General features: G+C 70.5%; 60 protein-coding genes, 1 tRNA gene and 1 pseudogene (2 of these 62 cut by a window edge). 28 read left to right on the top strand and 34 right to left on the bottom strand.

Annotation, left to right across the window (positions count from 1 at the left end; genetic code table 11):
• A protein-coding gene (locus tag ACIBTX_RS01410) for a hypothetical protein (RefSeq protein WP_396831862.1) crosses the window boundary here: on the bottom strand, positions 1 to 134 show its start. It extends 733 nt beyond the left edge of the window; the window shows 134 of its 867 coding nt (coding positions 1-134); it begins with the start codon at positions 132 to 134; the stop codon falls past the left edge of the window.
• A gap of 1,395 nt (positions 135 to 1,529) precedes the next feature.
• On the opposite strand from ACIBTX_RS01410, the gene ACIBTX_RS01405 reads away from it, so the two are divergent.
• From ACIBTX_RS01405 to ACIBTX_RS01390, 4 genes and pseudogenes are all read left to right on the top strand, one after another.
• On the top strand, positions 1,530 to 1,853 hold the full coding sequence (locus ACIBTX_RS01405) for a helix-turn-helix domain-containing protein (RefSeq protein ID WP_396831861.1): 324 nt from the start codon (positions 1,530 to 1,532) through the stop codon (positions 1,851 to 1,853).
• Positions 1,854 to 2,052: 199 nt separating this feature from the next.
• Positions 2,053 to 3,522, top strand: coding sequence for a tyrosine-type recombinase/integrase (locus ACIBTX_RS01400; RefSeq protein WP_396831860.1), 1,470 nt, complete (start codon positions 2,053 to 2,055; stop codon positions 3,520 to 3,522).
• Between the two features lie 467 nt (positions 3,523 to 3,989).
• Positions 3,990 to 4,447 (top strand): annotated as a pseudogene (locus ACIBTX_RS01395) (transposase); the annotation flags it as partial.
• Between the two features lie 260 nt (positions 4,448 to 4,707).
• Positions 4,708 to 5,154: an NUDIX domain-containing protein gene (locus tag ACIBTX_RS01390; protein WP_396831859.1), complete on the top strand. Its 447-nt coding sequence runs from the start codon at positions 4,708 to 4,710 to the stop codon at positions 5,152 to 5,154.
• Here the strand turns inward: ACIBTX_RS01390 and ACIBTX_RS01385 are convergent.
• The 12 genes from ACIBTX_RS01385 to ACIBTX_RS01330 form a co-directional block, all read right to left on the bottom strand.
• A complete protein-coding gene (locus ACIBTX_RS01385; RefSeq protein ID WP_396831858.1) occupies positions 5,137 to 5,724 on the bottom strand; it encodes a histidine phosphatase family protein in 588 nt (195 codons plus the stop codon). The genes ACIBTX_RS01390 and ACIBTX_RS01385 overlap by 18 nt on opposite strands.
• Positions 5,721 to 6,467, bottom strand: coding sequence for an SDR family NAD(P)-dependent oxidoreductase (locus ACIBTX_RS01380; RefSeq protein WP_396831857.1), 747 nt, complete (start codon positions 6,465 to 6,467; stop codon positions 5,721 to 5,723). The genes ACIBTX_RS01385 and ACIBTX_RS01380 overlap by 4 nt, the downstream gene beginning before the upstream one ends.
• Complete coding sequence (locus ACIBTX_RS01375) at positions 6,464 to 7,618, bottom strand: hypothetical protein (protein ID WP_396831856.1); 1,155 nt, start codon at positions 7,616 to 7,618, stop codon at positions 6,464 to 6,466. The genes ACIBTX_RS01380 and ACIBTX_RS01375 overlap by 4 nt, the downstream gene beginning before the upstream one ends.
• The gene (locus ACIBTX_RS01370) at positions 7,594 to 8,670 is read right to left on the bottom strand and encodes a glycosyltransferase family 9 protein (protein WP_396831855.1); all 1,077 of its coding nucleotides are present in this window, start codon (positions 8,668 to 8,670) and stop codon (positions 7,594 to 7,596) included. Before ACIBTX_RS01370 ends, ACIBTX_RS01375 begins: the two co-directional genes overlap by 25 nt.
• Complete coding sequence (locus ACIBTX_RS01365; protein ID WP_396831854.1) at positions 8,667 to 9,221, bottom strand: phosphoribosyltransferase; 555 nt, start codon at positions 9,219 to 9,221, stop codon at positions 8,667 to 8,669. Before ACIBTX_RS01365 ends, ACIBTX_RS01370 begins: the two co-directional genes overlap by 4 nt.
• Positions 9,218 to 11,125: a hypothetical protein gene (locus ACIBTX_RS01360; RefSeq protein ID WP_396831853.1), complete on the bottom strand. Its 1,908-nt coding sequence runs from the start codon at positions 11,123 to 11,125 to the stop codon at positions 9,218 to 9,220. The genes ACIBTX_RS01365 and ACIBTX_RS01360 overlap by 4 nt, the downstream gene beginning before the upstream one ends.
• Entirely contained in the window at positions 11,122 to 11,562 is a 441-nt protein-coding gene (locus ACIBTX_RS01355) for a DUF4254 domain-containing protein (protein WP_396831852.1), read from the bottom strand. Before ACIBTX_RS01355 ends, ACIBTX_RS01360 begins: the two co-directional genes overlap by 4 nt.
• A 178-nt stretch (positions 11,563 to 11,740) precedes the next feature.
• Complete coding sequence (locus ACIBTX_RS01350; protein ID WP_396831851.1) at positions 11,741 to 12,622, bottom strand: hypothetical protein; 882 nt, start codon at positions 12,620 to 12,622, stop codon at positions 11,741 to 11,743.
• Positions 12,623 to 12,751: 129 nt separating this feature from the next.
• Positions 12,752 to 13,405 carry a GNAT family N-acetyltransferase gene (locus ACIBTX_RS01345; protein ID WP_396831850.1) on the bottom strand — a complete coding sequence of 218 codons (654 nt, stop codon included), beginning with the start codon at positions 13,403 to 13,405 and terminating at the stop codon, positions 12,752 to 12,754.
• A gap of 24 nt (positions 13,406 to 13,429) precedes the next feature.
• On the bottom strand, positions 13,430 to 14,110 hold the full coding sequence (locus tag ACIBTX_RS01340; RefSeq protein WP_396831849.1) for a GPP34 family phosphoprotein: 681 nt from the start codon (positions 14,108 to 14,110) through the stop codon (positions 13,430 to 13,432).
• Between the two features lie 8 nt (positions 14,111 to 14,118).
• Positions 14,119 to 15,123 carry an acetamidase/formamidase family protein gene (locus ACIBTX_RS01335; RefSeq protein ID WP_396832125.1) on the bottom strand — a complete coding sequence of 335 codons (1,005 nt, stop codon included), beginning with the start codon at positions 15,121 to 15,123 and terminating at the stop codon, positions 14,119 to 14,121.
• 5 nt (positions 15,124 to 15,128) lie between these two features.
• Positions 15,129 to 16,535: an APC family permease gene (locus ACIBTX_RS01330; protein WP_396831847.1), complete on the bottom strand. Its 1,407-nt coding sequence runs from the start codon at positions 16,533 to 16,535 to the stop codon at positions 15,129 to 15,131.
• A gap of 374 nt (positions 16,536 to 16,909) precedes the next feature.
• Between ACIBTX_RS01330 and ACIBTX_RS01325 the strand changes: the two genes are divergently transcribed.
• Positions 16,910 to 18,379: a helix-turn-helix domain-containing protein gene (locus tag ACIBTX_RS01325; RefSeq protein WP_396831845.1), complete on the top strand. Its 1,470-nt coding sequence runs from the start codon at positions 16,910 to 16,912 to the stop codon at positions 18,377 to 18,379.
• A gap of 15 nt (positions 18,380 to 18,394) precedes the next feature.
• Positions 18,395 to 19,015 (top strand): 2'-5' RNA ligase family protein, encoded by a 621-nt coding sequence (locus tag ACIBTX_RS01320; protein ID WP_396831843.1) that lies wholly within the window; start codon positions 18,395 to 18,397, stop codon positions 19,013 to 19,015.
• Between the two features lie 169 nt (positions 19,016 to 19,184).
• Here ACIBTX_RS01320 and ACIBTX_RS01315 read toward each other — a convergent pair whose 3' ends face one another.
• Positions 19,185 to 19,385: a hypothetical protein gene (locus ACIBTX_RS01315; RefSeq protein WP_396831842.1), complete on the bottom strand. Its 201-nt coding sequence runs from the start codon at positions 19,383 to 19,385 to the stop codon at positions 19,185 to 19,187.
• 5 nt (positions 19,386 to 19,390) lie between these two features.
• Here ACIBTX_RS01315 and ACIBTX_RS01310 point away from each other — a divergent pair, with 5 nt between their 5' ends.
• From ACIBTX_RS01310 to ACIBTX_RS01275, 8 genes are all read left to right on the top strand, one after another.
• Positions 19,391 to 19,810: a hypothetical protein gene (locus ACIBTX_RS01310; protein ID WP_396831840.1), complete on the top strand. Its 420-nt coding sequence runs from the start codon at positions 19,391 to 19,393 to the stop codon at positions 19,808 to 19,810.
• A gap of 43 nt (positions 19,811 to 19,853) precedes the next feature.
• Positions 19,854 to 20,702: a phosphotransferase family protein gene (locus tag ACIBTX_RS01305; protein ID WP_396831839.1), complete on the top strand. Its 849-nt coding sequence runs from the start codon at positions 19,854 to 19,856 to the stop codon at positions 20,700 to 20,702.
• Positions 20,703 to 20,988: 286 nt separating this feature from the next.
• Complete coding sequence (locus tag ACIBTX_RS01300; RefSeq protein WP_396831837.1) at positions 20,989 to 21,516, top strand: DUF6244 family protein; 528 nt, start codon at positions 20,989 to 20,991, stop codon at positions 21,514 to 21,516.
• Positions 21,517 to 21,722: 206 nt separating this feature from the next.
• Positions 21,723 to 22,109, top strand: a complete 387-nt coding sequence (locus ACIBTX_RS01295; RefSeq protein WP_396832123.1) for a hypothetical protein — start codon at positions 21,723 to 21,725, stop codon at positions 22,107 to 22,109.
• 15 nt (positions 22,110 to 22,124) lie between these two features.
• The gene (locus tag ACIBTX_RS01290) at positions 22,125 to 22,577 is read left to right on the top strand and encodes a SitI3 family protein (protein ID WP_396831835.1); all 453 of its coding nucleotides are present in this window, start codon (positions 22,125 to 22,127) and stop codon (positions 22,575 to 22,577) included.
• Between the two features lie 536 nt (positions 22,578 to 23,113).
• Positions 23,114 to 23,563, top strand: a complete 450-nt coding sequence (locus ACIBTX_RS01285) for a SitI3 family protein (RefSeq protein ID WP_396832122.1) — start codon at positions 23,114 to 23,116, stop codon at positions 23,561 to 23,563.
• 33 nt (positions 23,564 to 23,596) lie between these two features.
• Positions 23,597 to 24,331, top strand: a complete 735-nt coding sequence (locus ACIBTX_RS01280) for a serine/threonine protein kinase (RefSeq protein WP_396831833.1) — start codon at positions 23,597 to 23,599, stop codon at positions 24,329 to 24,331.
• Between the two features lie 240 nt (positions 24,332 to 24,571).
• Positions 24,572 to 24,644 (top strand) — tRNA-Arg (locus tag ACIBTX_RS01275).
• 108 nt (positions 24,645 to 24,752) lie between these two features.
• On the opposite strand, the gene ACIBTX_RS01270 is transcribed toward ACIBTX_RS01275, so the two are convergent.
• From ACIBTX_RS01270 to ACIBTX_RS01255, 4 genes are all read right to left on the bottom strand, one after another.
• The gene (locus ACIBTX_RS01270) at positions 24,753 to 24,896 is read right to left on the bottom strand and encodes a hypothetical protein (RefSeq protein ID WP_396831832.1); all 144 of its coding nucleotides are present in this window, start codon (positions 24,894 to 24,896) and stop codon (positions 24,753 to 24,755) included.
• A gap of 102 nt (positions 24,897 to 24,998) precedes the next feature.
• Positions 24,999 to 25,766: a hypothetical protein gene (locus tag ACIBTX_RS01265; protein WP_396831830.1), complete on the bottom strand. Its 768-nt coding sequence runs from the start codon at positions 25,764 to 25,766 to the stop codon at positions 24,999 to 25,001.
• Between the two features lie 55 nt (positions 25,767 to 25,821).
• The gene (locus tag ACIBTX_RS01260; protein WP_357124333.1) at positions 25,822 to 26,421 is read right to left on the bottom strand and encodes an ATP-dependent Clp protease proteolytic subunit; all 600 of its coding nucleotides are present in this window, start codon (positions 26,419 to 26,421) and stop codon (positions 25,822 to 25,824) included.
• A 135-nt stretch (positions 26,422 to 26,556) separates the two neighbouring features.
• The gene (locus tag ACIBTX_RS01255) at positions 26,557 to 27,144 is read right to left on the bottom strand and encodes a helix-turn-helix transcriptional regulator (protein WP_357124336.1); all 588 of its coding nucleotides are present in this window, start codon (positions 27,142 to 27,144) and stop codon (positions 26,557 to 26,559) included.
• 177 nt (positions 27,145 to 27,321) lie between these two features.
• Between ACIBTX_RS01255 and ACIBTX_RS01250 the strand changes: the two genes are divergently transcribed.
• On the top strand, positions 27,322 to 28,335 hold the full coding sequence (locus ACIBTX_RS01250; RefSeq protein WP_357124339.1) for a potassium channel family protein: 1,014 nt from the start codon (positions 27,322 to 27,324) through the stop codon (positions 28,333 to 28,335).
• 12 nt (positions 28,336 to 28,347) lie between these two features.
• Here the strand turns inward: ACIBTX_RS01250 and ACIBTX_RS01245 are convergent, their stop codons facing one another.
• Positions 28,348 to 28,830: a MarR family winged helix-turn-helix transcriptional regulator gene (locus ACIBTX_RS01245; protein WP_357124342.1), complete on the bottom strand. Its 483-nt coding sequence runs from the start codon at positions 28,828 to 28,830 to the stop codon at positions 28,348 to 28,350.
• Positions 28,831 to 28,912: 82 nt separating this feature from the next.
• On the opposite strand from ACIBTX_RS01245, the gene ACIBTX_RS01240 reads away from it, so the two are divergent.
• Complete coding sequence (locus ACIBTX_RS01240) at positions 28,913 to 29,557, top strand: NAD(P)H-dependent oxidoreductase (RefSeq protein WP_357124345.1); 645 nt, start codon at positions 28,913 to 28,915, stop codon at positions 29,555 to 29,557.
• A 69-nt stretch (positions 29,558 to 29,626) separates the two neighbouring features.
• Here ACIBTX_RS01240 and ACIBTX_RS01235 read toward each other — a convergent pair whose 3' ends face one another.
• The 3 genes from ACIBTX_RS01235 to ACIBTX_RS01225 all read right to left on the bottom strand — a co-directional run bounded on the left by ACIBTX_RS01235 (position 29,627) and on the right by ACIBTX_RS01225 (position 34,165).
• Positions 29,627 to 30,661: a 2-oxoacid:ferredoxin oxidoreductase subunit beta gene (locus ACIBTX_RS01235; RefSeq protein ID WP_357124349.1), complete on the bottom strand. Its 1,035-nt coding sequence runs from the start codon at positions 30,659 to 30,661 to the stop codon at positions 29,627 to 29,629.
• Positions 30,654 to 32,501 carry a 2-oxoacid:acceptor oxidoreductase subunit alpha gene (locus ACIBTX_RS01230; protein WP_357124352.1) on the bottom strand — a complete coding sequence of 616 codons (1,848 nt, stop codon included), beginning with the start codon at positions 32,499 to 32,501 and terminating at the stop codon, positions 30,654 to 30,656. The genes ACIBTX_RS01235 and ACIBTX_RS01230 overlap by 8 nt, the downstream gene beginning before the upstream one ends.
• Before the next feature lie 224 nt (positions 32,502 to 32,725).
• Complete coding sequence (locus ACIBTX_RS01225; RefSeq protein WP_396831825.1) at positions 32,726 to 34,165, bottom strand: hypothetical protein; 1,440 nt, start codon at positions 34,163 to 34,165, stop codon at positions 32,726 to 32,728.
• A gap of 128 nt (positions 34,166 to 34,293) precedes the next feature.
• Here ACIBTX_RS01225 and ndhC point away from each other — a divergent pair, with 128 nt between their 5' ends.
• The gene (gene ndhC, locus ACIBTX_RS01220) at positions 34,294 to 34,671 is read left to right on the top strand and encodes an NADH-quinone oxidoreductase subunit A (protein ID WP_357394154.1); all 378 of its coding nucleotides are present in this window, start codon (positions 34,294 to 34,296) and stop codon (positions 34,669 to 34,671) included.
• 28 nt (positions 34,672 to 34,699) lie between these two features.
• Here the strand turns inward: ndhC and folP are convergent, their stop codons facing one another.
• Complete coding sequence (gene folP / locus ACIBTX_RS01215) at positions 34,700 to 35,569, bottom strand: dihydropteroate synthase (RefSeq protein WP_363660056.1); 870 nt, start codon at positions 35,567 to 35,569, stop codon at positions 34,700 to 34,702.
• Positions 35,570 to 35,722: 153 nt separating this feature from the next.
• Between folP and ACIBTX_RS01210 the strand changes: the two genes are divergently transcribed.
• Genes ACIBTX_RS01210 through ACIBTX_RS01195 form a run of 4 tightly spaced genes read left to right on the top strand, consistent with a single transcriptional unit; the run spans position 35,723 to position 38,185 of the window.
• On the top strand, positions 35,723 to 36,415 hold the full coding sequence (locus tag ACIBTX_RS01210) for a DivIVA domain-containing protein (RefSeq protein ID WP_363660057.1): 693 nt from the start codon (positions 35,723 to 35,725) through the stop codon (positions 36,413 to 36,415).
• Positions 36,412 to 36,909, top strand: a complete 498-nt coding sequence (locus ACIBTX_RS01205; protein ID WP_357124368.1) for an SRPBCC family protein — start codon at positions 36,412 to 36,414, stop codon at positions 36,907 to 36,909. Before ACIBTX_RS01210 ends, ACIBTX_RS01205 begins: the two co-directional genes overlap by 4 nt.
• 57 nt (positions 36,910 to 36,966) lie before the next feature.
• On the top strand, positions 36,967 to 37,548 hold the full coding sequence (locus tag ACIBTX_RS01200) for a DNA-3-methyladenine glycosylase I (RefSeq protein WP_357124371.1): 582 nt from the start codon (positions 36,967 to 36,969) through the stop codon (positions 37,546 to 37,548).
• Between the two features lie 13 nt (positions 37,549 to 37,561).
• A complete protein-coding gene (locus ACIBTX_RS01195; protein WP_357124374.1) occupies positions 37,562 to 38,185 on the top strand; it encodes a hypothetical protein in 624 nt (207 codons plus the stop codon).
• Here ACIBTX_RS01195 and ACIBTX_RS01190 read toward each other — a convergent pair.
• The 4 genes from ACIBTX_RS01190 to ACIBTX_RS01175 are packed head-to-tail and all read right to left on the bottom strand — an operon-like array spanning position 38,182 to position 42,420.
• Complete coding sequence (locus tag ACIBTX_RS01190) at positions 38,182 to 39,429, bottom strand: DUF1501 domain-containing protein (RefSeq protein ID WP_363660058.1); 1,248 nt, start codon at positions 39,427 to 39,429, stop codon at positions 38,182 to 38,184. The two genes, ACIBTX_RS01195 and ACIBTX_RS01190, sit on opposite strands and share 4 nt — an antisense overlap.
• A gap of 18 nt (positions 39,430 to 39,447) precedes the next feature.
• A complete protein-coding gene (locus ACIBTX_RS01185) occupies positions 39,448 to 40,746 on the bottom strand; it encodes a DUF1800 domain-containing protein (protein WP_357124380.1) in 1,299 nt (432 codons plus the stop codon).
• Between the two features lie 59 nt (positions 40,747 to 40,805).
• Complete coding sequence (locus tag ACIBTX_RS01180; protein ID WP_357124383.1) at positions 40,806 to 41,597, bottom strand: enoyl-CoA hydratase-related protein; 792 nt, start codon at positions 41,595 to 41,597, stop codon at positions 40,806 to 40,808.
• Between the two features lie 4 nt (positions 41,598 to 41,601).
• Positions 41,602 to 42,420 (bottom strand): PaaX family transcriptional regulator C-terminal domain-containing protein, encoded by an 819-nt coding sequence (locus ACIBTX_RS01175; protein WP_355049029.1) that lies wholly within the window; start codon positions 42,418 to 42,420, stop codon positions 41,602 to 41,604.
• A 190-nt stretch (positions 42,421 to 42,610) separates the two neighbouring features.
• On the opposite strand from ACIBTX_RS01175, the gene ACIBTX_RS01170 reads away from it, so the two are divergent.
• Positions 42,611 to 42,778: a DUF3117 domain-containing protein gene (locus ACIBTX_RS01170; protein ID WP_007455245.1), complete on the top strand. Its 168-nt coding sequence runs from the start codon at positions 42,611 to 42,613 to the stop codon at positions 42,776 to 42,778.
• A 146-nt stretch (positions 42,779 to 42,924) separates the two neighbouring features.
• Positions 42,925 to 44,400 carry a leucyl aminopeptidase family protein gene (locus tag ACIBTX_RS01165; protein WP_396832121.1) on the top strand — a complete coding sequence of 492 codons (1,476 nt, stop codon included), beginning with the start codon at positions 42,925 to 42,927 and terminating at the stop codon, positions 44,398 to 44,400.
• A 3-nt stretch (positions 44,401 to 44,403) separates the two neighbouring features.
• Here the strand turns inward: ACIBTX_RS01165 and ACIBTX_RS01160 are convergent, their stop codons facing one another.
• The gene (locus tag ACIBTX_RS01160; RefSeq protein ID WP_363660060.1) at positions 44,404 to 44,991 is read right to left on the bottom strand and encodes an O-methyltransferase; all 588 of its coding nucleotides are present in this window, start codon (positions 44,989 to 44,991) and stop codon (positions 44,404 to 44,406) included.
• 284 nt (positions 44,992 to 45,275) lie between these two features.
• Here ACIBTX_RS01160 and ACIBTX_RS01155 point away from each other — a divergent pair, with 284 nt between their 5' ends.
• On the top strand, positions 45,276 to 46,682 hold the full coding sequence (locus tag ACIBTX_RS01155) for a trypsin-like peptidase domain-containing protein (RefSeq protein WP_396832120.1): 1,407 nt from the start codon (positions 45,276 to 45,278) through the stop codon (positions 46,680 to 46,682).
• A gap of 76 nt (positions 46,683 to 46,758) precedes the next feature.
• On the top strand, positions 46,759 to 47,181 hold the full coding sequence (locus ACIBTX_RS01150) for a preprotein translocase subunit TatB (RefSeq protein WP_357124392.1): 423 nt from the start codon (positions 46,759 to 46,761) through the stop codon (positions 47,179 to 47,181).
• 199 nt (positions 47,182 to 47,380) lie between these two features.
• Here ACIBTX_RS01150 and ACIBTX_RS01145 read toward each other — a convergent pair whose 3' ends face one another.
• From ACIBTX_RS01145 to ACIBTX_RS01135, 3 genes are all read right to left on the bottom strand, one after another.
• The gene (locus tag ACIBTX_RS01145; protein WP_357124395.1) at positions 47,381 to 48,529 is read right to left on the bottom strand and encodes a P-loop NTPase; all 1,149 of its coding nucleotides are present in this window, start codon (positions 48,527 to 48,529) and stop codon (positions 47,381 to 47,383) included.
• Positions 48,530 to 48,605: 76 nt separating this feature from the next.
• Complete coding sequence (locus ACIBTX_RS01140; protein WP_357124398.1) at positions 48,606 to 49,214, bottom strand: DUF1003 domain-containing protein; 609 nt, start codon at positions 49,212 to 49,214, stop codon at positions 48,606 to 48,608.
• On the bottom strand, positions 49,207 to 50,493 hold the full coding sequence (locus ACIBTX_RS01135) for a magnesium transporter MgtE N-terminal domain-containing protein (RefSeq protein ID WP_396831818.1): 1,287 nt from the start codon (positions 50,491 to 50,493) through the stop codon (positions 49,207 to 49,209). Before ACIBTX_RS01135 ends, ACIBTX_RS01140 begins: the two co-directional genes overlap by 8 nt.
• Positions 50,494 to 50,526: 33 nt before the next feature.
• Here ACIBTX_RS01135 and ACIBTX_RS01130 point away from each other — a divergent pair, with 33 nt between their 5' ends.
• Both ACIBTX_RS01130 and ACIBTX_RS01125 read left to right on the top strand, forming a co-directional pair.
• Positions 50,527 to 51,402: a PhzF family phenazine biosynthesis protein gene (locus ACIBTX_RS01130; protein WP_357124405.1), complete on the top strand. Its 876-nt coding sequence runs from the start codon at positions 50,527 to 50,529 to the stop codon at positions 51,400 to 51,402.
• Positions 51,403 to 51,414: 12 nt separating this feature from the next.
• Positions 51,415 to 51,945: a hypothetical protein gene (locus ACIBTX_RS01125; RefSeq protein WP_357171869.1), complete on the top strand. Its 531-nt coding sequence runs from the start codon at positions 51,415 to 51,417 to the stop codon at positions 51,943 to 51,945.
• Between the two features lie 5 nt (positions 51,946 to 51,950).
• On the opposite strand, the gene ACIBTX_RS01120 is transcribed toward ACIBTX_RS01125, so the two are convergent.
• Entirely contained in the window at positions 51,951 to 52,664 is a 714-nt protein-coding gene (locus ACIBTX_RS01120) for an HAD family hydrolase (RefSeq protein WP_396831817.1), read from the bottom strand.
• A gap of 94 nt (positions 52,665 to 52,758) precedes the next feature.
• Here ACIBTX_RS01120 and ACIBTX_RS01115 point away from each other — a divergent pair, with 94 nt between their 5' ends.
• On the top strand, positions 52,759 to 53,718 hold the full coding sequence (locus ACIBTX_RS01115) for a DMT family transporter (protein ID WP_357171867.1): 960 nt from the start codon (positions 52,759 to 52,761) through the stop codon (positions 53,716 to 53,718).
• 8 nt (positions 53,719 to 53,726) lie between these two features.
• Here ACIBTX_RS01115 and ACIBTX_RS01110 read toward each other — a convergent pair whose 3' ends face one another.
• Positions 53,727 to 54,002, bottom strand: a complete 276-nt coding sequence (locus ACIBTX_RS01110; protein WP_357124416.1) for a hypothetical protein — start codon at positions 54,000 to 54,002, stop codon at positions 53,727 to 53,729.
• A 10-nt stretch (positions 54,003 to 54,012) separates the two neighbouring features.
• Positions 54,013 to 54,170 carry the end of an SDR family NAD(P)-dependent oxidoreductase gene (locus ACIBTX_RS01105; protein ID WP_357124688.1) on the bottom strand. Its footprint extends 667 nt past the window's final position, so only the last 158 of its 825 coding nucleotides appear in the window; its start codon lies off the right edge, out of view — the gene reads right to left on this strand; its stop codon occupies positions 54,013 to 54,015.

The raw sequence follows: 54,170 nt of genomic DNA, 5'->3' as shown, positions 1-54,170 counted from the left end.
CTTGGCGGGCCGTCATCCGGACCGAACTCGTCGAGGTCGAGGGACAGGGGCACAGGGTTGCTGGTCAGCGCGGCGAACGCGACGTCGATGGCGTCCAGGGGTGCGGCAGGGAAGATCGTGTCGGACACACTCATGATCAGTACTCCTAGGCTCGTGAGGCCATCGGGCGTCGCCGCCGTGTTCTGGCGACGCTGGAATGCCGATTACGCCACGACTGACTCACAGGCACTCACAGCGCAGGTCAAGCCGGCTTTCGCGCCCAGCCGGCCGCTGCGGTGTCTCGCGCGAACTCCGGACGCGAGGCGGCACTAGGCAGGCGATGCGGGACGGGTCGCGGTACGCCTGAGCAGGGCTGTGAGCCACTGAGGCACGCCAAGCGCGGCACTTAGACGGCTCAGCGACGAAGCTGCGATGGTTGGGCCCCACCACCACTCACAGCGACTCACAGCCGCTCACAAAGACTCACAGCGACTCACGGCGGCGTTGCACCCGCTGCCAACGCCCGAACGCCGACGGCGACGCCGGTGGTAGCGCGAGCCCCGACCACCTCCTGCGTCCCCGGGGCGGGGCCATCGTGCCTGGCACCGTCCCGTGTTGGTCGCCGGTGCAGGCACCAGTGATGAGGACTCCACCGGTGACGGCTGCCTTGTCCGGGAACGGGCGACCCGGTGTCAACGGTGGTGATCGATGGACATCTTGTCCCTGCATCCGGCGGTGACCGTGTCCGAAAGGACAAGAACGTCGGCAGTGGCGCTACGTCACCTTGTCCGGCCACGCGATCGGCCGGCGGTCACATGACGTCGAGATCTGTTGACCGTTTCCGTGCGCGCGGCCATGGCCTCAAGGCGGGAGGAAGGTGTCCTCAACGTCCGGCCAGAGTGTCCGCGGCGTCGCGCATGTCATCGATGTTCGTCGTTGACAACGTGTCCGGCGTGGTTGCTGAGCAGGGCGGGGACAGTTTGGCCACGCGCGTGTTCCTGGCACGGAGTGACGCTGGCGCCGACCGCGACAGTCCGTCCCGTGGTGGCGGTGGTCAAACCGGCATGACATCCCTGCGCCGCATGGACGAGCGTCTCAACCGTCCGCAGGCTGTGTCCGCGCCTGCCGGGTAAGGACATGTCCGCGGACATCGTGTCCATCGACCCCCAAGAGTGCCTGACTGGTCGTCGCCGCTGGACGTGTGACACGCGAGCGCCCTGGCCGAGCCCTCAGGGGACACGCTGTCGCGGCATTCGTGACCGCCGCACCCCCGCCGTGTCACCGATTCCTGCCACTGCCCGGGTGGTGGGCGCCGAGGCGGTGGCCCATCCGCGTGGGATCGGCGCCAGCCCCTGGACGGGTGGCCGGACGGGCAGCGCTGTGAGCCTCTGTGAGTGGGTGGTGAGTCACATAGGCGTTCGCCAGAGCACACAAGTGCGGGTTTACAGATGTCAGCGCCTCACCGGCGCGACGTGAAGCGCATCCGGCCTCACCGCGGTGCGCCCCGCGCCTGAGCCTGTACGCCCGTACTCACCGCCGAGGAGATGACGATGAGATCGTCAAGACGCACTCGAAACCTGTCACCTCAGTCCGGAGAAGGACCGGCCGGCGGTGAGCGGGAGCCGACGTGGACGGCCGAACGGGTCCGCGCCCTGGGCGCCAGCACCGACCTGGCCACCGCCGCGGCGGTGCTCGGCATGTCCCGCTCCGCCGCATACAAGCTGATCCGCCGCGACGCGTTCCCCGTGCCGCACTTCCGCGTCGGCGCCCATTACCGGATACCCACGGCCCCGCTGCTGGCCACCCTGCACCTGGACGACCGCGACACGTCCGCGCCGCAGCGGAACCCCGACGCCCTGGAGTCACCGCCATAGGCGCCCTCCCGTGCCGACGGACACCACCCGTGCAGCCTTCGTGCCACAGCCACGCGGGCCCTCTGCTCCAGCCCTCCCACTCTTCAGCCGGACCCTGTCGTGACGGGATCCGGCGACTTGATCGTGCCCGCGGATGACGCGTGGATGTCGATCAGCGGAAACCGATGCACCCCAACCTGATCGAGGAGCACCACCTGCCATGCCTGACGGAAGCATTTTCAAGCGCTGCGGCTGCCGCCACCCTGACACCGGCAAGCCGCTCGGCAACGACTGCCCGAAGCTGCGCCGCCCGAACCGCTCCTGGAGTTTCGAGCACGGCCACTGGACCTACCAACTCGAACTTCCACCCACCGCCGACGGCGGGCGTCGGCAACTACGCCGCTCCGGCCTACCCACCCGCCGCGCCGCCGCCGACGAACTCGACCACGCCCGCGACCTGCTCGCCCTCGCCAAAGGCGACCGGCGCCGCCGGACCGAGATCGGCGACCTGCTCCAGAACGCCGCACGCACCAAACGGCCCCTGCCCGAGGTCGACCGGATCCGCCAGCGGCTGCGCGGCGACGGCCCCCTCGCTGACGCGCCCACCGTCGCGGACTATCTCACCGGCTGGCTGACTCACCTCAGCGTGGACGACAACACCCTGGGCGGCTACGAGTCCATCGTGCGGGTGCATTTGATCCCGCACCTCGGCGAGGTTCCGCTGGACAAACTGCGCACCAGCCACGTCCGTGCCATGTTCGCCGCTATCGAACGCCGCAGCGACGACATCCGCGCCGCGAGGACCAGCCCCGATCCGGCGGTGCGCAGGTCCGTCGCCCGGGTGCGGCCCACCGGCCCCACGACCCGCCAGCGCATCCGCGCCTGCCTACGCAAGGCCATCAACGATGCCCTCGCCGACGAACTGCTCGTCGGCTCCAACCCGGCCGCGCTGGTCAAGACCCCGGGTGACCGACCGCTGCCGATCGTGTGGGAGGACGAACGCGTGCAGCGTTGGAAGGACACCGGCGAGGTGCCCGGACCGGTGATGGTGTGGACCGACGCGCAGGTCGTGGACTTCCTCGACCACGCCGCACGGCACGCCCCGGACCTGCATCCCATGTGGCATTACATGGCCTACCGCGGACCCCGCCGTGGCGAGGCCTGCGGACTGCGCGACAGCGAGGTCCGCCTGCACCGCCGGGAGACCACCATCAACAACCAGATCGCCACCCACGGCTACACCCCCGTGCAGAAACCCCCCAAGAGCAGGGCCGGAAACCGTGACGTCGCCCTCGACACCGACACCGCGAAGGTCCTCACCGCCTACAAGGCCCGCCGCGCCGAATGGCAACTCGCCGCCGGCCCGGCGTGGCCCGACACCGGCCTGTTCTTCGTCCGCCCCGACGGAAAGCCCTGGCACCCCAACGCCGTCACCCAACGCTTCCGCCGGCTCATCCGCAAGGCCGGCCTACCGCCGATCCGGCTGCACGACCTGCGCCACAGCGCCGCCACCATCGCCCTCGACGCCGGCGTCGACATCAAGGTCCTTTCCGACCAACTCGGGCACTCCACCACGACCCTGACCCGCGACACCTACCAGAGCGTGACCAAGCAGCTGCACCGGGACGCCGCCGACGCCGTCGCGGAAAAGATCAACAAAAGGCGCCGCGGTCCCCGCAAGGCGGGGTGAACCCACCGTCACCGAAGCGGTAGCGGCCGGACTCCCGGTCAGGCGAGCGAACACGCGGGGCGCTGTAGGTCCTGGACCGGATCTCTGGGATCAGCGGGGCGCGGGGGCATCGCGGCGGGCGGGCGACGCTCGTCGCGCCCGGCACCGGGACAGTCCCGTCCGAAACCACGGGTTACATGGCGCAGGATCGGCCACGGTTCGGTTCGTGTGGCTATCGCCCGGATCGAACGCCCAGACATCTGGCCTGCGAGCCACCGGTGGGAGTGTTGATCTAACGGTGTTTCCGGCCTGACCCGTCAGGCGTTGTGCCTGGTGAGGAGGGTGCCGTGATGACCGCGACGCTGAACGACCAGACCGGAAGTAGCAAGCGGCCCGAGCCGTCGGCGGAGGCAAAGGCCGCCGCCGAGCTGGTGCGGGCTGCGAAGGAACAAGGGCTTTCGTTGACGGGCCTGGACGGGCTGCTCAAGCACCTGATCCGCACCAGGTTCCGGCTGACCTCACGGCGCTACTGGGACGAGTTGAAGCGCGACATCAAGCCGATCTACGCCGCAGTCAACGTCGACGCCGCCCGAGCGGCGTTCGACGACCTGACCGACAGGTGGCGCGGCCGATATCCGGCGGTGATCCGCTTGTGGCACAACGCCTGGGCCGAGTTCATCCCGTTCCTCGACTACGACCTGAAAATCCGCAAGGTCATCTGCTCCACGAACGCGATCGAGTCCCTCAACGCCCGCTACCGGCGGGCTGTCAAGGCCCGCGGCCACTTCCACAGCGAGCAGGCCGCGTTGAAGTGTCTGTACCTGGTAACCCGGTCCCTGTACCCACCGGAGCAGGCAGAACCCGATGGACGATGCGCTGGAAACCCGCGTTGAACGCCTTCGCCATCACCTTCAGCGACCGCTTCCCGGCCGCTGAAACCTACTAACCAAGATCGCCGGAAACACCGTTAGCGAGACAGCCCCTAGTGGTTTGCTCGATCCAGGTGTCGAGCTCGTGTGGGCGGTGGGGGTTCGTCACGAAGAAAGGGTCTCAGTCTCCGCGTGGAAAGGCCAGTTGCTAGTGGCTGGCGGGGCGGGGTAAGGCGGAGTTCGAAGAGCGCCGTCAGGTTAGGGTTTGGGTCCTTGGTAGGTCACGCGGTGTAGCGTCGATTCGCCTGCATCCTGCCAGCTGTCGATAGGGGTCTACATGCGTGAGGTTCTACGTCGGTCGGTGCGGGCGATCCTGTGGGACGAACGCAATCAGCTCGTGTTGATCAAAAGGACGAAGCCAGGCCAAGCCCCTTACTGGACCGCGCCCGGTGGCGGCCTTGAACCGACTGACGCATCCCTCGATGCAGCCCTGCGCCGCGAGCTGCGGGAGGAGTTGGGCGCGGAGGCAGAGCAGCTTAGCCAGGTCTTCTTGTTCAGCTCACCGTCCGGGGAGGGGGTGTCCGTACAGCACTTCGTCTCCTGCCGGCTCACCCAGGTAGACGAGAGCGCTCGCACGGGTGCGGAATTCACTGATCCGGGCCGCGGTGGCTATGCCCTGGACCGAGTGGCCGTCGACCGCCTTTCTGAGGTGGATCTGAAACCTGAGGCTCTGAAAAATTTCATCCTTGCGAACACTGACGCGTTGCTATCGGACTTCAGCTAAGGCGGGCCAGGTCCCTGCCGGTGCGAGCGTGAATCGGCGCGCAGCTTCGAACACGTCCTGAGGGCGATTCGCTCCGGCGGTGATGGCTGCGACCGCGCCGATGAACACTCGGTGCGAGACGATCAAGGCGGTGTTTCGTCCGGCGAGGTGCCCGAGGACCACTGCGGCGGCCATCGCCCGTCCGTAGAGCGCTGTGAGGCTCTCGCCCCCGGCCAGGGCCGAGTCCGGGTCGCGGAGCCGGTCCGTACGCCAGGTCTGGTACTCAGATGGGTACTCATCAGGTCCTTTACCGAGGACACAGTCGGGGGCGCGCCACTCGGCGTAGAGCGGGTTTGGGGTGGCGCGCGGCACGCCGAGCAGCGCGGCCAGGATCTCTGCGCTTGTGGCGGCGCGCGGATGCGGGCTGGTCAACACGATTGCAGGCTGGACACCTCGGTCACGAAGTGCGTGGGCCGTGGCGGCAATCTGTGCCGCGCCGCGCGCGCTGAGGGGTGTGTCGGGGCGGGCATGGGCGTGGGGGCGGGTGATTCCGTCGCGGCTGGTTCCGTGGCGGATCCAGAGGGTCGTCATGACAGGTGCCAGCCGCCGTCGACGTTGATCGCTTGGCCGGTGATGAATCCCGCTTCCGGGGTGGACAGGAACGCGATGGCGGCGGCGACGTCCGAGGGTTGGCCCCGTCGTTTGATGCACTGTCGGTCGAGCTGGCGTCGGACCATGGCCTGGTGATCGAGTACGACGCTGTGTTCTGCGGGAACCTCGATCGAGCCGGGCCGCACGGTGTTGACGGTGATGTTGTGGGGGCCGAGTTCGCGGGCGAGCGCGCGGACGAGTCCTTCCAGGCCGCTTTTCGCGGCGATGTAGCCGGCGAGGTCGACGCGTCCAAGCTGGGTCATGACTGAGGAGACGACGATGATGCGGCCGTAGTCGTTGGCGATGAAGGCTGGTGTGGCGGCGCGGATCGCGGCGGCGTGCGTGACGAGGTTGAGTTCGAATTGGTCGCGAAGGACGTTGAGGTCCGTCCGGCTCCAGGGGATGCGTGGGTACGCGCCGGCGTTGCTGATCAGGACCGCGAGTTGGGCGGCGTGTTGCTCGATGGTGGCGCGGAGTGTGGTCTGGGTGTCGGCGGCGGTCAGGTCGCCGGCGATGGTGTGGGTCTGTGCGCCGTGGCGGCGTGCGGCCTCGACGACCGCGGCGAGGTTGGTGTCGTCGTATCGGTGGGTCAGGATGAGGTCGAAGTCGGCGGACAGCTGGGCAGCGATGGCCGCTCCGATGCCTGTGCCTGCTCCGGTGATGACGGCGATGGGGCGGCTCATAAGGGCGGCTCCGCTGGCGTCTGAGTGGTGAGTGCGAGAATCTGCTCCAGGTCGGCGTCGGGTGCGTAGAGGTCGGCGAGGAGGCCCAGCGACAGAGCGGCGTCGCGGGGTTCCAGGAGCTGAAGTGGGTATACCGCGAGGATTCGCATAGCGAGGTACGGGCGTATCCAGGTGAGTAGATCCGTGGCGACGGAGCGTGCGAGCGGCCGGGCGAGCGTCGTGAGGTATCGGGTGATGGCTTGCTGCCGGGCCGGCGATGGTTGGTGCTGGTAGTCGATGCCGACGGCTCGGTGGGAGAGTCTTCTGAGCCGTACGGTGGGTTCGACAGCTTCGGCGAGTGCCTTCCTGTGGTCGGTGTAGGCGTCGGTGTTGTAGTGAGGGACGAGCCAGGCGCCGTGCAGTCTCTGGTACCAGAGGAAGCAGGCGATCTCGCCGGGGATGGCGTTGAGGCCTGCGGTGTCGTAGTCGAACCAGACGGGCTGGTTGTCGGCGTCGAGGCCGATGTTGAGGTCGGTGGGGTCGCCCTGGGTCATCGCGGCCCAAACCTGCTCGTCCGGGTGGAAGGCGTCGCGTAGCTCGCTGACAAGGGCAGGAAGGTCGAGCCGTCGGGGCTGTCCGTTGACCGTGAGGGTGGTCTCCCGCAGCTCGGAGGGCCGGAGACCGTCGGCGTCGGTAAGTTTGAGCAGGATTGGGTTGTGGCCGTAGTAGTGGTCCAGCCTGCCGCCAGGCTGGGCCCGGTCGCGGTAGAGCTTGCTGTTGGCGCGTGTGGCGGGGACTCGGCAGATGGTCGCGTCGATGGTTCGGCGGTAGTGCCGGAAGATCGCGTCGAGCCCGCAGTCGAGGTTGGCCGCGCTGTCGGGGCCGGTGGACGTGAGGGCGTCGAGGAGCAGGCCGGTGTCGGGAAGATCGGGTTGGTGGCGGTCGTAGAGGGTGAGGGTCCAGTGCCCTACGCGGTGTTGGGAATGCAGCCTCGGTAGCCGGTAGTGGTGGCGGATTCGGTGGTACCCGGCGACTTCGGCCGCAGCCTCCATGGGGTTCGGGTTCACCTTGGCGAAGAGGCGGTGTGCGCCGATGTCGAGGTGGAAGGTGCGGTTCATGGTGAAGCGGCGGTAGCGGCCGACGCGGATCATCGTTGCCACCAGCCGGCGCACTGCCCCGCAAAGTCGGCTACGACTTTGGCGGGGATGGCGCGAAGGTCACTCGCGGTGGCCCAGAGAGTGTCGTCGTAGCGGTCGCGCACGGGACACGCGTCGGCGAGCGACATCAGGTGCGAGAACGGGGTGGCCACCGCGTGGTGGCCTGGTGATCCGGTGATCCACTTGGCGTAGCCGTGCCGTCCGTAGAGGCCGACCACATGTGGCTGGGTGCCGTCCGCTCGGATGGTGAGCGCGGCGAGATGGGTCAGGCCGGTGTCGTTGCCGATGACCAGCTCGGCGGCGGCGAACAGGTCAATGCAGTCGACCGCCGTTGGTCCGTGAAGTACCTCAATCTGCCCTACGGACGCCGGAGGCTGGTGGCCCGGTGGTGTCACCAGGCTGAAGCGCCAGGCATCCGAGTGGCGGGCCGACAGATGTTCGGCGAGGGCGACGAAGTTGTCGATGCCGTAGTCCTTGCGGTCGGGGCGACTCGTCGTGGCTACGAAGATCACGTGGAGTGGCTTGGGCGCTGCGACCGATGACCGGAACCTGGGGGACGGGTCATCGGATGCGGGGAGCCTGATGCCGAGGGCTTGCTCGATGTGGAGGTAGTAGCGCATCGGCAGCGCGGCATGGACCTCGACAGTGTCGGCGTCGATGAGGTCGAGCAGCGTTGGAGGCGATTCCGGTACCGCGTCGAATTCCAAGGCGTCTTCGCTGCCGAGCGTGCCCAGTTGGTGCCCGTCGCCGCCCGTGACCGTTACTGGAAGGGTGCACCGGGCGATCAGTTCCGCTCGGCTGCCGGCGTACTCCAGGGTTCCGAACTGATCGTGTGTGGCGTCGTGAAGCGCCTGTGCCATGGCGAGGCCGAGCAGCAGGTCGCCGAGTCCGCGAGAGCCGAAGTCGGCACGCCACCCGGTCTGACGCACCGCGTCGAGGTGTGCCCGCCGGGGTGGGGTCTCTCCGTTGGCCCGGCGGTACGGCAGGAGCCGGCCGAGTGGCGCCTGTTCACGTCGGACGAGGTACCGCCCGCCGCGGTGGCACACCGGTTCCTCGACGAGGGTCACAGCGTTGTCAGTACGCACAGCGGGACCCCATCGCGCTCGAGTAGCTGTCGGCCCTCGCCAGCGGTGTCTTCGACGAGGCAGAGCACGCCGGTGATGTCGGCGCCGGCCGCGCGGAGTGCCTCGACGAGATTGGCCAGAGTGAGCCCGGTGGTGATCTCGTCGTCCACGATGAGGACGCGCAGTCCTTCGAAGTCGCCGTAGGCGAAGACCTCAAGACGCCGGGCATGCGGCTCGTGGAACACGAGCTTCCCGGGTAGGTCGAGGTTGACTTTCCAGGCGAGCCGGTACTGGCTACCACTGGCCCAGGCCACCGCGATTGTCGGCACGATGCCGCCGGCGTCTAGGCCCAGGAGAAGATCGTGCGGCCGGTACGCCGGGTGCTCGCACCATCGCTTCCACAAGTTGCGTCCCGTCGCCAGGACCTGTTCGGCGGCCACGTCGGTGCGGATGCCATCAAGGCCGTGGACGACGCGGATCGGACGAGTGGTGTCTCCCACCCCGAGCCGGGTCACCCGATCGGCGTGCAGAACATCGTCAAAGGCGGTGGTCATCGAGGATCTGATCCTTCCGTCTGGGGCGTGTTGGACGCGACCGAGCAGCCGAGCACGTCGTGGTAGGCGAGGATTTTGGCGGCGGCTCCGCAGACCCGACGGGAGAGGGTTTCGTCCTGCCGCCACCGGTCGCCACTGACCTCGGCCACCGACGGGAGGTCGATGTCGGCGTCCCGATGGCTGGTGGTGAAGGCGAGACGGACCTCCTCGCTGGCGTCGAGGTCCACCCCGTCGGCGCGCAAAATGATCTTCATGATCAGCACGACGTGCTTGTAGACAGCGCGGACATCGGGCTCGGGGTTCGCGGCGAGCCGCCGCAACACCATCGCCACGAGCGGCAGCTCGCCGCGTGAGGCGCGGTCGTCGGTTGGTGCGTCGAAGGCGTTGAGGACGAGGTCACTTCGGCGGTAGAGCAGGCCGCAGCCATCGCGGGCTATCTGCCGCACCGCGTGCAGTACTCGGGGTGGGACCAACCCGGCGAGCATCTCCCGGGTGGTGAACGACGACAGTGCGATCTTCTCCCCGGCCGGTCCGCTCTGGGGTACACGCCTGGTCTGGAGCCAGTGCAGCGGCAGCGTGTCGCGTACAACAAGGAGGTCGATGTCGCTCCACCCCGATTGCCAGCCCTGATGGGCGAGGCTCCCGGTGGCGGCGACGAGCGCGGTCTCAGAATCGGTCAGTCCGGCGACGCAGTCGGCGAGTATCGGTTGCAGGGCCTCGGGGATGGCCGTGCCCGCGTGCGGTGGAATCCTGGCCCCGGACCTGGGGTGAACAACTTCCGTGACCGCCCTCTTCAGCGCGGCCAGGCTGTGGCCGTTATCGATGACCGTATCGGCGATCGACGCGATGCGGTCTCCGCCCCGGCTTTGCTTGATCGAGTCGCGGGCGGAGAGCGACTCTATTGCCTCGGTGGCGCGCTGCGCGCGAAGCCTGTCCGGAAGGCGGAGGAACACAATCTCGCAGCGCGCACCCCAGATCCTGCGGAGGTGTGCTGTGGCGTCGAAGCGGTGCGCGCTTTCCAGGCTGATCCGGTGCGAGCCCGGGTTCATCGCGGCGAACCGCAGGACCTCTTCTGTGAGCATCTGCGCCTGGGTTAGCTCGTCCCATTCGCGATACGGATCTGCCGCACCAAGCCGATCGGCGGCAAGCTGCATGAGGTAGCCGATCTTCAGCCGGGTGGCTGTGTGCTCCGTGCGTAGCAACTCACCGGCCGTACTCTTACCACTCTCAGACATACCAGCGAGCACCCATAGGTGCTGGATCCGGTCTGGCTGCAGCGGAACGACGGGCACGTCGAGTTGCGTCAGGACTTTGCGGATTTCGCACTGCACATCAAGGAGTGGGCGCTGCCCGCGCACCACGATGGCCTGGTAGTCCCCGCCATCGACTTGAAGGTCGATCGCCTCGGCCAGTCGCCGCTGGTACTCGACGTAGCGTTCGGTGGTCGGCACAGGCTCGCGTGCCACGGCGTGGTGCGCCTCGGCGACCGGCTGGTCGCTGTGGCGCAGCAGCAGGTGTAGCTCACGGCGCGGCGCGGGGGCATAGCGACGTGCTTTGGCCTCAACTTGGGCGAGCGCCTCGGCGGTGGAGATGCCGTCCTTGACCGCCGCTGTCGCCGCGCAGGTCGCCACAAGCATCGGCCAACCGCGGTCCTCCAAAGCCAAGGGGCCGCCACCGGCACACCGTGCGGCGTGGGAGCTGAAGACGAGGTCGATGTGTTCGTCGGTGGTGCTGTCGACGAACCACCACTGACTGAAGTCTCGTCGCGACACCTCGGCCCATCGCCGGTCCCACCGATCGACTGTCCCGGTGAACTCGACATCTGGCATCGCCGACGCCAGCCAGCGGGCGTTCGTGGTCTTGCCGACATTGTCGGCGCCGTTGAGGGTGACGGCGATCCTCATCGCCGCTCCCGATAGCTCTTGAGCGTGCGCCAGTGAGGAATGCGGCGGCGACCTTCATAAATGTCAAGCACAAGGGTGTCGAAGGCTTCGGTGAGCTCGGTGAACTGCTGGAGCGCCAGCGAAGGATCGACTTGGTTCGGGTCCAGCTTGGCGGTCTCCGAGAATCGCCTCCACCGAACCCACGCGATGGCCATGCGGTCGATTACGGAGCCGATCGTCTCGGTGTGCAACGGTGCCCCGCCCGGAGACCGGATCACACGCTCAACCCAGGAATCGATCTCCCCGATGAGAGCGACGCGCGTGGCGTTGAGACGATCGATCGATCTCTTGGCAGCAGCCACCACGTGGTCGTCAGCGGCTGGGTCGCGGGAGATTGTCTCCGCCGCCCATTGTTCGCGGTGGTGCGAGGCGAGCCGGGACGCCGTGTAGAGGGGCACCGCCCAAGCCTCTGGCAGAACCTGCGGACGGCCGCCAAACGTGCTGGTGATCAGGTCAGAGGTGGGCAGCGGTGGACAACGCTGCGGGTCGGGGGCGAGTGGTGGGTCACCGACGGAACGGAGGGGCATGGGTGAGCCTCCTTGATCCTAGGTAGGGCGGCGGCTGGTGCTCGGCCTGTCAGGGCCGGAGGGTGGTGGCGGTGTCGGTGGTGTGGCCGCGTTCGAGGATGAGGACAATGGAGAACAAGCCCGGCCGGCGCCCGCTCAGCCGCTCGTGCGCGGCGAGGATCTCGCCACTGTGCGAATTGACCAGCAGTTGGGACGTGGATCCGTCGGCGGTGATCGTGAAGGTCAGGCCGGTGCGGCCGACGATGTCGGCGCTCGGTCCTCGATAGGTGATGCCGGGGATGGCCGCGAGGACGCGCAGGCTTGTGGCCCGTTGGGCTTGGTTGAGGTACTGGGTGCTCGCGAGTGCGACGACGCCGTTGGCGAGTAGCCGCGGGTAAGCCGGTTCGTTGGCCAGTTCCCTGGGGGCGAGCATGTCGGCGAGGGTGTGCGCATCACTGGGCAGCGGCTCGGACAGGTACGGATGTAGGCCGCCTGACAGGTGCTTGGTCGTTGCCTCAGGCGCCTGCGTGAACAGGGCCGGCTCGTGGCGCTCGGGTTGGTGGTTCAGTCCCGGCAGGTCGGGGAGGCGTCGAACCTTTTCCTGGCCCGAGCCGTCGATGTCGCGGCGCCATTGGCGCAGGTCGGTGCGGGTGATGGCGTTGGTGGCGCGGGTCCAGGACTGGGTGTGCAGGTAGGTGTAAGGGCGAGCGGTGGTGGTGTCGCCGGGCGTGGCGGTGACGGTGTTGGCGAGGGCGGTCAGCCGTTGTGACGGCGTGAGACCCGGCCCGGTAGTGGCCGGCTGCGTGGCGACAGTCCGGCTGTCGGCTATTGCGGGCGGCGTTGACGCGGGCTTCTGGTGGGCCGGGGTGGTGGTGTGGCAGCCGGTGAGGAGGATGCTGCCGAGCAGGCTGACGGCCAGGCGGCGGGCGGGGGCAGTCGGGGTGGCTATCACGGTGTCGGGGTTCCTCCCTGGCACTGAGCAGTCGGTGGCGACGGCAGTGCTGGCGTTGTGAAGGTGAGGGCGCTGACGAGTCCGGTGAGTGCAGGGAAGGCGATGATCTGTCCGAGGGGGGTGGGCGGGTTAGGCGTGCTGGTCTTGCCAGCGGTCATCGACCGGGCGCGCGGGATTGGCCGGCATGGTTTTGCTGGCGTGGTGGGGGTTGCGGCGCATAGGTCGCAGGCTCGGCCCGTTCGGCACGGTGAGGGGCGGGCGGAGCATGTACCCATAGCGGGCGAGCAGGTGCTCCGGTTCTGCGGGAACGGCGGTCCAGGAGGGTATGCCGATGCGGTCGAGGCAGGCGCGGTGATGGCTGAGCAGGGCGCTGCCGCAGCCGGCCTTCTGCTGCTTTGGGGATACGGCGAGGAGCGCCAGGTGGTAGTGCGGTTCGGTGGGCTGCTGCTGTGCGATCAGGCACTCAAGGGCGGTGAAGCGCTCAGCGTGTGCTCCGGCGGCCTCCACGAGGCGGGTCGGGTAGTTGGCCGGTGGCGGGATCGGTCGGTAGCGGTGAAAGCCGACGATGGCGGCGGTGAGGTCGTCGGTGAGGTGTACGTCGCCGAAGAACATCGCGTGCTCCACCCACACCGCGATGACGTCGGTCATCACCTGGCGGCGCTGCGCCGCGTCCGGTACCAGCCAGGCTCCGAGCGGGCTGGGGTGCAGGGCGTCGGCGATCAACGCGGCGACGGCCTGTCTGTCTGTCCAGCGGGCGGCGCGGATACGAACGCTTGAGTCCACGGCGTTGTCGTCCCTCTCGACGGTCTATCGGTAGGTGGCGGTGGCGAGGTCACCGATCGCGGCGTCGACGGCGGCGGTGATCTCCCGGATGGGGCGGTGGTGTTGGGCGGCGATGGTCTTCAGGTGAGCGGTGAGGGTGGCGATGTCGTCGTCGAGGTAGAGATGGTCGGCGAGGCCGAGGACGGCGACGAGTCCGGCGAGCGCGGCGGTGTGGTTGTCCGGTTGCTCACGGCCGGCGGCGAGGTAGCGCAGCCGGGCGCGGGCGACGACGGCCCACTTGGTGTCGGTGGCCAGGTAGGCGTCGGCGCGGACTAGGCCGCCGAGGCGGCGGCGGGCGGTATGGCGCAGGATCCCGGCGGCGACGAGTCCGGCGCGAGTGCGTTCGTACAGGTCGTCGGCGAAGCTACGCAGGAACGCCTTCACGGTCGGGGTGGTCCGGGAGTGATGGATCGCGGCGAGGGCGGTGTCGGCGATCAGGTCACCGACTGCCCGATCGGAGTTCAGGCGTAGCCACCTGTCCGCGGCCGGATGGTCGCCGTAGGAGTCGAGGGTGACCCGTCCGGCGAGGAACAGGTCGATCAGCACTGCGCCGGCCATGCCGAGGGCCAAGGCTTGACGATGCAGGTGCGGCTGGCCGGTGTCGTCGTGGTGCCCGAGCAGGAACAGCTCGTCGCGCAGCGACAACTGAGGTATCGACGCGGTCATCACATGCCCTATTCCTGGACTGCGGCAAGGGCCCGCAGCCGGGCGTGCGCGTCGCGGTAGGCAGGCTGCGGCTGCGGGAGGAGGGCTTTGTCGACGGCGGCCAGGAGGGTGTAGTTGGGGTCGCAGACGTTGCCGATGGGTGCCCGCCCGGCCTGCGAGATGAGCTGATAGGCGTCGAGCACTTGTAGGCCGCACAGGTCGACGGTCCAGGCGGTGAGGTCCTGGTGGGCCATGCGGTAGGCGTCCTCCAGGGGGCGGGCGCAGCCGACCGACATGATGGTCTTGTCGCTTTCCAGGCGCGGCCAGGCGGTGGCGGCACCCTTGATGACCTCGACGGCGAGGGTGGTGACCGTGGCGATCTCCACGCCGACGCCGCAGGCTTCGCCGTGGCCTTGGCGGGCGTGACCGTCGCCGAGGGCGAGCATCGCCCCATGCACGTTCACCCCGAGATACAGGGTGGTTCCGGCGCGCAGTTCCGGGGTGTCGAGGTTCCCGCCGTAATAGTCCGGAACGATCGTGGAGCGGGACTCCATGCCACCTGGGGCTACGCCGATGGTGCCGATCATGGGATCCAGCGGCAGCTCGATGGTGTGCTCGCTGGCGGTGGCCCGATAACGGACGATGCCCGCGTGCCGGTCGATGTCGTACACCCACACCCGCTCGTCCAGCGGCGGCTGCAACGTGGCTGTGTGCGAGGTCGACGTGAGTGCCCCGAAGTACGGGAAGGTCGCCGATACACCCCAGTTTCGGGCAGGTTGGATCGACACGAGGTGCACGGCGAGGGTGTCGCCGGGCTCGGCGTCCTCCACGAAGAACGGCCCCGACACCGGGTTCAGATACGGCATCTGGCACACCTGCGACGGCAGGTCCGCCGGCCCCCGCACGAGACCGCCGAAGCAGTCCTGCGTGTGCACGGTGAACACATCGCCGGAGCGGACGTGGGCCACCGGGAGACGGCCGCCGAAGGTGTAGGCCAACTCGTCGCGGGCGGGCCGGTAGGTGAAGTGGCTCATCGAGATCACACCCGCTCCATGTCACGCCCGGCGGCCTGGGTGGGGGCCAGGCCGGACAGCACCGGCCGGCGGCCGGTCAGGTACAGGCCGGCCAGGACGACCATGCCCAGGGACAGCCAGGCCAGGCCGAGGCGCTGGGCGGCGATGTTGGCGTTGACCACGACGTAGGCGAGGATCACGAACCCGATGGCGGGCATGAGCAGGTGCGCGAACCAGTTGCCGCTGCGACGGCGGATCAGGTGGTGCACGACCACGGAGACGTGCAGGACCAGGAACGCCACCATCGCCCCGAAGTTGATCAGCGACGACAACAGCGTGATCCCATCCGCCCGCGTCGCCATGTACAGGCCCAGGGCGAGGGACACGACGCCGGTGAGCAGGGTCGCGTTGATCGGCACGCTGCGGCGCACCGACACCTTCGCCAGGAACGCGGGGAGCTGCCTATCACGGGCCATCGCGTACAGCAGCCGGGACGTGGCGATCTGCGCGACCATCGAGTTCGGCAAACCCCAAGCGATCGCGGTCGCCACCGCGCACACCGTCGCCAGCCAGCTTCCGCCGGCCACCGCGGCGGAATCGTAGAACGCGTTGCCGTTCACATCGCCCTCGGCCAGCAGCCCGCCGGGGTTGGGCACGAGCATCGCCGCGAGCCACGTCTGCGCGATGAACAGCACCCCCGCCAGGACGAGCACGGCCGCCATCGCCCGGCCGATCTGCCGGGCGCCGTCACGGGTCTCCTCCGCCAACATGGAGATGCCGTCGAAGCCCAGGAACGACAGCACCGCGATTGACACCGCCCCCGCCAGGAGGGACCAGGTGAAGGTGTCGGCGTTGTAGAACGCGTCCCAGCTGAACCGGCCCCTACCCGTCGCGAGGGCCCAACCGGCGACGACCAAGAACAACGCCAAGACGATCAGCTCACCGACGAGCATCACCCGAGTGACCACCGCCGTCATGCGGATGCCGACCGAGTTGACGATGGTGTTGACCGCGACGAACCCGAGCAGCCACAGCCACACCGGCACCGTCGGCACCGTAGAGTGCATCGCCACCGACGCCACCAGGTACAGCAGGCCAGGAACGAGCACGTAGTCGAGGAGGATCACCCAGCCGGCGAGGAACCCCACCGGCGGGCTGATGCCCCGACCGGCGTAGTTGTAGACGCTGCCTGACATCGGGAACGCCTTCACCATTTGCGCGTACGAGAACGCGGTGAACACCAGGGCCACCACACCGATGGCGTAGGCGAGGGCCACCATGCCGCCGGAGCCCGCATAGACGCTGCCGAAGATCGCCATCGGCGCGATCGGCACCATGTACACCAAGCCGTACGCCAACAGGTCCCGAAACCGCAGCTGGCGGCTGAGTTCCTGCCGATAGCCGTAGCGGGCCAGGTCGTTCGAGGTTGTCATCGGTAATCCTCACGAGGATGAGAAGCGCGGGCAGGGCGCGGAGACGCCTGCCGGGTGGTCGTCAACGACCCGACAGCGACGGGCATTCGCGGTTGACGTTGCTGTGGCAGCCACTCCACTCGTCACTGGTGGTGGCTACATCCGGACCGACGGTGATCCGGCTCGGCAAGCTTGCCAAGCGCATCCACGTGAATGGATCCCCAGTGGTGGTGAGATTTCTCCCCACCCCGCGCACGCCCACGACCTGCAGATACTTTGATCAATTAGCGGCGAGCTACCCACTCCGGGGCCGCTGGCCTCGCCGCGCCCCGTACCGATTCCGGTGAGAGGGGCGATACCGTGCGACAGGAAGCCGCACGTAGGAGGTGACCGCGATGGCAAGAACGACGGGCACCAAGGCGCAGCGTGATCACGTACGCCAGACACTGGCCGGTTTCGGAGCGACACCCACAGCCATCGCCGCCGAGCTCCAGCGCCGCTTCGGGCTGCGCCCCCGGGATGCCTTTCGCCAGGCCCATGGTTGGACCCAGGACGCGGTAGCCGAAAGATTGAACGCCAAAGGAAACGGTTCGGCGACGTTCACCGGGGCGCGGATCAGCGACTACGAGCGGTGGCCCTTCGGCGGTCGTCGGCCCACCTTGGCTGCCTTGAACGCGCTGGCGCAGGTCTTCGGCACCGAACCGGGCAGTCTGGTCGATCTCGACGACCTGACCGCTATGCCGGAAGCAGACCGAGCGGCGCTGAGCGGCGGGAACGCCGCCCCGATGCCTGCACCACTGGTCGCATCCTCGGCACCGCCTGGCGCGATTGCTGAGCCTCTGCGGTGGGACCTCGGCGCTCTGCAGGACGAGACGGAACTGGTGATAGCGGTGGCAGAACGCACGGCGAGCTTCGGCACATGGGCGCAGGCCTCCAACGTCGGGCCTTTCACCCTCGACGATGTCGCTGCCTCCACCCGCAGGATCGCCGTCGACTACCTGACCGAGCCGCCCGTCGTCGTCTACGCGCGGGCTGGGCTCCTGGCCGACCGCGTTTTCCGCCTTCTGCAGACCGGGCGTCAGAACCCTGATCAGTCTCGGGAGCTCTACACCTGGGCGGGCTACCTCTGCACACTGCTCGCCTGGATGGCAGGCGATCTCGGACACCCGGCCGCAGCCGAGTCCCAGGCACGTACCGCCTGGATGTGCGCCGAGACCGTCCGCGACAACACCCTCCGCGCCTGGGTCCTCTCGACGATCAGCAAGACCCACCTATGGGAGCGGCGGTTCGAAGATGCGGCCAACGCCGCCGTGCGCGGCTACGGTCATGCCGCCGAGGGCAGTGCGGCGGTCATGCTGGCGTGCCAGGAAGCGGACGCGTGGGCGGAGATCGGCGCTGTCGAGCCGGCCCGGGCAGCACTGCAACGCGCCGAAGAGGCCCGCCAACATGCCAGTAGCGACCCGGTGGGTGGCCTTCTCGCCTGCGGAACGGTACGTCAACACAACTACGCTGGTTCTGTGCTGCTCCGCATCGGCGAGGCTGCCAACGCCATCCAGCACGCCGAGCACGCCCTGACGGAGGCCGCCGCAGACCCCTCGATCGCCTACGGCACGCTCGCCCAGATTCGCATCTGGGCCGCCGCAGCACATCTCAAAGCCGGCAGCCTCGACGGCGCGGTCTCGGTCCTCTCACCGGTGCTCGCTCTGCCACCCGAACAGCGGCTCGACCCGCTGGTGCACCGCCTGCGCGGCGTCGGGCGCAACATCGCCGGCAACCCGTCGCTGCGCACGAGCATCGAGGCCCGCAGTGTCCAAGCAGCCATCACCGAGTTCTGTGCCACCGGCGCCGCCCGGCAACTTCCATGAAAACCTGGAGAACCCATGGCAGTCCCGCACGCCACCAATATCCGTAACCACTGGTACTGGCGACCGGGTTGGGGCATCGGCTCCCGCTTCTACACCTGGCATATCACCTTCGACGGGCAGCCCGAGGTCGAGAAGCTCGCTGACCAGTACCGGTCTCTACTGTCTTCGCAGCCCAGCCTCGACGTCATTCCTAACCGATGGCTTCACCTAACGATGCAGGGCATTGGCTTCGTCCAAGACGTCGTCAACGCCATCGTGGCCGCCGCCACCGACCGGTGCTCGCGCCTGTCACCCTTCGAGCTCACCATCGGCACCCCCCACGTCGATCCCGAGTCCATCCAGATCGCTGTCGACCCGATCGAGCCCGTGCGGCAACTCCGCGCCGCCATCCGTGCCGCCATCGCCGACGTCTGGGGGCAGGACCGCGTACCCGAGGCCGCCGAGCCCTACAACCCTCATCTCAGCCTGGCCTACACGAACACCGACGGTCCCGCGGCGCCGCTCATGGAGGCGCTTTCCTCCGCGCCGAAAATCAGCGCCGACGCGCTGATTACCTCGTGCCAGCTCATCGTCCTCAACCGCGACAAGGGCATGTACGTGTGGGAACCGTACGCCACTGTAGAGCTCGGTTCCTGAATCATTTTGTACGTCCGCCAGGACACCTCGCGGTGGTGATCGTCCAACCCATGCCTCCTGGCTCCGCACCTCATCGCGAGCGGCAGGAGTCGCCGCCTGCGATGGCTGCTCACTCGGCCGGCGATCCGTGAAGGAGCCTGCGCCCGCTCCAACGGGGAGTGGGCGCAGGTCACGCGGCGCGTGGCGGTGCGGGTTGGTGCAAGCGGAGCAGGCGGGCGAGGGTGGCGGCTTGGTCGATGGTGGGGAGGCCGGCTTCGGCGGCCAGAGCTTGGATCTCGGTCTCGGCGGCGGGGTCGGTCAGGTAGCGGGCCATCAACAGCGTCCGGGGGAGAGGATTCGGAAGAACGAAGTGCGGGATCTCGTTGAGCACGGCCCGTGGCTGGTGCGCGCGCTGGCATCGTCCTGGACTTCGGACTGCTGGGCGCCTGGATCGGCGCGGGCACCATGCGGGACCTGGTCTGGAGCGAGCGCTACGGCTACGGATTCGACCCCTCGCTGGTTCGGGACCTCGACGTCGTCTTCCTCGACCCGACGCCCTCAGCCCTCACCGAACAGATGTGGTGTGGCTGGCTCGCCAGCACGCCCAAGGCGCAGCACTTCCGCCTGTACATCGCCGTCATGTATTGGCACTCGTTGGCGCGCCTGGCGGCCGGTCATACGCTCAGCGACCAGTACTTTCAACGCTGCGTCGCAGAGATCGCCGCAGTCTGGCACGGGGAGCGCTCCGAGACCGGCCTTCGCCAGCGGATCATCGACTCGATCAAGGAGACCGCCGATCTCGTACACGCCGCCTGATCTGCCTGGCTCAGCAACCACGATCGGGCTGACCATCGACACGGTGCTACGGCGCACGGACAAGACCCTGCTGGCGCGAGGCTCGTTCCGCGGCGAACCGGCAGCGGTGAAATATCTGATCGACCCAGATCCGTTCTGGGCGGCCAGGTGGCGGCACGAACTGGACGTGTACGAGGTCTTCGGTGACACCAGCCCGCCGGTCCGCGTTCCTCGGCTGCTCCATACCGACCGTGACCGGCTGCTGGTCCTCGAATGGGTCGACGCATCACCCCTCGCGGTCGAACGCTACCCCCAGCGAGAGCTCGATACCCGAGAGGTCGATGCCGTCCTGCACTGCATCACCGCGTTGAACGAGTGGACCTACCCCGCCGCCCGGCTCTCGCCCACCTTCGACTACTCCGAGCGCGCGGCTCGGTACCAGGCCAAGGGGTACCTCACTGAGGGCCAGCGAGAGGCTCTGGACCGCCTGCTGGCCCGCTGCGACGCGCCGGCACAGCTCAATCACGGCGACCCGCTGGCCAGCAACATCCTCCTCGATGCCGGCCGATCCGACAACGATGACGAGGCCGGAACCACGGCGGTGCTGGTCGACTGGGAGTTCACCGGGCTGTTCCTTCCTGGCTTCGACCTTGCGATGCTCCACACCCAGGTCGGCGCGAGTACGCCAGTGATCCGCGAGCGCATCGAGGCGATCGTGAGTGAGACGGGCATCGAGGCCGCATTCGCGCTCAACCTCGCTGTGGTCCTGACCCGCGAGCTGCGCCTGCACCACGAACTGCCCGAGGACGACCCGACCCGGAGGCGGTGTCTGCCGATCATCGAGGCCGCCTGGACCTCGGCCAGCACCCGCCTACAACGGATCGCCGCCGCGAGGCCAGCATGGCCCAAGTAGCCCTGGTCCACCGGGACCTCCACGAAGTAAGCCGCAGCGGCATCTGCACCCTCTACCGCACCCTGGCCCGCCAGCTGACCGACCTGAGTGGCCCATCGTCATGACCGCTCCGTGGATGCTCACCGATGACGGCTCCACCGGAAAACTGCACCTCGGCCACTATGTCGGCAGCATCGCCAACCGGGTCAAGCTGCACCAGAGTCAACCACGTTGGGCTGACCACCGACGCGATTGCATTACGGGTAAGTGATCCAACAACATCATCGCCGATTGGAGACCGCTCCACGTGTCGAACATCGAGAAGGTAGACGCCGAGCTGCGTGCCCTGACAGCCGGCGTCGACAGAGCTCGCGGCCTTACCGCCGCAGCCGGCACCCAGGCGCAGGAGGTCGGGGTTCGTGCCGCGGGCGCCGGCTTCGCCGCGGTGGCTGCCGGCATGGCGCGGGTCCACAGCGCGATCGGTGAGATCCAGGCTGGTCTGGGCCGCCTCTCCGCCTCGATCGGGGAGGCGGCGCAGGCCACCGCGACGGTGCCCCGCCAGGGCACGCCGCAGGAGACAATCTCCGGGCTCGCGCCGGTGCAGAGCGCGGTGGACGGCGCCCGCGACGCGGCGACCGCAGTGATCAGTCAGGCAGGCGCGGCGCAACAACTCGTCACGGCCGTCCTCCTCGGCGGGCAGCCGGGACCCCTGTTGCAGGCCCTGGACGGCGTCAAGCAGGTCATGGTGCTCATCGTGCAACGTACCGGCGCCGCCCGGCAGTTCGTCGACGCGGCAGCCGCCGAAGCACGACAGCTGGGATCAGCGGGAAACTGACGAGGGCTGGCGGTTCCTCGCCGGCCAGCCCTTCCCTCGACACCGATGGCAGTACGGCCGCAACCACACCCGCCAAGGAAACCCCCGACCTCCCCGGATCGGCCTTCACCCGCTGGAGCAGGCCACCCACAGGCGTTTCCGGCGGCTCACCAACCGGACCACGAACCAGGATCCCACCGCGGGAGGACGAAGCGGTACGGCGCTCACTGGAGTTGGAGAACGAATGCGCCGACACCCTCGCCCACGACGGCTACCGCGTACACCAAAACCCGACACGGCGGGAGATCGCCGATGCACGCCAGAGCACCGGCGACGTGGGCAAGCCCGACAAGGAACCCGACTACCTCATCGAGGGCCACGTCTTCGACTGCTACGCGCCCACCCCCAGCAAAGCGGTACGCGGGGTATGGACGGAAGTGTCGCAGAAGGTGGCGAGGCAGCAGACCCAGCGGGTGGTGCTGAACCTGCAGGACTGGCGCGGTGACATCACCGTCCTGCAGAAGCAGTTCGACGACTGGCCGGTCCCACAGCTCAAGGAACTGGCAGCGGTGACCCGAAGCGGTGCGATCATTCAGATCGTCCGACGAGACTGAGAAAGCAGGCAGCACGTGGGCATCGAGTACCGACTGACCCTGGCCGGCGACATCCCGCTGGAGGACCTCGCCCCCCTCGTCGCCCCACACGGCGTCGAGGAGTCGACACAGCCCGGCTACCCCCGGCTGCTCAGCGCCGACCTCCGGGAGGAACTCGGCTACACGGTCACCATCTACGCAGGCAGCAACGGCTACTTCGACGCCGAAGCCGACGGCGGCGCCCGATGGGAATGGGAACCCGACACGTACACCAACATCGTCTTTGACCTGCGCAAGAACGACCCACCCGAGGACGCGGTCCCGACCATGGTGTCGGCCGTCGGCCGTGTTCTCGCCAGCCGGCAAGAGGATGCCGCGCTCGTGCTCAATGGCAACTGGCTCCTGCTGAGGCGAGTCGCGGGAGAGCTACGCGAACACCGACAATCGTGGTGGGACTTTTACGGCGTTCGGGAGATGATTGTGCGGTAGGCCGGTCGACGGCGGACACCACTCGTCGGCTGTTCCTGCCGGACTTGGCGGTGGGCAGCGACGGAGGCAGCGGGCGCTGAGAAATTGGGGTGTACGCGGAACGGTGTTGTGCTGCCTCCAGACTGGCGGGTGAGGCCGTGGCCAGCTCGCCTGCGGACCCGACGGCGTCGGCCGATGTCTTAGTCGGCACGCTGCGACGCAGGCGGACCCGTGACCGCCTGCGCGGGGCCTTCCTTTCTGCGACCGGCGGATCGAGCCGCCGGTCGTCCTCTGTCGTCGCCAGGGGTATGTCTTCGACTGCTACGCGCCCCACTCCTCCCGTGCCGGGCCGCGCAATCTGGAGCGCGGTATCGAGAAAGGTCGACGCCGAGCAGACCCAAGGCGTGAATTTGAACCTCCACGCCTGGCGAGGAAACCTCGCCGCCCCGCACAAGCAGATCCACGACTGGCCCGCGACAGGGCTGGAGGAACTGGCGGCGGTAACGCGCGACGGTGCGATCCTTAGATCATCCGGCGAGGCTAACGAAGGGACGCGGATGGCTGTCGAGTACCGGTTGACGCTGGCGGGCGACATCCCACTCGAGCAGGTGGCGCAGCTTGCTGCTCCCGGAGCGGCCGAAACGTCCACGGCGTCCGGCGGCAGGATGCTCAGCGGCGACCTGAACGACGAGCACGGGTACGTCGTGGACATCACCGGCGGCCGGCGCGGCTACTGCAGCGCCGAGGACGACGGTGGTGCTCTGTGGGAGTGGGAGCCGGAGGCCTATGTCGATGTCAACTTCTACATGCGCAAGGACACCCTGGTCGACAGGGGTAAACCCCAGATGCTGGCGACGGTGGCCAGGATCCTCGCCGGCACGGCCGAGGATGCGGCCCTGACTCTCAACGGCGACGTGCTGATGCTGACGCGCGTCGCGGGCAGCCTTCGAAAGCACAACACCGACGGCTGGAACGACGAAGACTACGACAGGATTCTCCACCCCTGAAGGGCGTACGCCTACCTGCCTTACTCTCCCTGCGTGGAACTATCCCTGGACTCTGCGTTCGCGATCTTCGACGCCCAGGACTCCGGGTGCCTCTCCTACGGCGTCGAGGCGTCCGGGCGCCGCTGGTTCGTCAAGACAGCCACCACCGCGCCCAGTCGCCGTTCCTTGCTGCGAGCCGCCCAGTTCCGCGCCGCGGTCCAGCACCCGGCGATCGTATGCCCCGAGCAGGTCCTCGACGGGCCGACGCTGGTCTATCCGTGGCATGACGGCAGCGTGCTGAACCACGCCACCGTCCACGGTTCGGACCGCAGCGCACTGCACCGGTTTCAGCAACTACCCCTGCCCGACGTTGAAACAGCCATCGACACCATCCTCGACGCACACCTGGCCATAACCGTTGCCGGATACGTCGCGGTCGACCTCTACGACGGCTGCTTCCTCTACGACTTCCACGCCCGCCGACTCCGCCTGATCGACCTCGACGAGTACCGGCCCGGGCCGTTCACCCTCGACGCCGACCGCCTCCCCGGATCCCGCCGCTACATGGCTCCCGAAGAATTCGTCCGCGGCGGCGTCATCGACCAGCGCACCACCGTCTACACCCTCGGCCGCACCATCCACCACCTCCTCGACTCCCCAACCGGCTGGCGCGGCTCCCGGCACCAGATGCAAGTAGCCGTTAACGCCACCGCCACGACACCTGCCGACCGATACCCCGACGTGGCAGCACTCACCGCCGCCTGGCGCACAACCCTGCCGAGCCCGTAGCCCAGAGCGCGCATCGCGATCTTCGATGATGTGCGCGGTGTGTGCTCTCCAGCGGATGCCAACCGGGGTCAACCGATGCCAACGGGGGTCACCGCGGCCGACCGCCGGTCGCAAACCGGGGTTCGTGTGCTCGAGCCGTGGTCCTGGGCTGGGACAACGGCGGTCCGGGGAACGTGGGTGAACGTGGGCCACTCCCTGCCACCCCAGGTGAACCCCCAGGTCGCTAGACTAGGCCCTCGCGCCCCCGTAGCTCAGGGGATAGAGCATCGGTTTCCTAAACCGTGTGTCGCAGGTTCGAATCCTGCCGGGGGCACCCAGGGTCTGTTTCAAGAGCTGGCTGGTCTGCGGCGGGCCCGGACTGCGGTTCGCCCCGCGGACTCCGCCTCGGTTCGACCGCTGTCAGGAAACTGACCTTCGACGGTCACCAGCGGTAGGACACGTTCACGGGCAGCCGGGAGTGTGGGACCCGCTTCATGTCTGCCTGGGCCTTGGGGTAGTCGTGGTCGATCAGGTAGGTGACTGCGGCGATGGCGGTGAACACCGAGGCGATGATGGTGACTGTCATAAAGCCCCTCGCGGTGGTCGTCGCCGTGCGGACCGAACCGTGCCGCGAGAGGTCGAGGTGCCCTCCGGGCCGTCCCGGAGGGCACCTCGTCATCCACAGAGGTCAGAGGAACTTGTACATCTCGGCGGAGGCGGCCTCGGTGTCGGCGGCCGGCGGAGCGGCCACGGTGACCTTCTCGCCGAAGCCGCTCATCTTCATGTCGGTGACGAGGTCACCGAGACTCTTCGTGGCGATCGTGTAGGACAGGGCGGTGAGCCGGCCGTCGGCGTCGACGGTCGCCTCGAAGGGGATCGCCTGGGGCTCCTTCGCCAGCTTGGCGGTCGACTCGAGGCCCTCGCGCATGCCGCCGTCGGTGCTGGCGGTCGCGGCGGCCTTGTTGAGGTCGGCGGTGCCGCTGTAGTGGCCGGGGCTGACCTCCTGGGCGACCACGACGCCGCCGATGAGGCCGGTCTGTGCCTTCAGGTCGAACGACTGGCGCAGCGAGCTGGTCGGCCGGAGCTTGTTCAGATCGATTTTCATCCAGGGCTTCTCGCCGTCGAGCGAGTCCGACTTGATGTAGGCGACGTCGCCGATCAGCCGGGCCTCGATCGGCTCCGGCGCGGTGCCGGTGATGTGGATCGCCTTGGCGGCGGGGTCGACCTTGCCCTTGAGGCTGACCGACTGGCCGCCGGCCTTGACCGAGGCGTCCATGGTGACCGTGCCGGCGAGGCTGCGTTCCATGGCCTGCCGGACGGCGGCGGCCGGTTCGAGCTTGGGCGTGGTGGGAGCCGAGGACGGTCCGGACCCTCCGGTGTCACCGGAGGTGGTGTCGCAGCCGGCCACGAGGGCGGCGGCGAGGGCAATCGAGAGGACAGGGATCAGTCGACGCATAGACGTGACCCTAACCAAGAAGGTCCACTCCGGGGGGCCCGGCCAACACGGTGGGTCAATCCGCCGGCAGTTGTTCGGCGTGGGTGAGCACCCGGTCGACGAGGCCGTACTCCCGGGCCTGCTCGGCGGTGAACCAACGGTCCCGGTCCCAGTCGCGCTGGATCTCGTCGAGGGTGCGTCCACTGTGCTGGGCGATCAACTCCTGCATGGTGCGCTTGACGTGCAGCATGTTCTCCGCCTGGATGGTGATGTCCGAGGCGGTGCCGCCCATCCCGCCGGACGGCTGGTGCATCATGACCCGTGAGTGCGGCAGCGCGTACCGCTTGCCGGCCGCTCCGGCGCAGAGCAGAAACTGTCCCATCGAGCCGGCGAGGCCGAGCGCCAGCGTGGCGACGTCGTTGCGGACGTAGCGCATCGTGTCGTAGACCGCCATCCCTGCGGTCACCGAGCCGCCCGGCGAGTTGATGTAGAGGTAGATGTCGCGGTCGGCGTCCTCGGCCGCGAGCAGCAGGATCTGCGCGCAGATCTGGTTGGCCGACTCGTCGGTCACCTCGGTGCCGAGGAAGATGATCCGCTCCCGTAGCAGCCGCTCGAACACCTGGTCACCGAAGGTCGGCTGACCGCTGTCCAGCATCCGCACGTCGTACCCGATCATGTGTCGCCGCCTTCCGCGCTGCCGGCGGGCGGCGGAACCGCCTGGGGAACCGGCTCCTCCAGCGTGCGCGCGGCGGCGGTCGCGGCCCAGGGATTCTGCCGCCGGCAGATCGGCCCAGGGCAGAACCCAGCCGGCCTACACCCGGGTCAACCGCCGCCGGCCCGTCCGGGCCCGGCGGCAGGCCAGCATCTTGGAGGTACGCGGACCGGGGCGCCCGGCCGGTGCGGAGGCGATCAGTCGAACTCGCAGCCCCGCCCCTCCGACAGTCGACCCGACGGGCGAGGCTGGACCGCCGACGTGCAGGATCGGCCCGCCCAGCCGCAGCACCGGCCCGGCCGGCTGCCGTGCGGGGGCCGGAGCGGCGGCCACGGGTGGCGTCGCCCCACCGGGCTGAAAGCCGATTCGGAATGCGCGGCCGGTCTCGTTGCGTGGCGCGGGCACCTGTTCCAGCCGGGCCAGAGCGGCCCGGGGTGCGGCGGGGATGCGACGCTCGACTCGGCGCAGATCGTCGCGGGCCGCCTCGAGCAGGTCGGAGAGTTGGATGCCGAGGGCTCGGCAGATCGCCGCCAGGATCTCCGACGAGGCCTCCTTCCGCCCGCGTTCGACCTCCGAGAGGTAGGGCACGGAGACCCCGGCCGCCTCGGCCACCTCGCGCAGGGTGCGGCCCTGGCCCTGGCGTAGCCGGCGCAGCACCCCGCCGATCACTCGTCGTAGCAACGACATGCGGACCTCACTCTCGCGGTCGTCGTCGGGGACCCCTCCCATCATCATGCCGGTTGCCGACGGTCGGGGCCGACCCGTGCATGTCGCGTCGACCGTCGTCGTAGCCCGGGCGTGCGAAGCGCCGCGTACCCGCTATGTTGTGGGCGTGCAGGCGACGGCGGCGGGGCAGGTTCGACGGTGATCCATTTTCCCGCGCAGCGCCGGGGCCCGCTGAGCGCGCTGAGCCTGCGGCTCGCGGCCGCCCTGGGGCTGGTCTTCGCCGTGGTGGCGGCGGTCTACCTGGACCGGGACGGCTACCGCGACGTCAACGAGGACGGCCTCACCCTGCTCGACTGCTTCTACTACGCGGTCGTCTCGCTCTCCACCACCGGCTACGGGGACATCACCCCGGCCGCGCCGTCGGCCCGGCTGGTCAACGTCCTGTTCATCACGCCGGCCCGGGTGCTCTTCCTGATCATCCTGGTCGGCACCACCCTGGAAGTCCTGACCGAGCAGTACCGGACCGGCCGTCGCCTGTCGCGGTGGAGGAGAGTCGTGAAGGACCACGTCATCATCTGCGGCTACGGCACCAAGGGGCGCAGCGCGGTCAACGCTCTGTTGGAGAACGGCCTGGACCGGTCGCGGATCGTGGTGGTGGAGCGCAACGGCGTCGCACTGCGGCAGGCCACGTCGGCCGGGTTGGTGGCGATCGAGGGGTCGGCGACCCGGTCGTCGGTGCTGAACGAGGCGCACGTCAAGAACGCGAAAGCAGTGATCATCGCGACCGACAGCGACGACGCGTCGGTGCTGGTGGCGCTGACCGTCCGGCAGCTCACGGCCGGGCAGGTCCGGATCATCGCGGCGGCGCGGGAGGCGGAGAACGCCCCGCTGCTCAAGCAGAGCGGCGCGCACCACGTGATCGTCTCCTCGGCGACTGCGGGCCGCCTGCTCGGTCTCTCGACCTCGGCGCCGCCGCTGATCGACGTCGTGGAGGATCTGCTGACTCCGGGGCAGGGGATGGCGTTGGCGATGCGCTCGGCGGAGCGGGACGAGGTGGGCCGTTCGCCGCGTGAGCTGGACTCACTGGTGATCGCCCTGGTGCGACGGGGCAAGGTGGTCACCCTGGCCGACAAGGCCGGCGCGGTGATCGAGACCGGCGACATGCTTGTGCACGTCCGCGACGACCGCCCGCAGTCCGCGGCCTCGGTCTGACATTCCGGGGCGTCAGCAGGCGTCCGGTTCGCCGACGCTCAAGGCTTCGGTGCAGGTGATCGGTGTCGTGGTGACCGCCCGCCGCAGCAACGAGTAGAGCGTCTCCCGCTCGGCCGGCTCCAGCGCGCCCAACACCTCGTCCTCGACACCCGCGAGGGCGCACTCTGCCTCTTTGAGGCGTTTCATCCCATCTTCAGTCAGTTCGACGACGTGTCGCCGGCGGTCCTGGGGTGAGCGTCGCCGCTCGACGAGATCCTTCGCTTCGAGGTCGTTGAGCAGCCCAACGATGTTGGTGCTGTCCATTTCCAGGGTGCCCGCGAGCGACTGCTGGCTGATGCCGCCACCCGCCCGCAACACCGTGAGCGCGACCAGGTGCCGCGGTCGCAGGCCCAGTGGCGCGAGCACCGACTCGGCCCGCAGGCGCATCCGCCGCGCCAGGTGGTCCAGCAGGGCGCCCGAGCGGTGCTCCGAGGGCTCCAGCGGCAGGGCGGACATGTGACCCAGTCTACCGACGCCACGGAACATCTGCCTGCTATAAATAGTTGGTGCAACACAGACGATCCTTGGAGGAGGAATCATGAACCTGCTGCATATCGATTCGAGCATCCGGGGCGACTGGTCGGTCAGCCGGCAGCTCACGGCCCGAGCCGCCACGGCCTGGCGCGCGGCGCACCCCGACGGCACCGTGACCTACCGCGACCTGGGCGCAGAGCCGCTGCCGCACCTGGACTCCGACGGCGGGCTGGCGCGAATGACGCCGCCGGACCAGCACACCCCCGCCCAGCGCGCGTCGTGGGAGCTCAGCCAGCGCCTCGTCGACGAGGTGAAGCAGGCCGACGTGGTCCTGCTCGGGCTGCCGCTCTACAACTACGGCGCGCCCAGCAGCGTCAAGTCCTGGGTCGACCACCTGATCGTCGCCGGCCTCACGTACGACCCGGACACGCAGGAGGGCCTGCTCAGCGGTCGTGAGTTCGTGGTGGTGGCCACGCGCGGCGGCGGCTACGGCGAGGGCACCCCGCGGCACGGCTGGGACCATGCGGAGCAGTGGCTCCCGCACGGTCTGTCGATGACCGGCCTGGAGCCGCGCTTCATCAGCACGGAACTGACCCTGGCGCCCACGGTGCCGGCGATGGCCGAGCTGATCCCCCTGCACGAGGCCAGCCGCACCGCGGCCGAGAAGGAGATCGACAACCTGTGGACGCCGGCCTCGGCCCAGCGCTGAGACGGCACCCGACACAACGAGAGCGGCCGCCCCGGATCGGGGCGGCCGCTCTCGTTCAGGTCCGACGGGTCAGAGGATCGTCCAGGTGTCGCCACCGCTCAGCAGGCCCGCGAGCTGCTGCTCAGGCGTCTCGGTGACCTTCGCCCTCGCCGTCGCCAACTGCTCCTGCACCACGCTGTCGTAGGACGGCCGGTCCACCGAGCGGAACACGCCGATCGGCGTGTTGCGCAGGTCCAGACCGGGCAGCCGGGACAGCGCGAACGCGTACGCCGGGTCGGCCACCGTCGCGTCGTGTACGACGATCTCCTCGGGGCGTACGGAGTTGGTCTCCCGGACCTCCAGCCCGAACGCGCCCGGCGGGTGCACCACGCAGAACCGACCGTCCGCCCCGAAGGTGATCGGCTGGCCGTGCTCCAGGCGGATCAGGTAGTCGTCCCGGGTGGACGGGTCCTTGAGCTGCTCGAACGCCCCGTCGTTGAAGATGTTGCAGTTCTGGTAGATCTCCACGAACGCCGAGCCCTGGTGCTCGGCGGCGGCCCGCAGCACCGACTGGAGGTGCTTGCGGTCGGAGTCGATCGTGCGGCCGACGAAGCTGGCCTCCGCACCCAGAGCGAGCGAGAGCGGGTTGAACGGCGCGTCCGCCGACCCGGCCGGCGTCGACTTGGTGATCTTGCCGACCTCGGACGTGGGCGAGTACTGCCCCTTGGTCAACCCGTAGATCCGGTTGTTGAACAGCAGGATCTTGAGGTTGACGTTGCGCCGCAGCGCGTGGATCAGGTGGTTGCCGCCGATCGACAGCGCGTCGCCGTCGCCGGTAACCACCCAGACCGACAGGTCCGGACGGGACACCGACAGGCCGGTCGCGATCGCCGGCGCGCGGCCGTGGATCGAGTGCATCCCGTACGTGTTCATGTAGTACGGGAAGCGTGACGAACAGCCGATCCCGGAGACGAACACGGTCCGCTCGCGGGGGATGTTCAGCTCCGGCATGAACTGCTGGATGGCCGCCAGGATGGCGTAGTCACCGCAGCCGGGGCACCAACGCACCTCCTGGTCGGACTTGAAGTCCTTGGCGGTGAGCTTGAGGGCGACGGGCTCAGACATTCTTCAGGACCTCTTCCAGCGTCGTCTCCAGCTCGGCGGCCGTGAACGGCAGGCCGCGGACCTGGTTGTAGCTGATCGCGTCGACCAGGTAGCGGGCCCGGATGACGTGGGCGAGCTGGCCCAGGTTCATCTCCGGGATGACCACCTTGTCGTAGGAGCGAAGCACCTCGCCGAGGTTCGCCGGCATCGGGGCCAGGTGCCGCAGGTGCGCCTGGGCGATGGACAGGCCGCGCTGGCGGACGCCACGGCAGGCCGCCCCGATCGGCCCGTACGTCGAACCCCAGCCGAGCACCAGCACGCGGGCGTCGCCGTCCGGGTCCTCCACCTCGATGTCCGGCACCGGGATCGTCTCGATGCGGGCGGCCCGGGTGCGGACCATGAAGTCGTGGTTCGCCGGGTCGTACGAGATGTCGCCGGTCTTGTCGGCCTTCTCCAGCCCACCGATCCGGTGCTCCAGGCCCGGCGTGCCGGGGATGGCCCACGGGCGGGCCAGGGTCTCCGGATCGCGCAGGTACGGCAGGAAGGTGGTGCCGTCGTCACCGTTGGGCGCGGTGGCGAAGTCGACCCGCAGGTCGGGCAGCGACTCGACGTCGGGCAGCAGCCACGGCTCGGAGCCGTTCGCCACGTAGTTGTCCGACAGCAGGATCACCGGCGTGCGGTACGTCAGCGCGATCCGGGCCGCCTCCAACGCCGCGAAGAAACAGTCCGACGGCGACTTCGGCGCGATCACCGCGACGGGCGCCTCGCCGTGCCGGCCGTACAGCGCCATGTTCAGGTCGGCCTGCTCGGTCTTGGTCGGCATGCCGGTCGACGGGCCGGCCCGCTGCACGTCCACGATCACCAACGGCAGCTCCAGCGCCACCGCGAGGGAGATCGTCTCGCTCTTGAGCGCCACACCCGGGCCGCTCGTGGTGGTCACACCGAGCGACCCGCCGTAGGAGGCGCCCAGCGCCGCGCCGACCGCGGCGATCTCGTCCTCGGCCTGCATGGTCAGCACGCCGAAGCGCTTGTGCTTGCTCAGCTCGTGCAGGATGTCCGACGCCGGCGTGATCGGGTACGCGCCGAGGAAGACCGGCAGGCCCGAGCGGACCCCGGCGGCGACCAGCCCCAGCGACAGCGCCGCGTTGCCGGTGATGTTGCGGTAGGTGCCCGGATGCATCTTCGCCGGCTTGACCTCGTAGCGGACCGCGAAGTCCTCGGTGGTCTCGCCGAAGTTCCAGCCGGCCTTGAAGGCGGCGACGTTCGCGGCGACCAGCTCGGGGCGGGACGCGAACTTGCGCTCCAGGAAGCGCAGGGTCGACTCGTACGGCCGGGAGTACATCCACGAGAGCAGGCCGAGGGCGAACATGTTCTTGGACCGTTCGGCGTCCTTCTTGGACACCTGGTGTTCGGCCAGCGCGCCGACCGTCATCGACGTCAGCGCCACCGGGTGGACGACGTAGCCGGCCAGCGAGTCGTCGTCGAGTGGGCTGCTCTGGTAACCGACCTTGGCCAGGTTGCGCTTGGTGAACTCGTCGGTGTTGACGATGATGTCCGCGCCGCGCGGCAGATCGGCCAGGTTGGCCTTGAGCGCCGCCGGGTTCATCGCCACCAGCACGTTGGGCGCGTCGCCCGGGGTGAGGATGTCGTAGTCGGCGAAGTGCACCTGGAAGCTCGACACGCCCGGCAGGGTGCCGGCGGGAGCCCGGATCTCGGCGGGGAAGTTCGGCAGCGTGGAGATGTCGTTGCCGAGCTGCGCCGTCTCCGAGGTGAACCGGTCGCCGGTCAACTGCATGCCGTCGCCGGAGTCGCCGGCGAACCGGATGACCACCCGGTCGAGTTGACGGATCTGCTTGGTCACTGTGCCACCTTCGTTCGCGACTGCGGGCTCGCAAGCGCTGTCGTTCCCCACCCAGAGCCTACGTCGAAGGGACCCCCGGGCCTGCCCGGAGGTCCGCCGACTGAGACCGGATCAACGCCGAAATTGCCGTGGAATGTGGGGTTTCGCCCCGCCCGCCGTAATTCAGATCACCGTCCGCCGGCCCGGGACGACCCCGGCCGGTGGCGGCCAGGGTCGTCGATCGATCAGTCGGTGGGCGGGGCCGGGGACTCGCTCGCCTGTCCGCCGAGCCGGCGCCGCAACGAGGTGGTGGCCAGCGTGAGAGCCAGCACCACCAGCAGCGCGGAGACCGCGACCAGGATGACCGCGGTGCGCTGGACCGAGGACATGCTGTCGTCGGTGGTGGCGCCTGCCGGCAGTACGCCCTGGGAGCCGGTCGGCGCGGGCGGCGAGACGACCGGCGTGGCCAGCGCCGCCGCCGCGGTGATCCGGAAACTCATCTGCAACCGCCGGGTCGCGCCGTTGCGCGGGTCGAGTTGACCGACCACGGCCCCGGACAACGGCGCCTCCCGCTGGGCCTGCGGAGTCGCCTCCACCGGTAGCCGCAGCTCACGGGTCTCGCCGGCGGACAGCAGACCCGCGTCGCACCGGGTACGGGACGCGTCGAGAGCCACGCAACCCGGCGGTGGGGCGGGCGCGCTCACCCCGGACGGCAGGACCACCTCCACCAGCCCGGTGGCGTCCACCGTGCCGGTGTTGCCCAGCCGCACCGCGAGGGTGCTCTGCGCGCCACTGATGTCGAACGCGACCTCGTCGGCGGCCAGCGAGATCCCGGGCACCGGCGGACCGGGCGGGAACAGCACCGCGAAGCCCTGTTCGTCGGCCACCTCGCCGGGTGTCCCCGGCACGTCCGCGACGACCCGTACCGAGCCGCTGAGTGGCATCCGCTCCCAGGCGTCGCCGGCGACCCGCAGCCGGATCAGGCTGCTGAACCGGGTGCCCGCCTCGGTCGTCCACGCCCCGCAGCGGTACGCGCCGCCACCCTCGTCGACGCACCCGTTCGTGCCGGCGTCACTCAGCCCGGCCGGCAGGGTGTACGACAGCCGGACCCGCTGCGTGGCCGTGCCGGTGTTGGCCACGGTGACGCGCAGCGTGGTGGTCGTACTGGGCGCGTTCCAGTACGACTCCGAGAGGGAGACGTCCTCGGTGGTCACCTGTACGCCGAGAGGGCTCGGCGGCGGTGCCTGCGTGCCGCCCGGCGCCGGCGGGTTGACCGGTGGGACTGGGGGTGCGGGCGGCCCGGCCGTCGGCGGATGGGTGGCGCCGCCCGGGGCGGGAGCGCTGGTGACCGGTGGCCCAGGAGCGGTGGTCGGCGGGGGCGCCGGCGGTGTGGTCTCCGGTGGTGCTGCGGTGGTCGGCGGGGCCGGGTCGGTCGGCGCGGGATCGCCGCCCGGATCTTCGGTCGGAATGGGTTCCTGCGGCCCAGTGGTCTCCGGGTCCGGGTCGGGATCGGGTGCCGACTCCGTCACGGCGGTGACCGGATGGGCGCGCGGCGCCGCCGCGCTGGCGAGGGCCGGTGCGACGGCCAGCGCCGCGAGCAGCCCGAGCGCGAGCGACGTTGCCAGCAGGGGGGTGGGATGCCGCCCTGCGGCCCAGCGATCGGGCGAAACCTTCACGCGGGCCATCTGTCCTCCGGTTGCGGGGGTGGGAATCCAATACTCTTAATAGTTGCCCCGGTGCACTAGTCCCACCTGGAAACAAATCCGTAACGTGTTGGGGACGGTCTCTCCGGGGCGGGCGGTAGGCTCCGGGCGTGACCGGTTACCTGGGCTCGTACGCGACGCTCGGGCTCTTGCTGCTCGTCAGCGTCCTGTTCTTTGTGACGGCGTTCTCGGCCAACCGGGTGTTACGTCCCGCCCGCCCGGCCGACCCGTTCGGCAAGCGGGCCAGCTACGAGTGTGGGCTCGACCCGGTCGGCGGGGACTGGGCGCAGATGCAGATCCGCTACTACGTCTACGCGTACCTCTACGTGCTGTTCGCGGTCGAGGCGGTGTTCCTGTTCCCGTGGGCGGTGGTCTTCGACCGACCCGGCTTCGGCTTGGTCACGGTGGTGGAGATGGCGCTCTTCGTGGCGGTGCTCGCCCTCGGCCTCCTCTACGCCTGGCGCAGAAACATCCTCCGCTGGACCTAACCCCCCACCCCATCCCGGGTGGGGGGGGTTAGGCCAGGGCTCTTCTGGTGGCTGTGGGTGGGCGGTCGCCGCGGATCGAGGCCACCATGTCCAGCACTCGGCGCGTCGGCCCGACCTGGTGGGCCCGGAACACGCGGGCGCCCAGCCAGGCGGAGACCGCCGTCGCGGCGAGCGTGCCCTCCAGGCGCTCGCCCACCGGAAGGTCGAGCGTCTCGCCGATGAAGTCCTTGTTGGAGAGCGCCACGAGCACCGGCCAGCCGGTGACGGTCAGCTCGCCCAGCCGACGGGTGATCTCCAACGAGTGGCGGGTGTTCTTGCCGAAGTCGTGCGCCGGGTCGATGAGGATCCCGTCGGGGCGTACCCCCTCCGCCACCGCGCGCTCGGCGAGCCCGGTCACCGTCGCGACCACGTCGGTGACCACGTCGTCGAAGGCGGCGCGGTGCGGCCTGGTCCGGGGGGTCAGGCCGCCGGCGTGCGAGCAGACCAGCCCGGCGCCCGTGCTCGCCGCGACCCGGGCGAGCGCCGGGTCGACGCCCGACCAGGTGTCGTTGAGCAGGTCCGCGCCGGCCGCCGCGGCCTCCGTCGCCACCTCGGCGCGCCAGGTGTCGATGGAGATCACCACCTCCGGGAACGCGGACCGTACGGCGACGATGGTGTCCACCGTGCGTCGGATCTCCTCGGTCACGTCCACCTCGGTACCCGGACCGGCCTTGACCCCGCCGATGTCGATGATCTCGGCGCCCTCGTCGACCGCCCGTTCGACCGCCCGGAGCGCGCTGTCCGCGGCGAAGGTGGCGCCCCGGTCGAAGAACGAGTCCGGTGTGCGGTTGACGATGGCCATCACCACCAGCTCACCCGGCGCGAACGTCCGCGAACCAAGCCGAAGTGCCCCGGCCATGCCGCCTCCCGCCTCCTGCGCGCCGTCGCCGCTGCTCCGGCCGCCACCGACGCTAGCCGGTGCGTGCGGGCACGCGTGGGGCGGGCGTGGGCGTCGATGGGTGATCGGGGTGGTGGGGTCGCTACCGGCGGGCTGTCGTGCCACGATCAGTGCATGGGTCAGCTTCTGCTCCTCCTGGTCGTGGCGTTGACCGTCGCGGCGGTTGTTTTCGGCGTGACGGTGCTGGTCGGCGGGCGCGATCCCGGTCTCGCTCCGACGGAACCGGATTCGCAGGCCGTACCGCTGCCGGGCACCCGGCCGCTGCGCGAATCCGACGTCGGCGCGGTCCGTTTCGACACCGGTCTGCGTGGCTACCGGATGGCACAGGTCGACCAGGCGATGCGCCGCGCCGCCTACGACATCGGCTACAAGTCCGAACTGATCGGCGTGTTGGAGGCGGAGGTCATCGCGTTGCGCGAGGGCCGGACCGACGACGCGGACGTGCTGCGCCGGGCGCGGGAGCAGTCCGCCGGTGCGGCGCCCGACGCCACGGCAGCGGAGCCCGCGGCCACCTCCTCGGCGGCCGACGCGGACGGCGTGGCACCGGCGACCGATTCGGCGGTGGATGCCGACGGTGTCGCCCCGGCCACGTCTTCGGCTGTGGATGCCGACGGTGTCGCCCCGGCCACGTCTTCGGCTGTGGACGCCGACGGTGTCGCCCCGGCCACCTCTTCGGCTGCGGATGCCGACGGTGTCGCCCCGGCGACCGACGAGGCGAGCATCCGCACGCCCGCCGACGACGCCGCGCCCGGGGCCGCCCGGGGCGCCGGACAGCAGGGCGCGGTGGTCCGGTCGGAGTCGGCGTGACCGGCCCGGAGGGCGCCGATGCTCTCCGGGAGGCGGCCCAACCGGGCGCCGGTGAGGTGACCGCCACGGTCATCGTCAACGCGCCGGCATCCCGCGTCTTCGCCGCGCTGCTCGCCTGGGAACGGCAGTCCGACTGGATCCCGTTCACCCGGGTCCGGGTCGTCGAGGGCGACGGGCGCGAGGGCAGCCGGATCGAGGCGGTGACCGCGCTCGGCCGGGCGACACTGCGCGACGAGATGCTGGTGGTCCGGGTGGACGAGCCGTACGAGATCGGCGTGGTGCACCACGGCCAGGTGCTGCGCGGCCCGGGTGTCCTGCGCTGCACCGAACTCGGGCAGGCCCGTACCCAGGTCGTCTGGCACGAGTGGTTCCACCTGCCCGGCGGCGCGGCCGGCCGGCTCGCGTGGCCGGTGCTCTGGCCCGGTTCCAAGCTGGGCCTCACCCAGGCGCTCAAGAGGTTCGCGCGGCTGGTCGAGCAGGGCCGCCTGCCCTGACGGCGTCATCGACCGGTTGAGCACGGGCTGTCGGTGCGATGGCCTAGCGTGTGCGACGTGAGTGACCTGGTGATCGGCGCCGACGGGCTGGCCCGCTGCGCCTGGGGGGCGAGCACCCCGGACTATGCCGTCTACCACGACACCGAGTGGGGTCGGCCGCTGCACGGCGACGACGCGCTCTACGAGCGGATGACCCTGGAGGCGTTCCAGTCCGGCCTGTCGTGGCTGACCATCCTGCGCAAGCGGCCCAATTTCCGGCTGGCCTTCGACGAGTTCCACATTCCCACCGTCGCCGGCTACGACGACACGGACGTGACCCGGCTGCTCGCCGACGCCGGCATCGTCCGCAACCGGGCCAAGATCGAGGCGGCGATCGCCAACGCCCGCGCCGCCCTCGACCTGCCCGACGGGCTGTCCGCGCTGCTCTGGTCGTTCGCGCCGGAGCGCCGGCCGGCCCGTCCCGCCTCGTTCGCCGAGCTGGCGCCGATCACCGCCGAGTCGACGGCGATGGCCAAGGCACTCAAGAAGCGCGGCTTCCGGTTCGTCGGCCCCACCACCGCGTACGCCCTCATGCAGGCCACCGGGATGGTCGACGATCACATCGTCGGCTGTCACGTCACCCTCGACACCCGCCCGTGATGGGATGACAGGCATGACGACCGAGACCGCGTACCGGGCCGACGGGGCCGGCCACGCCGACGGGCCGGGCACCTGGGCCGTGCTGCTGCCCGCCGAGCGTTACGAGGCCGAGCGGCTCGTGCACCACGACTCGCTGAAGCTGACCGGCCTGACCGACGCGGGGCGGCCGGGCCCCGGCGACCGGGTGGCGGTGCTGGCCGACGCGCCGCCGCGCCTGGTGGCCCTGGGTCGGGTCGCCGCGCCGACGCAGCGGCACCGTGAGGACCCGGACGACCCGCAGTCCCCGGTCGAGCCGGAGACGCTCGTCGTGACGTACACCCGGCGGGCCTTCGACGAGCCGGTGCCGGCCGACCTGCTCACCCTCGACGGGCCGGTCACCGCACTGGATCCGGCGACCTTCCGGGCGCTGGCCGACCAGCTCGGCCCGCCCCCGGCGCGGCGTACCTGGCTGGTCAGCCTGGACCTGCCGATCGAGGCCGGCACGCCCGCCGAGGCGGTACGCCTGTTCTGGTCGTACGTGCAGGAGTTGGGGCCGCGTGAGCTGCCCGCCTTCGTCGCACCGTCCGGCGACGAGCTGGCCATGCAGGCGTTCGTGCTCGGCGCGGAGGCCAACCAGGACCCGGAAGAGGACGATTAGGCCTGGAACAACTTGTCGAGGCGTCCCCGCCAGTCGGCGAGCACCGGGCCCGGGTCGGTGTCCAGCACCCGTTCCAGCAGCGTGGCGTAGACGTCCCGGAAGTCGGTGGTGTACTTCAGGTCCCCGTCGTCGAGGTCGGTGAGGCTGGGCGCGTCCCCGTGCCAGCCGCCGCGCACTCCCGCGCCGAGCAGCAGCATGTCGGACGCGGTGCCGTGGTCGGTGCCGTCCGAGGCGTTGGCCCGGACCCGGCGGCCGAACTCGGAGTAGACGGCCACCACCACCTTGCGGCCCGCCTCGGTGCGGCTCATCCGGTCGGCGAACCTGGTCAACGCCCGGTCGAGCTGACCCAGCAGTACGGCCTGCAACTGCTTCTCGTCGGCGTGCGTGTCGAAGCCGCCGAGCGAGACCGAGAATGCCCGGGTGGACACCCCGGCCTCCACACACTGCGCGACCAGGTCGAGTTGCGCGTCCAGGGGCGTACCGGCCCCTCCGGTGGCGGTGGCCGGCGCCTGGTCGCCGTCCGGGTCCGTCGTGTCCGGGTCGGCGGAGTCGCGGACCTCGCGGATCATCTCGTCCACCGAGCGCATGTCGGCGAAGCAGGCGGCGGCCCGGGCGCGGGCCGGCGACTCGCCCGCCTCGGCGGCGGCGAACGCCTTCAGCGTGTCCGCCGAGAGCCCCTTGGCGGCCTTGCGGTCGGTCACCGGGACGGCTGCGCCCGCGCTGCGCTCCCCGGCGAGCAGCGGCGGCAGCGCCGGCTCGAAGGAGACCGCCAGTCGGGGGTCGCCGCCCGCCCGGTCGAGCCAGCGGCCGAGCCAGCCGGTGGTGCCGGGCCGGTCCGGTTGCGCGGTGTGCCAGATGTCCATCGACCGGAAGTGGCTGCGGTCCGGCTTCGGGTAGCCGATTCCGCGCACGATCGCGAGTCCACCGGTGGACCAGCGCTTGTGCAGGCCCTCCAGCGCCGGGTTGAGGGCGAAGTCGTCGTCGAGGCGACGCACCTCGCTGTCGGGGTACGCCAGCTCGGGGCGGGCTGCCCGGTAGGCCGGGTCGCCGTACGGGATGACGGTGTTCAGGCCGTCGTTGCCGCCGTAGAGGGTCACCAGCACCAGTGTCTGTGACTGCGGGTCGCGGTCTCCGGCGGTGTCCAGCAGGTCCCGCAGGCTGTACGCGCCCGCTCCGGCGGCCAACGCGCCCGCGCCGACCACCCCGCTGGTGAGCAGGAACCTGCGTCGGGTCAGGGTGTCCATCTTCTCGACTCCTTCCGCTCAGCTGACGGTGTACTCGGGGCTGACCAGGCCGGCAGCCAGTAGTTTTCGAGGTTCGCCGGCCAGCGGGGTCAGGGCGGCCCGGGTACGGGCGCTCCATCCGTCGACGACGAGTAGCCGGGCCAGGGCGTCCGCCCGTCCGGCGGTGGGCGCGGCGGTCAGCCGGTCCAGCAGCGCGGGACGGGCCGCGGCGGCGAGCATGCCGGCCAGTCGGAGTCGGCCCTGTAGCGACGAGGTGGTCAGCCAGGCGGGGCCGGCCGGCCAGCCACCCACGCTGGGCGGTCGCAGCGGCACCTGGTCCAGGGCGCTCAACCCGCTCAGCAGTTGCTTGCGCTGCTGCTCGGGCAGTTCCTTGGGGCGGATGCCGAGCTGTCGCAGCGCGCCGACCGTCCACTCCACGGGCTGCTTCACCAGCGTGCCGCGGGTCTGGGCGAAGGCCGGTGACGAGAACAGCGCCCGCAGGGTGGCGACGGTGTCCGCGCCCGCCAGGCCGTCCGGCGTCGGGACGTCGGTGCCGGCGTAGCGGAACCAGAGCCGCCGGGCCACGAACGTCGCCGCCGCCGGCTGGGCGGCCAGCAGTCCGGCGTACGCCTCGGCGTCGAAGCGGCCGTTCTGTCCGAGGATCGTCTTCTCCCCGGGGTCGTGTCGTTTGGCCTCGAAGCGGGCCACCCCGGTACGGCGGTCGACCGTCCAGCCGGTCAACGCCCGCGCGCCGGCCTTCACGTCGGCCTCGGTGTAGCCGCCGATGCCGAGGGTGAACAGCTCCATCAGTTCGCGCGCCAGGTTCTCGTTCGGCGCCTTACGGGTGTTCTTCTGCCCGTCCAGCCAGATGATCAGCGCCGGGTCGCGCACCATCGCGGCGACCAGGGGGGCCAACGGCCCGCGCCCGTGCCGGCGCAGCGTCTCCAACTGGCCCTGCATCATCCGCGCCGACTTGACCTTCTGGGCGCTGGTCGCCCAGTGCCCGTGCCAGAAGAAGAGCAGTTTCTCGGTGAGCCCGTCCTCGGCGGCGACCATCCGGTCCAGCCACCACAGGGTCACCTGCGCAAGTTGCTCCTTGCGCTGGGCGTTGGCCTTCTGCCGCTGCTCGCGGGTGGACTCCTTGGTCAGCGCCGCGTACGGGTCGGCGGGCAGGGCCGGCGGTGGCGTGGCCGCCGCGCCCCGGTCGGCTCGCCCCGGGGCGAGCAGGTTGTCCAGGGTCGCCGCCGGCCCGGCCCGCTCGGCCGCGTCCACCTCGTCGGCGGTCGGCCCGAAGGTGGCCCGACGCAGCAGGTGCGCCACCGCTTCACGATCGCTCATGGAAGCCGACGCTAGGCGGCCCGCGTACGAGGACGGTAAGGGCGGGGTGCGAATCGCGTTCAGTGTCCCTCGAAGACCGGTTTCTGCTTGGCGACGAACGCGAGGGTGGCCGCCTTGTGGTCGGCCGTGGCGCCGCAGATCGCCTGGGCCTGGGCCTCGGCCGAGAGCGCGTCGGCGAGGGTGCCGGCGTCGGCGATCGAGAGCTGCCGCTTGATCGCCCCGTACGCGACGGTGGGGCCGGCGGCGAGCCGGGCGGCCAGCTCCTGCGCGGCCGGCAGCACCTGCTCATCGTCGTCCATCAGCCGGGTGAGCAGCCCGAGCCGGCAGGCCTCCTCGGCGCGGACCGGTTCGGCCAGCATCAGCAGCTCCACCGCCTTGGCGTGGCCGACCAGCCGGGGCAGCGTCCAGGACGCGCCGGTGTCGGCCGCCAGACCGACCTTGGCGAAGGCCATCAGGAAGCTGGTGCTCGGCCCGCCGATGCGGATGTCGGCCAGGAAGGCCAGCGACGCGCCCGCCCCGGCGGCCATCCCGCGTACGGCGGCCACCACCGGCTTGGGCAGGTTGGCCAGCCGGGCGGCGATCGGGTTGTAGTGCACCCGGACGGTGCCCAGCGGGTCGGCCGAGCCGTTCTCGAGCGTCGAGGTGTGCTCGCGCAGGTCCTGCCCGGCGCTGAACGAACCGCCCGCCCCGGCCAGCACGACCGCCCGGCAGGACCGGTCGGTCTCCAGCTCCGCCAGGGTGTCCCGCAGCGCCTCCTTCAGCGCGACGTCGAACGCGTTCATCGCCTGCGGCCGGTTCAGCGTGAGGGTGACGACGGCGTCGGTCCGGTCGACGAGCAACGGCTCGGTCACGTGTCTAACGACCCTTCTGTCGAACGATGCGGTTGCCGGCGTCGAGGCACTGCTCGACGTACCGGTCGGCGGCTGGACGCAGGCGGGCCGCGTGCCGGTCGAAGAAGCTGGCCGCGGCGGTGCCGGGCCAGCGCTCGGGCAGCAGCGCCGGGGGCAGCTGCGGATCCCGGAACAGGAAGGTACGCCACGCGTGCACGAGCCGGAACCGGACCGCGTACGCCTCCTCGTCGCTGCTGCGCACGGTGACCGCGCTCAGGAGCGGGCGCTGGTCGGCGACGAACCGCTCGTACGCGCGGCCGATCTCGGCCAGGTCCCACGCGCGACGGACGACGCCCATCGCGCCCGGGGTGCCGGAGAAGTGCGATGCGGTGAACCGTTCGAACCGGATGCCGGCCTCGGCCAGCAGCAGGTCGACGTCCTCGGCGGGGCGGGTCGCGACCCAGGTCTGCTCGTCGAGGGTGCCGTAGCCGAGAAAGCTGAGGGTAGCGGCGAGTCGTTGCCGGTCCCGCCGGGAGCCCGGCGCGTCGAGGACGAGCAGATCGAACCGGCCGTCCCAGGTGACCCGGCCGGTCCGGTAGATCCGGGCCGCCGCCTCGTCGAGTCGTCGGGCGGCTTTTGGTGTGATCGAATATCCCGGTCCGGAGGCCAGCCGGAGCGGGTCGAGCCAGCCTTGACGCACCATCCGGGAGACGGCGGTGCGAACGGCGGGCGGCGCGATTCCCAACGGCGCCAGTAGCTTGACCAGGGCGGCGACCGGTGCGCGGCCACCCCTCGGTCGGAGATGGTCGCCGTACAGGTCGAAGAGTGCCGACCGTGCCTGCATGACCGCACATTGTGACAGGCCTTCTCAAGATAAGCTAGATGCTGTTACATCAATGCTGCTCCGGTTTGGGTCCGGCGGTGTTCATCAGGGAAAATCGTCTGTCGACACCCCCGCGAGCGTTGCGGGTGGTCGTGACGAAGTGGCTGTGGGGCAACCCACCGACCCTGGTGTAGGTCTGAGGGGAGACAACATGGCGGCGATGAAGCCGCGGACGGGCGACGGTCCGCTGGAAGTCACCAAGGAGGGTCGGGGCATCGTCATGCGTGTCCCGCTGGAGGGCGGTGGCCGGCTCGTCGTCGAGATGACTCCCGACGAGGCCAACGCGCTCGGTGACGCGTTGAAGGCAGCCGCCGGCTGAGTGAGGGACGACCCGGACGGCGTACGCCGGTCGGAGCGTTTCTTGGACCCTGAGCCACCGGGAGCGCCGGTGGCTCAGGGTCTTCATATCTGTGCGCGGGCATGGCCCGATCCACTTTGTGAAACTTCCTGGAGGTGCGGTTCCGCGTGCTCGCCATCCGTCCGCTCGCCGAGCCCGAACGGCTCGACGTCCTCGTCCTGCCCGTACGCCCCACCGAGCCGGCGGCGGGAGGTGACGTCTCGGCGGAGCCGGCGCCGACCGCGGTGACGCCGCCGGACGGCACCGCCGACGAGGCGGCCGCGCTGGTGCCGGCCGCCCGACTGAGCGGACGGGCCGGCGAGATCAGCACGCAGCTGCGTCCCGGGCGCGACCCCGGTCAGCTGGTGCTGCTCGGTATCGGCGACGGCGGGGAATCCTCCTGGCGGACGGCCGGCGCGGCCCTGGCCCGCTCTGCGTCAGATGAGACGCATATCACTATCGCTCTGCCGGCCGGGGTGACTGCGGCCGCCGTGCGCGGGCTGACCGAGGGGTTGCTGCTCGCCTCGTACCGGTTCCGGCTGACCGACGCCGACCAGCCGCCCGCGCTCGACGGCGTCGACCTGCTGGTCACCGACCCGGCGGCCCACGAGGAAACGGTCGCCACCGCGCGGACCACCGCCGCGATGACCCGTCTCGCGCGCGACCTGACCAACATGCCCTCCTCGGTGAAGACCCCGCAGTGGTTCGCCGACCAGGCGGCCGCCGCCTCCGCCGACCTGCCGGACCTGCGCCTGACGGTCCGTGGTCCGGCCGAGTTGGCCGCCGAGGGCTTCGGCGGGATCCTCGCCGTGGGCGGCGGCTCGGCCAGCGGCCCGCGTCTGCTGGAGATGGACTGGCATCCCGCGAACGCGCGTACCCACGTGGTGCTGATCGGCAAGGGCATCACCTTCGACACCGGCGGCATCTCGATCAAGCCGGTGCCCGCCATGAAGCTGATGCGCAAGGACATGGCCGGCGCGGCGGCGGTCGTCGCCGCCACCCTCGGCGCGGCGGCGATGCGCCTGCCGGTCCGCGTCACCACCCTGGCCCCGCTCGCCGAGAACATGGTCAGCGGCTCGGCGTTCCGTCCGGGCGACGTCATCCGGCACTACGGCGGGACGACCAGCGAGACGACCAACTCCGACGCCGAGGGCCGACTGGTCCTCGCCGACGCGCTCGCCTACGCGGTGCGGCAGCTCAAGCCCGACCTGCTCGTCGACCTCGCCACCCTCACCGGCGCCAACGCCGTGGCGCTGGGCAAGCGGACCGCCGCCCTCTACAGCGAGAACGACGACCTGGCCGCCGACGTGCTGAACGCGATCGAGGCGGCTGGCGAGGCGGCCTGGCGGATGCCGCTGCACGGCGACTACGTCGAGTACCTGGGCAGCGAGATCGCCGACCTCTACAGCGCGCCCACCCAGGGCGCCGGATCGGTCACGGCGGCGCTCTACCTCCGCGAGTTCACCGGCGACCTGCGGGACCGTTGGCTGCACCTGGACATGTCCGCCCCGTCCTGGGCGGACGGCGACCACGCGGAGTTGAGCCGGGGCGCGACGGGCTGGGGTGTCCGCTCGCTGCTGCGCTGGCTGGCCGCCGTCGACTGACGGTCAGCACTTCACCGCGGCGAGCACCCCGTGGCCGACCGGGAGCAGCGCGGGGATCCAGTGCTCCGACTCCCGCAACGCCTTGATCGTCTCGCGGACCGTCACCGTCCCCGCGTCCCGGGCGGCCGGGTCAGCGATCCGGCCGCCGGCCAGCATCCCGTTGAGCGCGAGCACCCCGCCCGGGCGCAGTAGCCGTAGCGCCGCCTCCACGAAGGCGTGGAACCCGGTGGCCTCGGCATCGACGAAGACGAGGTCGTACGCGCCGTCGGCCAGTCGGGGCAGCACGTCCAACGCGCGGCCGGTGATGATGCGGGTACGGCCGGTGGCGAAGCCCGCCTCGGTGAAGATCCGTCGTGCCATCCGCTGGTGCTCCACCTCCAGGTCGATGGTGGTGAGCACACCGTCGGCACGCATGCCGCGCAGCAGCCAGACGCCGCTCACGCCCGTACCGGTGCCGATCTCCACGACCGCGCGGGCGTTGCCCGCGGCGGCCAGCAGCCGCAACGCCGCCCCCGCTCCGGGTGTGACCGCTTCGAGACCCACCTCGTGGGCCAGGCTGCGGGCGGTGCGGAGCACGAGATCCTCGGTCACGTACGACTCGGCGAACTGCTGAGCCTGGGTCGTCGAACTGCCGGAACCGGCGACCGTGGCGATGGGGCACCTCCGGGCGGCGCGTGGTGCGGGGGGCGGGTTGGCACTGTGAGCGTAGAGGCGACCGGCGCGAGGCGCAGCCGCGCCTCCGTCCTCACCGCGATCACCGGAGGCAACCGCTGACTCCACCGCGCGCATCCGTGCAATCCTGGAAGCGGTATTCCGTCAGTCTCGACCGCGCCGAACCGTGGCCGGGCGAGGCCGCACGGGATCCGGGGGACGGACTGGGAGGCACCGACGTGACCGACGGCTGGGAATGGCGCCGGGACGGTGAGACTCCGGCTCCGGCGCGCCCGCCGGGGGCAGGAGCCCCGCCGGAGGGGCCGCCGGCCACGCCGGGGAGCGGCACCGCGCCCTCGGCCGCCGACACCGCAACCACGGCCGGGGCCCCGACCGTGTCGTACCCGAATCCGCCGCCCCCCACCGCTGGCGCGTCGCCGTGGTGGTCCGACGCGCTCGGCGATCCGTGGCGTGACCCGGCGGCCCCCACCGCGGTCGTGGTGCCTTCGGTGGTGCCTTCCGGCACCGAGCCGGAGCCGGTCACCGACCCGGACGCGCCCGGCCGACCGACGCTGCGACACCTGCTGCTCATCCCGGTGATCACCGCTCTGCTGGCCGGCACCCTCGGCGGCGCGCTGGGCTACGCGTTCGCGGTGCGTGGCGGCGCGGCCGGCACGGTGCTCGGTGCGGCGGCCGCGGATCCACCGGCGTTGGCCCAGCGCAAGCCGGAGTCGCTGGCCGGGGTCGCCGAACGTGTGCTGCCCAGCGTGGTCACCATCCGGGTCAGCAGCCTCGGCGGGACCAGCGAGGGCTCGGGGTTCATCGCCAGCGCCGACGGGCACGTGATCACCAACGACCACGTGGTGGCCGGCAGCAGCGGCAAGGCCTCGGTGGTCTTCAACGACGGCAGTTCCGCTGCGGCGACCGTGGTCGGCCAGGACCCGGAGTCCGACATCGCGGTGATCAAGGTGAACCGGACGGGTCTGCGGCCGGTGGAGTTCGGGGATTCCGACGCGCTGGCCGTCGGTGACCCGGTCCTCGCCGTGGGCTCACCCCTGTCGCTGGCCAACACGGTCACCGCCGGCATCGTGAGCGCCCTGGACCGGACGATGCAGGCCGGTGAGCCGGGCGGCCCGGTGCGCTACTACGCGGCGATCCAGACCGACGCCGCCGTCAACCACGGCAACTCGGGGGGCCCGCTCGTCGACGGCGCCGGCCGGGTGGTGGGCGTCAACTCCACCATCAAGTCGCTGGTGGCCGAGGGGCAGGAGGCCGGCAACATCGGTCTCGCCTTCGCCATCCCGATCAACCAGGCCAAGCGGGTCACCCAGGAGATCATCGGCACCGGCAAGGCCCGGCGTACGGTCATCGGCGCCCAGGTCGGCGGCCCGGGCGCGGGTGCGGGCGGCGGCGTACGACTGGCCGCCGTGGAGCCCTCCGGGCCGGCGGCCGGGGCCGGGCTCAAGGTCGGCGACGTGATCCTGAAGCTCGACGGCCGGCCGATGACCGAGCCGACCGACCTGATCGCCCTGGTCCGCAAGTTCGCGCCGGGGTCGGTGGTGACCGTCGAGTTCCGGCGGGGAACCGCACGACGGAACACGTCGGTGACCCTCGCCGCGGATGCCAAGTGAACAGCGGGTCACCCCCTGCCGGAAAGCCGCCCGACGTGCGTAGTCTTGCTGCTGACGCCGAGAGGAGGCCCACGGGATGTTCGAGAACCTGAACATGTGGGAAGTCGGGGCGCTGCTGCTTCTGGCGCTGTTGATCTTCGGTGACCGGTTGCCTGCCGTGATCAACGACGGCCTACGGCTGGTCCGTAACCTGCGGAACATGGCCCGCAACGCCACCGGCGACCTCAGTCGTGAGCTGGGCACCGACATCCAGCTCGAAGACCTGCACCCGAAGGCCTTCATCCGCAAGCACCTCCTCAGCGAGGAGGACGAGGCGGCGATCCGCAAGCCGCTACAGGGCGTCTACGACAACCTGCGCGCGGACGTCGACGGTGTGCACAACGAGCTGAAGGACGTGGCCAACGCCGCGGACCTGCGCTCGAACGGCACGCGACCCGGCACCACCACCGGTACGCCCTCGACGCCGGCGCCCCGGGTCAGCTACGACGACGCCACCTGAGCCCGGTGCCCGCCGGTGCGGGTCCCGTCGCGGCGGGCAGAAGCGCCGGCCTTGATCGACTCGGTCTCAAGGAAAGCGGCCGATCAACCGGCGCGGGACAGCCCGACTTCCCGAAACCCGAGTTGATCATGGCGCGCCGCCGGAGGCCGAGCGCTGGCGCGGCGTAACCCGCTCAGCGCCCGGCGCGCGGCAGAACCGGTCAGCGCCCGGCGGGCTTGAGGCCGAGCGGCTTGCCGAGCAGCGACTCACGGCGCAGCGCGAGCCGGTCGGCGACGCCGCCGAGCGCCTGCGCGGCCGGGGACTCCGGCGCGGCCAGCACGATCGGGTTACCGGCGTCGCCGGCCTCGCGGACCCGGGTGTCCAGCGGGATCTGGCCCAGCAGCGGCACCTGGGCGCCGATCGTCCGGCTCAGCGACTCGGCGACCGCCGTGCCGCCACCGGCCCCGAAGATCTCCATGCGGGATCCGTCCGGCAGCTCCAGCCAGGACATGTTCTCGATCACGCCGACGACCCGCTGGTGGGTCTGCAGGGCGATCGCCCCGGCCCGCTCCGCCACCTCGGCGGCGGCGGTCTGCGGGGTGGTGACGATCAGGATCTCCGAGTTGGGCAGGAGCTGGGCCAGCGAGATGGCCACGTCGCCGGTGCCCGGCGGCAGGTCGAGCAGGAGCACGTCCAGGTCGCCCCAGTAGACGTCGGCGAGGAACTGCTGCAACGCCCGGTGCAGCATCGGGCCGCGCCACACCACGGCCGCGTTGCCCGAGGTGAACATGCCGATCGAGATCACCTTCACACCGTGCGACTGCGGCGGCATGATCATGTCTTCGACGCGGGTGGGCCGGCCGTCCGCGCCGAGCATGCGGGGCACCGAGTGACCGTAGATGTCGGCGTCCACCACGCCCACGGAGAGCCCCCGGGCGGCGAGCGCCGCCGCCAGGTTGACCGTCACGCTGGACTTGCCGACACCGCCCTTGCCGCTGGCCACCGCGTACACGCGGGTGCGCGAGCCGGGCTGGGCGAACGGGATGACCGGCTCCTCGCTCGCACCGCCGCCGCGCAACTGCGCCTGTAGCGACTGCCGCTGCTCAGGGCTCATCACGCCAAAGTCGATCTCCACGCCGGCCACGCCCGGCACCGCCGCCACCGCGGCGGTGATGTCGGTGCGCAGCTTGTCCTTGAGCGGGCAGCCGGCGACGGTGAGCAGCAGCTCGACCCGGACGACGCCGTCCGCGCCGATCGTGGCGGAGCGGACCATGCCCAGCTCGGTGATGGGCCGGCGGATCTCCGGGTCGTTGACGGTGGCCAGGGCGGCCAGGATCGCGTCCTCGACGGTGCTCACGGGTGCTGACATGCCCGCAATGCTACGTCGCGGGGCATCCCGACCGGCCGCTGGCCGAAGGTGGTGTGAGCCAAACGATGAGCCGTCGTCAGCGCTCGGGCCGGGCGTCGCGGGCGTAGTCGCCGTCCAACTCGTCGCGCGGCTCGTCCAGCCCGGGAAGGTCGGTCGACCGCTGGCTGCCCTTCTCCTGCTGCCGGCGCTCCAGGCGTTGCCGGCGCTGCCCCGCCTCGTCCAGCTCCTCGGCCAGCCGGGTCAGCTCGGAGCGGAGGAAGTCCCGGGTGGCCACCTCGCCGAGCGCGATCCGCAGTGCGGCGATCTCCCGGGCCAGGTACTCGGTGTCCGCCTTCTGCGCCGTGGCCCGCCGCCGGTCCTCCTCCAGGGCCAGCCGGTCCCGGTCGGCCTGCCGGTTCTGGGCCAGCAGGATCAGTGGCGCGGCGTAGCTGGCCTGCAACGACAGCACCAGCGTGAGGAACGTGAAGGTGTACGGGTCGAAGCGCAACCCGGCCGGGGCGAGGGTGTTCCAGCCGAACCAGATCGCGATCACCACCGTCATGACGACGATGAAGTTCGCGGTGCCCATGCCCCGCGCGATCCCCTCCGACCAGCGGCCGAACGCCTCCGCGTCGAACCGGGGCAGGGTGATGCCCCGGGGCTCGCGGGGCTGGTCGAGCCGCTCCGTGCGCCGCTGCTCAGCCACCGTCGCCGTCCGGTACCGCGTCGGGGGTGCCCGGGGCGCTCACGGCGTCCCGGTCACGCCAGTCCCGGGGCAGCGAGTGGTCCAGGACGTCGTCGACCGTGACGGCCCCGACCAGCCGGCTGTTCCGGTCGATCACCGGCATGGCGACCAGGTCGTAGGTGGCCATGCGGCGGGTGATCTCCGGCAGTGGGGTGGTGGGACGCAACGGGTCGATGTCGTTGACCACCACCTTGCCCAACAGGTCGGCCGGCGGTTCGCGCAGCAACGCCTGGAAGTGCACCATGCCCAGGTAGCGACCGGTCGGCGTGTTCTGCGGGGCCCGGGTCACGAAGACCTGCGCGGCGACCGCGGGGGAGAGCTGCGGCTCACGGATCCGCGCCAGCGCCTCGGCGACGGTGGCGTCCGGCGGCAGGATGACCGGCTCCGAGGTCATCACGCTGCCCGCCGTGCCCGGCGTGTACTTCAAGAGCTGGCGTACCGGGTCCGCCTCGTCCGGCTCCATGAGGTCCAGCAGGACGTCCTGCTCCGGTGGGGGCAGCTCGTTGAGCAGGTCGGCGGCGTCGTCCGGGTCCATCTCCTCCAGCACGTCGGCGGCCCGTTCCCGGTCCAGCGCGGCGAGGATCTCCACCTGGTCGTGCTCCGGTAGCTCGCTGAGCACGTCGGCCAGCCGCTCGTCGTTCAACGCGGCGGCCACCTCGTTGCGTCGGGCGTCCGGCAGGTCCTGCAGGGCGTTGGCGAGGTCGGCGGGGCGCATGTCCTCCAGGACGGCGAGCAGGTTCGCCGTACCCCGGTTGTCGGCGATGCCGCTGAGGCCGCGCACCCGGTCCCACTCGACCTGGTGCAGGTGGCCGCGGCGGCTGAGCCGGCCGGTCTGCTCGCGGACCGCGACCCGGGTCAGCGACCACTCGCCACCCCTGGTGCACTCCATGGCGACGTCCACCACCGCGCCGGGCTGGCCGCCCGGGTCGAGCTGTACGCGCCGGTCGAGCAGCTCCTGGAGCACCAGCAGCTCGTTCGGGCGCTTCTCGAAGCGTCGCAGGTTGAGCGTGCCGGAGCCGAGCACCACCGCGTCCGCGTCGATCGACGTGATGCGGTTGATGGAGAGGAAGATGCGCCGACGCATGGGCATCTCGGCGACCAGACCCACCACCTCGGGGGGACGCGTGGTCGCCCGGAGCCGTCCCACGGCGTCACGGACCCGGCCCACCTGGTCGCCGTTCGGATCGAAGACGGCGACTCCGGCGAGGCGGGCGATGTAGACCCGGGTCGGCGTACTCACGGGCACCAGCCTAAGCGCCTAGTGTTTATCAACATGTCGACCTTGGCCTACGAGATCGTGGACGTCTTCACCGACCGCCCGTTCGCCGGCAATCCGCTGGCCGTGGTGTTCGGCGCGGAGGCGCTGGCCACCGAGCAGATGCAGGCGCTCGCGCTGGAGTTCAACCTCTCCGAGACGGTGTTCGTGCTGCCACCGACGCAGGTCGGCGCCACCTACCGGGCCCGCATCTTCACGCCGGTCGAGGAGTTGCCGTTCGCCGGGCACCCGAGCGTCGGCGCGGCGGTCACCGCGAGCCGGCGGGGGATGTTCGGTGTGGGGCAGATCACCCAGGAGTGCGGGGCCGGCGTGCTGCCGATCGAGGTGACGTCGTCCGGGGCGACGCTCACCGGAGGCGTTCCCACCCTCGGCCCCGAGTTGGACCCGGAGCCGCTGCTGGAGATCGCCGGTCTGGGCGCGGACGACCACGACCCGGCCGGGCCCGCTCCCCGGGTGGCCGGCTGCGGGCTGGAGTTCCCCTACCTGCCGGTCCACCCGGACGCGGTGGCCCGGGCGCGGGTGAACCCGGCGGCGGCGGAACGGTTGGGGGTGGCGCACGTCAGCGTCTTCTCCTGGGACGTCGCCACGCAAACCGCGCACGCTCGGGTCTTCGTGCCGGGGATCGGCGTCCCGGAGGACCCGGCGACCGGTTCGGCGGCCCTCGGGTTGGGCGTCTGGCTGGTGGCCAGCGGGCTACTGCCGGCGGACGGGCTGTCGCACTATTCGGTGCGCCAGGGCGTGGAGATGGGCCGCCCGTCCGCGCTGGGCTGCACGGTGACCGCGGCGAACGGCGTGGCGGTCGGCGCGACCGTCGCCGGCCAGGTGATGCCGGTGGCCCGGGGCGAGATCGCCGTGCCGCCGTTCGTGGGCTGAGCGACGGCGTCGATGCGGGAGGATGCGGGTGTGACGGACGAGGACGCCGCCGGTGGCACGCCGCTGGTGGACGAGGCGATGAAGAAGGCCGCCATGGCCTGGGTCAGCGTGTCCGGTGGGCCGGCGCTCGCGCTCTGGTGCGCCCCGCTGGAGGGCGCGCTCCTGGTGGTGAGCGGGCCGGGCGAGCAGGCCGCGCCGGGCCTCGCCGACGCGACCGAGGCGCAGGTCACCCTGCGCGGTGACCACGGGGGGCGGATCGTCACCTGGCCGGCCCGGGTGACCCGGCTGGCACCGGGCACCGAGGCGTGGGACACCGCCGCGCCGCTGGTGGCGGGCAAGCGCCTGAACGCGCCCGGTCCGACCGCCGACCTGGTGGCCCGCTGGGTCGCCGACGGTTGCGCCCTGAACCGCCTCGCTCCGGCCGGCACGCCCCTGGCCGGCACGGACCTGCCGTCCGACGCGCAGACCGAGCCGCCCCGGGAGACCCCGGCGGTCCGCGCCACCCGCAAGCCGTTCCGCCTGCACCGGGTCCGTCGCCGCTGATCGGGTCAACTCGCCGCGACAGCGGCGGCAGTGACCTTGGCGTCCACGAGGTCGAGCACCTCACGCAGGGTGCCGAGCGTGGTGCCGCGCCACTGACGGTCGGCGTTGAAGACCATGTGTTCGGCCAGATCGGGCGCGGCCAGCCGGACCGCGGTCATGCCGGCCTGTTCGGCGCCGGTCAACTCGTGGCTGCCGCCGTCACCCACGTACAGGCAGTCGTCCGGCCTGAGCCCGAGTCGACGGCAGGCGGTCAGGTAGAGCGCGGCATCCGGCTTGCAGCGTCCGACCTGCACGGAGAAGACCCGTACGTCGAGCAGGGGCGCCACGGGGAGGTGCGGCAGGAAGGCCGGCAGTTCGTGCGTACAGTCGCTGATCAGGCCGGTGCGGACGCCGCGCTCGCGCAGCGCCGCCAGCACGGGCACCGCGTCGGCGCGCAGCCGGGTGTCCGCGCGGATCGCGCGAAGCCGGGACACCACCGCCGCCCGCAGGGCACCGTCACTCGGATGTACGCCCGCCTGGGCGCAGACCCACCGCATGGTCGTCTGCGCGTCGCCGAGCCGGCCGGTGGCGCGCTCGTAGTAGGTGCGGTTCAGCACCTCGCTCAACGTCTCGCTGGGACAGCCGAGCAGTTCGGCGGTGCCGAGGTGCGCGGCGCCGCGCTGCACCGAACGGGTCAGCGTGCCGAAGAAGTCGAACAGCACCGCCTGGTAGCCGGCCATGGGGGAGCGCCTTTGCGGTCGAGGGTCGTCGGCGCGAACGCGCGTGATCGTAACTGAGTGCTGACGTTCCGTGCTGTCCGTGGTCGTGTGAAGATTGCTTCCCGTGTCCCCTCGACCACCCCTGGACCCGCTGACCACCGCCGCGGTCGCCCTGGCCGTCGTTGCCGTGTCAACGTCCGCGCCGTTGATCGCGTACGCCGCCGCTCCGGCGCTGGCCATCGCCTTCTGGCGCAACCTGCTCGCGGTGGCCGTGCTGAGCCCGTTCGCCCTGGCGCGCCGCCGCGCCGAGTTCCGCGCGTTGGCGGGGCGGACCGGCCGGCGCGAGGGACTGTTCTGCGTCCTCTCCGGGGTCGCGCTCGCCGGGCACTTCGCGACCTGGGTGCCGAGCGCCCAGCTCACCTCGGTCGCCGCGGCCACCGCGCTGGGTGCCACCCAGCCGGTCTGGCAGGGGCTGATCGCCCGCGCCCAGGGGCGGCGGCTGCCCACGGTGGTGTGGGTCGGCATCGCGGTGGCGGTGGGCGGCGCGGTGATCGCCACCGGCGCGGACGTGGGCATCTCCGGCCGAGCCGTCGCCGGCGATCTGTTGGCGGTGACCGGTGGCATGTTCGCAGCCGTCTACACCGCCTTCGGTGAACGAGCCCGTGCCAGCATCAGCACCACCACCTACACGACCATCTGCTACGGCATCTGCTCGGCGGTCCTGCTGGTGATCTGCCTGCTGGGCGGGGTCCGTACGGTCGGCTTCGACGGGCGTACCTGGCTGGCGATCCTGGCCCTGGTGGCGGGCGCCCAACTGCTCGGGCACTCGATGTTCAACTACGCCCTGCACAAGATCTCGGCGACCACGGTGAGCGTGCTGATCCTGCTGGAGGCCCCCGGTGCGGCCCTGCTCGGTTGGGCCTGGCTGCACCAGGTTCCCCGCCCGTACGCGCTGCTGGGCATGGCGTTGCTGCTCGTCGGCGTGGCGGTGGTGGTGCTGGGCGGCGCCCGGGCCGCCCGCCGTGCCACGCCGCTCACCCCGCTGCCCGCCGACGCCGCCCCGCTGGAGAGCTGACGATCGCTTCAGACGTCGTACGCCTCGATGACGCGCGTGGTCGGGGCGGCGTCGCCGAGGTCGGCGCGCAGCGCGGCACGCTCCGGGTCGACGAGGAACGACTCGTATCCGGTGCGGGCCGCGAACGTGATCACGTGCACCTCGCTCCGTCCGTCGGTGCCGCGCAGCCGCCGTTCCAGCCGGCCGTCGTGCCGGTCGAGCAGGGCCAACACGGTGTCCTCGTAGCGTTGCCCGGCGGTCTCGGCCCCGGTGGCGTACTCGACGATCGCGACAAGCGTCAGCATGGCGGCCACGCTACCCATCGATGCCGACGGCCGTGGCGCTGGCTTCCCAGAGCCGGGACGCGAGCTGTGGGTCCGCCGCCTTGCGGTACGGCCGACGCGGCCGGCGGTTGTAGTAGTAGCCGCCGCCGGCGAGCCGGGCCGGATCCTGGTTCGCGAGCCAGAGGAGCG

This window comes from Micromonospora sp. NPDC049359 (assembly GCF_044466585.1).
Taxonomy (GTDB): Bacteria; Actinomycetota; Actinomycetes; order Mycobacteriales; family Micromonosporaceae; genus Micromonospora.
Note: the sequence above shows the minus strand (reverse complement) of the source record. Positions and strands in the feature narration are given on the sequence as shown.

Excerpts from the sequence above, each read along its gene's own strand:
- ACIBTX_RS01405 (WP_396831861.1), top strand. The coding sequence starts at position 1,530 with ATGAGATCGTCAAGACGCACTCGAAACCTGTCACCTCAGTCCGGAGAA.
- ACIBTX_RS01400 (WP_396831860.1), top strand. The coding sequence starts at position 2,053 with ATGCCTGACGGAAGCATTTTCAAGCGCTGCGGCTGCCGCCACCCTGAC.
- ACIBTX_RS01390 (WP_396831859.1), top strand. The coding sequence starts at position 4,708 with ATGCGTGAGGTTCTACGTCGGTCGGTGCGGGCGATCCTGTGGGACGAA.
- ACIBTX_RS01385 (WP_396831858.1), bottom strand. The coding sequence starts at position 5,724 with ATGACGACCCTCTGGATCCGCCACGGAACCAGCCGCGACGGAATCACC.
- ACIBTX_RS01380 (WP_396831857.1), bottom strand. The coding sequence starts at position 6,467 with ATGAGCCGCCCCATCGCCGTCATCACCGGAGCAGGCACAGGCATCGGA.
- ACIBTX_RS01365 (WP_396831854.1), bottom strand. The coding sequence starts at position 9,221 with ATGACCACCGCCTTTGACGATGTTCTGCACGCCGATCGGGTGACCCGG.
- ACIBTX_RS01360 (WP_396831853.1), bottom strand. The coding sequence starts at position 11,125 with ATGAGGATCGCCGTCACCCTCAACGGCGCCGACAATGTCGGCAAGACC.
- ACIBTX_RS01340 (WP_396831849.1), bottom strand. The coding sequence starts at position 14,110 with ATGACCGCGTCGATACCTCAGTTGTCGCTGCGCGACGAGCTGTTCCTG.
- ACIBTX_RS01335 (WP_396832125.1), bottom strand. The coding sequence starts at position 15,123 with ATGAGCCACTTCACCTACCGGCCCGCCCGCGACGAGTTGGCCTACACC.
- ACIBTX_RS01330 (WP_396831847.1), bottom strand. The coding sequence starts at position 16,535 with ATGACAACCTCGAACGACCTGGCCCGCTACGGCTATCGGCAGGAACTC.
- ACIBTX_RS01325 (WP_396831845.1), top strand. The coding sequence starts at position 16,910 with ATGGCAAGAACGACGGGCACCAAGGCGCAGCGTGATCACGTACGCCAG.
- ACIBTX_RS01320 (WP_396831843.1), top strand. The coding sequence starts at position 18,395 with ATGGCAGTCCCGCACGCCACCAATATCCGTAACCACTGGTACTGGCGA.
- ACIBTX_RS01285 (WP_396832122.1), top strand. The coding sequence starts at position 23,114 with ATGGCTGTCGAGTACCGGTTGACGCTGGCGGGCGACATCCCACTCGAG.
- ACIBTX_RS01270 (WP_396831832.1), bottom strand. The coding sequence starts at position 24,896 with ATGACAGTCACCATCATCGCCTCGGTGTTCACCGCCATCGCCGCAGTC.
- ACIBTX_RS01265 (WP_396831830.1), bottom strand. The coding sequence starts at position 25,766 with ATGCGTCGACTGATCCCTGTCCTCTCGATTGCCCTCGCCGCCGCCCTC.
- ACIBTX_RS01260 (WP_357124333.1), bottom strand. The coding sequence starts at position 26,421 with ATGATCGGGTACGACGTGCGGATGCTGGACAGCGGTCAGCCGACCTTC.
- ACIBTX_RS01255 (WP_357124336.1), bottom strand. The coding sequence starts at position 27,144 with ATGTCGTTGCTACGACGAGTGATCGGCGGGGTGCTGCGCCGGCTACGC.
- ACIBTX_RS01245 (WP_357124342.1), bottom strand. The coding sequence starts at position 28,830 with ATGTCCGCCCTGCCGCTGGAGCCCTCGGAGCACCGCTCGGGCGCCCTG.
- ACIBTX_RS01240 (WP_357124345.1), top strand. The coding sequence starts at position 28,913 with ATGAACCTGCTGCATATCGATTCGAGCATCCGGGGCGACTGGTCGGTC.
- ACIBTX_RS01235 (WP_357124349.1), bottom strand. The coding sequence starts at position 30,661 with ATGTCTGAGCCCGTCGCCCTCAAGCTCACCGCCAAGGACTTCAAGTCC.
- ACIBTX_RS01225 (WP_396831825.1), bottom strand. The coding sequence starts at position 34,165 with ATGGCCCGCGTGAAGGTTTCGCCCGATCGCTGGGCCGCAGGGCGGCAT.
- folP (WP_363660056.1), bottom strand. The coding sequence starts at position 35,569 with ATGGCCGGGGCACTTCGGCTTGGTTCGCGGACGTTCGCGCCGGGTGAG.
- ACIBTX_RS01210 (WP_363660057.1), top strand. The coding sequence starts at position 35,723 with ATGGGTCAGCTTCTGCTCCTCCTGGTCGTGGCGTTGACCGTCGCGGCG.
- ACIBTX_RS01195 (WP_357124374.1), top strand. The coding sequence starts at position 37,562 with ATGACGACCGAGACCGCGTACCGGGCCGACGGGGCCGGCCACGCCGAC.
- ACIBTX_RS01190 (WP_363660058.1), bottom strand. The coding sequence starts at position 39,429 with ATGGACACCCTGACCCGACGCAGGTTCCTGCTCACCAGCGGGGTGGTC.
- ACIBTX_RS01185 (WP_357124380.1), bottom strand. The coding sequence starts at position 40,746 with ATGAGCGATCGTGAAGCGGTGGCGCACCTGCTGCGTCGGGCCACCTTC.
- ACIBTX_RS01175 (WP_355049029.1), bottom strand. The coding sequence starts at position 42,420 with ATGCAGGCACGGTCGGCACTCTTCGACCTGTACGGCGACCATCTCCGA.
- ACIBTX_RS01170 (WP_007455245.1), top strand. The coding sequence starts at position 42,611 with ATGGCGGCGATGAAGCCGCGGACGGGCGACGGTCCGCTGGAAGTCACC.
- ACIBTX_RS01150 (WP_357124392.1), top strand. The coding sequence starts at position 46,759 with ATGTTCGAGAACCTGAACATGTGGGAAGTCGGGGCGCTGCTGCTTCTG.
- ACIBTX_RS01145 (WP_357124395.1), bottom strand. The coding sequence starts at position 48,529 with ATGTCAGCACCCGTGAGCACCGTCGAGGACGCGATCCTGGCCGCCCTG.
- ACIBTX_RS01130 (WP_357124405.1), top strand. The coding sequence starts at position 50,527 with ATGTCGACCTTGGCCTACGAGATCGTGGACGTCTTCACCGACCGCCCG.
- ACIBTX_RS01125 (WP_357171869.1), top strand. The coding sequence starts at position 51,415 with ATGCGGGAGGATGCGGGTGTGACGGACGAGGACGCCGCCGGTGGCACG.
- ACIBTX_RS01120 (WP_396831817.1), bottom strand. The coding sequence starts at position 52,664 with ATGGCCGGCTACCAGGCGGTGCTGTTCGACTTCTTCGGCACGCTGACC.
- ACIBTX_RS01110 (WP_357124416.1), bottom strand. The coding sequence starts at position 54,002 with ATGCTGACGCTTGTCGCGATCGTCGAGTACGCCACCGGGGCCGAGACC.